This window comes from Sphingomonas lycopersici (assembly GCF_026130605.1).
Taxonomy (GTDB): domain Bacteria; phylum Pseudomonadota; class Alphaproteobacteria; order Sphingomonadales; family Sphingomonadaceae; genus Sphingomonas; species Sphingomonas lycopersici.
In genome coordinates, this window is record NZ_JANFAU010000001.1 from 1 (window position 1) to 57671 (window position 57671).

The following is a 57671-nucleotide window of genomic DNA, read 5'->3' on the forward strand; positions in this document are numbered from 1 at the left end:
ATGGCACCCTTCAAAGCCTTCGCCGGCGAGACCGGCCCGCTCCGCTACGCGCTCGCGGCGTCATTGCTCCTGCTGGCGCAACCCCTTTCAGTGATGTTGATATTTCACATTGCGGGCTGGCCGCTGGCAAATGACGCAAGCTTCTGGTTCTTGCCGCTCCGTCGCCTCGCACTCGTGCGCACACTGTCGGCGACGCAGGCAGCAATCGCCTTCGCGCTCGGCCTGACTGTTACCGGAACGTTGGCCGTTCTCTCGTTTCGCCGGGCTCAATGGTCCCGCGTCGGATATGTCTTCGCGGCGCTGACGATCGTGCCCGGCGTGCAGATTGTCGCGGCGGCCATCCTCGCCTTGCTGCCGCGCAACGAAGTCCAGCCTGATCCCAAATCCGGCTTCGCGATCGCCCATATCATCCAGGGCCTCGTCGCGGGCGTCGCGATCATCGTGCTGGCCGTGCTGGTTTCGGCGCTGAGCTTCGGCGCCTATGGCTGGAGCCTGTTCGTGATGACCCCGCTTCTGGTCGGGGTCACGACTGGCTATCTTGCCAATCGGCGGCATGAACTGAGCGCGGGTTCAACTGCAATGATCGTGCTGGCCGCGGCTGTGCTGGGAACCGCGTCGCTCATCCTGTTCGCGCTTGAGGGGCTGGTCTGCATCCTGATGGCCTCGCCGCTCGGCGTGCTCGCCGCGCTCCTTGGCGGCGCGATAGGGCGAGCGGCCGCCAGAGCCGGCCAGTCCGGCAACAGGCCGCTGTTGGGCCTTGCTCTTCTTCCCGGACTTTTTGCGCTGGAGGGTGCGATGCCGCCCTCGGTGCCGATCGAAACCCACGCCGCGATCGACATCGCCGCGCCGCCGTCCGCGGTGTGGGCCGCCTTGATCGACGCTGCTCCCATCACGGGCGGTCCCGGCCTGGTCGGCGTTACCGGCCTTGCCTATCCCGTCCGTGGTCGCCTGCTCGGCACCGGTGTTGGCGCAATCCGGCTGGGCGACTTCTCGACGGGCACCGCGCGCGAGCAGGTGGTCGAATGGCAGCCGGATCATCGGCTTGCTTTCAGGGTCCTTCATCAACCGCCCGCGATGGAAGAGATGAGCCCCTATCGCCACGTCCATGCGCCGCATGTGAACGGCTACTTCACCACAGGAGAGACGCGCTTCTCGCTAATCGCGCTTGCCGGCCGGCGCACGCGGCTTGTTGTCGCTGCCGCCCATCGCCTGCGGATCGATCCGGCGCTCTACTGGGAGCCGCTGGCGCGGCTGGCGATAAGGCTCAACGTGTCGCGGGTGCTCGATGACATTCGCGTCAAGGCAGAGCTTTCGCCATTGCGCGGCCATCGTAAAGCCGCCGGATATTCGTGACCGGACCTGGGTGGCTGCACGATTTCAGAAAGGCGGCTCAGCGGTCAACGGCTCAAGAAAGCGGCCAGACGCCTGTCGGGTAAGCTGCCCGGCCGTTGTCGCCCCAATGACGGCCATTCGTGAAATCGATTGGCTTGCCCCGAACCAGCCGTTCGTTCAAGTTCGCGGGATGAGGCAATATGCGAAACTCACTCGTACAATTATCGGGCCATTGCTGGCAGTTGTGATCCTTGTCGCGGTTTTCGGTGGGATTGCTCTGCTCGCATTGAGCGATGTGTAGGCGTGCGCAAAATTAGACCATTTGCCCTAGGAGTCGGCGTCTTTGCGAGCGGCATTGTCCTCGGGCTTGCTGCCGCGCTTTACTGGACCACGGCGCGACCTCCGTCGTCTCTTACCAAGGACTTACCCGGCGGTTGGAACGACGCTTCTTCTCAGTTCGACGCGCGCATTCGAAGACGTTTTCCCATTGGCACTTCCGCCCAAAAGCTGATCGATGGGCTCGGGGCGGAGGGCTTTCAACCTACGTGGTTCGAGGCGGCCGGCGAATATGGAGCAAAGCGTGACGAGGGCAGCTTCGTCTGCAAGGTCGCCGCGCGAGTATTTTGGCGGCTGGATCAAAATGGTGTGGTGTCGGCTATTCGTGGAACCTACCATGAGGAAGGCTGTCTCTAGCTCTTTCGAAAGAGTCGTCTGCTTCTGGCTGGCCGCTGCCCGTAAGCCGCCAGGCCACAAACACCCAGACCAAGCCGCTCGCGGGCATAAAACTGGTCGCCAGTACCAGACGGGCGGGTTCACGAGGCGCTTGAGGATGACACTGCTGACCGCGGTCCTGACAGTTGAGCGGACGTGAATGTCGCGGCGGCAAGCGCGGTTTCTCGAACGCGTCGCGCGGCATTGGTTAGATCTCGAATAAGTTCCTGCGTGACGCCGATCCTTCATCGAGCCGACCGCAAACTGTCACCCGCCAGAATTACGAGGCACGCGCGACTCGTTATTCACTTAGGAGGCAGTCTTGATCCCGCAACGCGCGTTACGCTCGGCTTGGTTCGTCCGTCATCGATGGCAGAGGGGCGCGGCGCTTGCGCTGGTGCTCACCGCCGCCGCCGCGCCCGCCGCGGCGGCAGTAGCCGATCCCGCGCCGCCCCCTGCCCCGCCCCTCGCTCCCGATCCGGCGCTGGCGGACGGCGGCGATCAGGTCGTCGTCACTGCACGCAAGACGAGCGAGAAATTGCAGGACGTGCCGGTCGCGATCACCGCGATCAGCGGCGCCGATCTCGCGCGCAACGATCACGTCCGGCTGGAGGATTTGAACCAGCTCGTCCCCAGCGCCAATGTCGTCGTCACCAACGGGCATCAGACGAGCATTTCAATCCGCGGCGTGGGCAACAATCCGGGCAGCGACGGGCTGGAGAATAGCGCCGGTGTGTTCCTCGACGGCGTCTATCTCGGACGGCCGGGGATGGCTGCGACCGACCTGATCGATATCAAGCAGATCGAGGTATTGCGCGGGCCGCAGGGCACGCTGTTCGGCAAGAACACCACCGCGGGCCTCGTCAACATCACCACCGAATTGCCGAGCTTCACCACCGAATTCAAAGGCCAGGCGAGCTACGGCAATTTCAATTATCAGCAATATCAGGCATCGTTGAGCGGGCCGGTCAGCGATACTCTGGCGGTGCGCGTCACCGGTTATCGCACAACGCGCGACGGTATCGTCGACAATATCACGACGGGCAGGAAAACCAGCGACCTCGGCCGCGCCGGCGCGCGGGTGCAATTCCTGTGGAAGCCGACGAGCAACCTCTCTGTCCGCCTGATCGGCGAATATGGCAGCGAGCAGCAGAGCAGCGGCGCCGTCTCGATCATCCCGACCTGGGGGATCACCCCCAATCTCATCAAGGCCAAGCTCGCCGCGACCGGCGGGACGATCGCGGTCGATCCGCGCGGCCGCACCACCGCGGTCGACGGCCCGACCGATACCGGCACGCGGCAGGGTGCCGGATCGGCGCAGATCGACTGGGAATTGGGCGGCGGCTTCAAGCTGACCTCGATCACCGCGTTCCGTTACTGGCAATATGATTCCAATTCGGACACCGAAGGCAGCAGCGCCGACGTAATGTACGGCGGCTACCATATTCAGGATCGCCAGTGGACCGAGGAGCTTCGCCTTGCCCTGCCGCGGATCGGGCGGGTCGATGCAGTGGTCGGCTTTTATTATTTCAATCAATATGTCGAGACCAACCAGCACTTGAATTACGGCAAGGATGCGGCGGCGTGGCTCTCGGGCATCCCCAACGCGTTGCTGCCGGTCTATGCGCAATATTCGCCCGCGCTGGCGGGGTTACTCGCCTATAACCGGACGCGGTGGAACACCTATGCCGACCCGCTGACCCACAGCATCGCGGCGTTCGGGCAGGCGAACTGGCATGTCACCCCGATGTGGAACATCACCGCCGGCATCCGCCAGACGCACGAGACGAAGCGCGAGCAGGTCTATCGCCCGACGCCGGTAAGCAGCGTCACCGGTCTGCCGGTCGCGGCGCTCGCCGGTCAGGCGGCAGGGCCGATCCGCGCCGAAATCTCCAATTCGGCGCCGTCGTTCCTGATCAGCAGCGACTATCATCCGACCCCGGGGCTGATGCTCTATGCGCTGGTGTCGCGCGGGCAGAAGGCGGGCGGGCTCAACACCACCTTGCCGCCGAGCGGGCTCGGTGCCGATGCGCTCAAGGTCGAGCCCGAGGTCGCAACCAATTACGAAGCCGGCATCAAGAGCGACCTGTTCGCGCATCGTGTCCAGCTCAACCTCAGCCTGTTCCGCACCGATATCCGCAATTATCAGGCGAACGTGCTGCAGGAGGTGAACGGCCAGGTCGTCCAGCTCCTCACCAACGCCGGCGCGGCGCGGACGCAGGGCGTCGAGGCGGAAGCGACCTTGCAGCCGGTGACCGGGCTCTCGCTCCACGGCTATGCCGCCTATAATGACGCGACCTATCGCTCGTATCGCAACGGCCCCTGCCCGATCGGCGTCGCTGCGCCGACCTGCGACCTTTCGGGCAAGCCGATCGCCGGCGCGCCGAAATGGACGCTCGGCGCGAACGGGTCATACGAGCACGATATCGGGGGGCGGCTCATCGGCTATGCCTCGGCCGAATATTCATGGCGCTCGCATTTCTACGGCTCGCTCGACGATTCACCGATGACGCTGACCGGCGGCTATGGCCTGCTCAACCTGCGGCTCGGCATCCGTTCGAAGGATCGTCTGTGGGATCTTTCGGTGTGGGGTCGCAACGTCACCAACGCCGCTTATGCCACCAATTACTTCAATTACGGCTCGGTGCTGCCCGGCACCTATGTTGCCTTTTTCGGCGACCCCGCGACCTACGGCGCCACGTTGCGCTTCAATTTCTGACGGAGACCGATCCCATGAAACGCACTCTTGCCCTGCTCGCCGCGACCGCCTTGTTTTCCGCTCCGGCGGTGGCGAAGGAAACCAGTTTCACGATCGCCGCGATCCCCGACACGCAGAATTACATCGATTATACCCACCAGACCGCCGAGGGCTTCAAGTTCGATGCGAACGCGATGTTCCTCGAACAGATGCGGTTCATCGCCGATCACGCCAGGTCGAACGGCGGCGATATCGCCTTCGTCACTGCATTGGGCGACGTGTGGCAGCATCAGACCAAGCATATCGACCCCGAGCATGAAGCGCGCGGGTTCAAATGGGTGCCCAATCCGATCATGGACACGATGTTCGCCCCGACGCAGAAGGTGACGACGGTGGAAATCCCCACCGCGCGCAAGGGCTATGAGCTGATCGCCGGCAAGGTGCCGCTATCGGTCGTGCCGGGCAATCACGACCACGACGCGATGTGGACCGACGCCAACCACCCCGCCGCGCCGGTGTTCAAGGACATGTCGAGCCTCGGCATGCTCCACGCCGGCGGGCTCGACAATTTCCGCTCGCTGTTCGGCGCGGATCAGCCCTTGTTCAAGGGCAGGCCCTGGTATGTCGCGAGCCACGACGGCGGTGCGGACAGCGCGCAGATCTTCACCGCCGGCGGCTATACCTTCCTTCACATCGGCTTGCGTTTCGACGCGCCCAATGCCTCGCTCGAATGGGCGGCGAAGGTGATCGCCGAGCACCCCGGCCTCCCGACGATCATCTCGACCCACGATTATCTCACCAACGACGGCGAGCGCGTGCCCAATCCGATCATCGACAATCACGCGGTCGATCCCGATGACAACACCCCGCAGATGATGTGGGACAAGCTCATCAGCCAGCACGATCAGGTCTTCCTCGTGCTATGCGGGCATGAACACGGCCAGGCGCTGCGCGTCGACGACAATCGCGCGGGCAACAAGGTGTGGCAGGTGCTCGCCGACTATCAGGATCGTCGCCAGACCGCGATCGACGCCGGCGCGAAGCTCCAGCGGGGTGAAGGGATCGGCGACGGCTGGATGCGGCTGATGAAGTTCGAGATGGCCGGCGATACCCCCAGGATCCACGTCCAGACCTATTCGACGCATTACAAGCAGCAGAGCAAGGACACGCCGCAATATGCCGCGTGGTACAAGGCCGCCGAGAAGCCCAGGCTCAGCGACGAGCAATTTCACGGTCAGGACGATTATACGATCGAGCTGACCGGCTTCCGCAAGCGCTTCGGCCCCGGCCGCTGACGCTTTCGATTTGACCAGCGCGGCCCCGGGCGGGAGGATCGGCCGGGGCTGCGAATGATAAAGGGAGACGATGGAGAGAGAGGGTGCAACGCGAGGCCGGGGTCGCCCGCGCCTTGCCGCGATCGACGACGCGATCCACGCCGCGACCTGGGACGTGATCGCGCGCGCCGGCTATACCGGGCTGACATTCGAGGCGGTGGCGGAGGCGGCGGGATGCACCCGCATGTCGCTCTATCGCAGGTTCTCATCCAAGGCCGAGCTGGTCGGCGCGACGATGTTCGCGATGTCGCGCGCGGTCGAGCCGGTCATCCCCGACGATATCGCCCCGCTCGATGCGCTGATGATGCACGCGCAGGCGACCGTCGACTATCTCTCGGGCGATCGCGGCACGGCGATCCTCAGCCTGATCTCCGCCAGCGCGCGTTCACCTGAATTGCGTGCGATTAGCGAGGAATATGAGCGCGGCGAACGCGAATATTTCCTGGAGCTGTTCCGTGAGATGTTCCCAGACGCGGACGAGGAACGGCGGCACTTCGCATTCGATTCCTATATCGGGCTGATGCTGCAGCATGTCGTCATCCGCCGCACGCCGATCACGCCGGAGAAGCTGCGCATCATCATCGACAGCGTGTTGAAATTGCTCGCGCCTGCCTGAGCGGCCGTCAGCTTGATCCAAGCGCCTGCGCGACCTGCATCGGATCGAAACAGGGCCGCTCGCAGATGACCTTGTCGCCGCCCGGCGGGAATTCGAATGACGCAGTGAATCGGATTCCAACCCTGTCCCTTAACGCTCGTTGAGTTCGCGGGATTATTTGCGCCGATCGGCGTCCAATGTCGAGGCCGGTTCACAGCGATCGCCGACACGGTTGGTTCTAGAGGCTATTATGAACCGGCGACGATATCGGCGGCCTGCTTCATCACGATGGGCATCGGACGCCGGTCGAAAAGCCATTGCGCGATCAGCTCGGAGCGAACCTTGCGACATCGGGCTTCGGTTCCGATCCCAACCGCGCCGCGGCATTTATCCCTGGCAACGACGCGCCGCCCGAGCTTTTCCTTGGACTCAGTGCCGCAACGCTTACGGCCGACGGGGTGGCGACGCACCGCCAGCCGACCGTTGCCCGCCTGAAGGGTCTGATCCGGTCGAGGCGGGCGATACCAAAAAGGTTGGGATCCCAAGAGCAATGATCTTGGACCTCGCCAGCCGGAGTTTTTAATCAAGTCCAAGCAGCGGCGATTATCTTGCTCAGCTTCCGCAAGAACGCCCTGTCACGGTTCGCGCCTCTTCTTCTCCATTTCGGAAGGCGCGGACCGGCCATTTTTAGATCGAGGCTTGCGCCCGAACGTCCCTCCCCGGGGCGATGGCGGGAGCATGCGGAAAGGACTGGTGATGAACCGCCTTGTTATTCGGCGAACCGATGGCGAACAACACGGCGCGACCGTGGTGCCTCGCGAGGCCGGACGCTGCACACAATTGTCGCTCGGTCGCCTGCTCCGCCGGGCGAACCGTATCGTGCAGTCGACGGTCGAGGCCCGCTTCGGGGCGGCCGACCTCAACTTCACGCAATGGATCGTTCTGGATCTCATCGAGGGTGCCGGGTCGCTAACGGTCAGCGATCTTGCCGTGTCGATGGAGATTACTTCGGGCGCGCTCAGCCGGGTCGTGGACGGCCTTGTCGCCCGTGGCCTCGTCGAGCGGCATCGCGGCATGATCGACCGCCGGGTGGTGGTGCTTCACCTCACCGAAGCGGGATATGCCAAATTCGAGGCGATCCAGCCGCTTGCAGCGCTGCGCTGGGAGGAGGTTCTGACCACCCTTTCCGCTGAGCAAGCTCGGCGCCTCTGCGAACTCCTCGGCAAATCCGTGGAATCGGCGGAGCGCACTGCCGCTGCCACCCGCCATCGTTCATTCCCAAGGATCTAGCCTTGGGTTGGTGGGGCGCCATTTCAATGCTGATTCACAGTCCTGATCCGCGCCGATCAGGATCCCAAAAATCCCCGGGTTCTTGGGAGGTAGCGATCATTCACGGCGAAATCCTGAGGGTCCCCATTTCCGCGCCGGCCCATACATGTCGATGCGGTACTCAAATTGGGTCCCATGCTGCGAGTTTTGCTGATGGGCACGGTGACAGCGTCAAAGATGCCGCCGTTGGGTTTCAATCGTGCCTGGACGAGCGTCAGCGGATTTCCGCGAGCGCTTGTCGCAGCATCATTGGCGTCACGATCGCCGCCAACATCGCACCAAAGGCCGCTTTGAACAGCAACGTCCCAGCAAAATTCAGTCCGGCGGGAGCGTACAGCCAAAGCAGCAAAGCGCACAGCGACGCCCCCAGCAACGACGCCACGACCGCAACACAGATCGCACGTGTTGCCAGCGATCGCGGCCAAAGCGCGCGCGGCAGGACGATCGCCGCGATCGCGCCCGCGGCGACCCGCCGGCGCGTCAACAGCGTTGGCACGATCGTGCTCATCAGCGCGATCATGAAACTTTGCGGAACGGCGTCGCGCACCAGCCGGGGCAAGGCGATATGCGCCTCGCCGCCAAAGGCTAGAAAGACGAAAGCGACGCTGATCGCGGCATTGATCGCAACGCTGATCGCGGTTTCCAGAATGATATAGCGCCGCATCGCCGCCATCTCCGTCAGAAACGCTCGAGGTCGCTGGCGATGGTCGCCGGCCCGTCGAACCCGCGATGGATGGCGGCGAGATAACCCGCCTCCGCCGCGGGCGTGGAAGTCCCCACGAAATGCGTGACGACGACCCGCTTGACACCCGCACGGGCTGCAAGCTCACCGACCTGATCCGGGGTCAGGTGATGCGTGCTGAGATGCTGGACCATGCCGGCAAGCGCGCCCGCGGGCATGTCCGGCGCGTTGCGCCGGACATTGGCGACGGTGGCGTCGACGTCGATCATTTCGCTGACCAGCAGATCCGCACAGCGCGCGAGCTGTTCGACTGCGCTGCTCGGGCCGGTATCGCCGGTATAGACGATCGAGCGACCTGCGGTGTCGAAACGGAACGACAGCGATCGGTAGCGCACATCCTCGGCGCTGCCCGGCGCGAAGCTGTAATGCGTATTCTGCGCCGCCTTCACCGTCATCGCATCGACCCGGATCGTCTCGCCGCCGCCCAGCTCGATCACCTTCACCGTCGTTTCGGGGGCCACGCTGCGCTGGCCGGGGATGCCATAGCTCGCCTCGGCGGCTGGCTGCATCGAGGCGATCAGCCCGTCGACCATGCGCTTCGTGCCCGGCGGCCCGTAAATGGTGACGAGGCTGCTGCCCCCCGCCTGATAACGCAGCCCGAGAAACCCGGCTAGGCCGCCGGTATGGTCGAAATGCAGATGGCTCAGGAAGACGGTATCGACCGCCAGCAAAGATATCCCTGCCCGCGCCAGTTGATCGGCGACGCCATCACCCGCATCGACCAGATAGGGCCGGCTGTGATCAATGAGCACATTGGACGGCTGGTGGCGCGTCGGGCTGGGAATCGGCCCGCCCATCGTCCCCAAAGTAACGAAGCTTGCGCTGCGCGCGGATTGCGCCGCGCAGGGGCCGACGCCCCCGGCAAGCAGCAATGCCGCGACCGGCAGAAAACGGATTGCGCTGATCATCGTTCCGCCCGCCTTAGAATTTCACGCCCGCGCGAATGCCATAAGTCCGCGGCGGGCGGAGCTGATTGTAGAAGGTGCCGGCCTTGGCCGGGCTTTGATTGGTGTTGGAGAAAACCAGCTTGTCCTCGATATTGCTGACGAAGCCGGTCAGGCTGAACGCGCCCGAGGCGGTTTCATAGCTGATGTGCGCGTTCGACATCATATAGCCCTTCTGCCGGCCGACCTCGACGAAATCGATCGACAGATAGCGCGAGGATTCGACGCGGGTATCGGCGCCGACCCTGATCTTGCCGCTCTTACCCATGTCGAATGTATGTTCATAGGCGGCATTGAGCGCCCAGCGCGGTGCATTGACCAAGGGTCGCCCTGAGCAATTGACGTTGTAGATCTTCGCAGCGGGAGTCGCGCCGGTCAGCGCGGTGACGGTCGCAGGACAGCCGACCACTGGGGCGACCCCGGTCACCGAATAGAATTGATAGTTGAGCGTATCATATTTGCTGTGGAGATATTGAAGGTTCGCGGAGAACAGATCGTCGTGCGTCGGCTGGAACAACAGCTCGGCTTCCGCGCCGTAAATCGTCGCCGCACCGGCATTTTCGGTGACGTAGATCGGGCCATAGATCGGCCCTGCCGGTGTGGCCGCCACCTGCGCCGGCGCGAGGTGCGAGATTTGCTGATCCTTATAATCCCAATAGAAGGCCTCGATATTCAGCTGAAGTTTGTTTTCAAGGAACCGGTTCTTCGACCCGATGGTATAAGCGGTGATCAGCTCGGGCCGGGAATAATTGTCGCCGGTCGCCGCATAGAGAATACCCGATTTGAAGCCGGTCGAAACCGATGCATAGAGCAACGAATGCGGTCCGGCGTCATATTCGACTCCCGCCTTCCACGTCGCCCTGTTGAAATCGACGTTGCTGCGCGGATAGGAGACGATATCGGCGATGATCGGCACGAGCGGGAACACATTAGGCACGAAGCCGACGAACGGCAGCGTGTGCGCCTCGGTCACCTGCTGCTTGTTGTCGCTGGTGTAGCGCAGGCCGCCGGTCAATCGGAAAGTGTCGGTCAGCGAATAGGTGAGCTGGCCGAACGCCGCGACGCTGCGGGTGTGCAGTCTTGAATTGATGACCGTGCCGTTGCTGCCCTGATCGTAGCGCTGCCGCGCCAGCACATCCTCGACGAAATAATAAGCGCCGACGACCCAGTTGAGCGGCCCGGACTTGTTGGCGAGCCGCGTCTCGATCGACATCTGATCCGAATTCTCGCGGTCGGCGATCTTGAAGCCCGAGGTATAGCTCAGGAAATCGAGGTCGGTCTTGCGATAGGCGGGGATGACCGTCAGCTCGGCAAAGCCGAGATTGGCGTTGATCGTCGCCGAAGCGCCGAAGAAGTGATTGTTCTGATAGCCGTCGCCCTTGGCGGTGATCTGCGGGACCGGCGCGGTCGGGATGCGCGCGTAATAAGCGGCGAGCACCGCCGGATCGCTCGACCCGAGCCGGTTCTTACCGTCGAGCAGCGGCATGATCGTGCCCCCCGGCCCCTTCCCCCCGACATCGGCATAATCGATCGAAAGCAGCGCATTGAAGCCGCCCCCGGTGTCGAATTTGAGCTGGCCGCGAACCGCCTTGGTATCCTCGTCGTCATAGCCGTCGCTGAAATAACCGTCGTGCTTGGCATATTGGCCGGAAAAGCGGAACGCGGCATTGTCGCCGATCGGTACATTGACCGCACCCGACGCCTTCACCGCATTGTAATTGCCATATTCCGCGGTGGCGTTGCCGCCCAGCACGCCGAGCTGCGGCTTGGCGGTGATCACGTTGAGCGCGCCGCCCGAGGCATTGCGCCCGTAAAGCGTGCCCTGCGGCCCCTTCAACACCTCGATCCGCTCGAGATCGTAGAACAGCCCGGCGGGTGCTGCGGGGCGTGACAGATAGACGCCGTCGAGATTGAACGCGACGCCCTGTTCGGCAAAGGCGTTCGAACCAAAAGTGCCGACCCCGCGCAGATAGATTTGCGTGAAGGCCGCCGCCGGCGCGACCTGGAGCGAGGGCACGACGCGCGTCAGATCGGTCGCCTGGGTGATGCTTTGCTTGACCAGCGCATCGCCCGCGACCGCGCTGACCGCCAGCGCAGCCTTTTGCAGGTTCTCCTCGCGGCGCTGCGCGGTGACAATGATATCCTGAAGCCCCTGCCCGTCGCCTGCAGCGGGCGCCGACGCGCTATCCTGCGCGAACGCCGGCATCGCCGGGGCAAGCGCGATCAACGCCACCGAGGCGGACAAAATGCGAGACGATTTCATGTACTTCCTCCCCTGCCGGCCTGCTCGTAGGATGCGGCCGTCGCTTGTCGTGAGTTATCCTGCGGCGGAAGTTATTATAAGAAAAATCATTTGTTCTGATTGAATATCAATCACCGCATGAATAGCATGCGCCATGCGTTTCAAGGGACTCGATCTCAATCTGCTGATGGCGCTCGACGTGCTCATCGAGGAGCGTAACGTCTCGCGCGCCGCCGAGCGGCTTCATCTTAGCCAGCCGGCGATGAGCGCGGCGTTGCGGCGGCTGCGCGAATATTTCAACGATCCGATTCTCGCCGCGCACGGCAAAAAGATGATCCCGACCGCGCACGCGCTGCGGCTGCGCGCGATGGTCGCCGATCTTTTGACCGGCGTCGAAGAGATGGTTGCCGTCTCGACACGCTTCGATCCCGCGATCTCGCATCGCAGGTTCCGGATCGGCACGTCGGACTATCTGACGACGGTGCTGTTTACCCGTGTTATTCCGCAGATGCAGCGTGTCGCGCCGCGCGTCACCATAGAGCTGATCCAACCGTCCGAGATATTGCTTCCGGCGCTCGATCGGGGCGACCTCGATCTGATCATCACGCCAGCCGAGCATCTTTCTCCCGATCATCCAGCCGAATTATTGTTCGAAGAACGCCATGTGGTCGCCGGCTGGAGCGAAAATCCGCTGGTCCGGGCGCCGCTTGCCGAAGAGGATTTTCTGTCCGCCGGGCATGTTGCGGTCGAGATAGGACGGCTGCGCCCCACGTCATTTGCCGAGACTTTCCTTCGTGCGCTGGGCAAGGAACGGCGGATCGAGGTACTGGTCTCCTCCTTCTCGGTCGCGCCCGAGATGCTGATCGGCACCAACCGGCTGGCGGTGATGCATGAGCGGCTCGCGCGTACCTATGCGGCGCGTATTCCGCTCACTTATGTCGAGATGCCGTTCGACTTCCCGGTCATGCGCGAAATGCTGCAATATAACCGCACGCGCGCCGACGATGCCGGGCTGCGTTGGCTGGTCGAACAGATCAAACAGGCCGCCGACCATACATCGAATTGATGATTTTCTATAAGAACAGTCATTTTTACAGATACAAAATGACGATCTAACCTCATCGCCAACGACCCGATCGATCGGGTGACCTGGCCTTGGGGTGGATGCGTGCAGCAGCTCAATATTCTGGTGATCGGCGGCGGAATCGGCGGCCTCACAGCGGCGATCGCCTTGCGCCGCGCGGGGTTCTCGGTCGACATCATCGAGAAGGACCCTGACTGGTCGGTCTATGGCGTCGGCATCATCCAGCAATCGAATGTTATCCGCGCGATGGCCGATCTCGGACTGATCGAGGATTATATCGGTGCCGGGTTCGGCTTCGATCATGTCGAGGTATTCCTGCCGACCGGCGCGCGCGTCGCGACCGTCCCTTCGCCGCGGCTGGTCGAGGGCTATCCCGCCAATGTCGGGATCGCCCGGCCCGCGCTGCACAAGGTGCTGGGCGACCGCGCGCTGATGGCCGGCGCCGCGATCCGGCTCGGCGTTGTTGCGACGGGGCTCCGGGATGAAGGGACAAATGTCCACGTCCGCTTTTCCGACGGCAGCGAGGGGCGCTACGATATCGTGATCGGCGCGGACGGGCTTTACTCGCAGGTCCGCGAGTCCGTCATCGAACCTGCGCCCAGACCAGCGTTCGTCGGCCAGAGCGTGTGGCGCTACAATTTCGCGCGGCCCGACGATGTCGTCGCGCTCTGCGCTTATGACGGCGCGGTGGGCGTCGGGCTTGTGCCGCTCTCCGAGCGCATGATGTATATGTATGTCACGACACCCGAGCCGGGGAACCCGCGCTATCCGCGCGCCGGGCTGGCCGCGGCGATGCGCAGCAAGCTCGCCGGCCAACCGCCACGCATCGCTGCGCTGGCGGAGCAGATCATCGACGATGCCGCGGTGGTCTACAAGCCGCTCGAATGGATGCTGGTCGAGGGTGACTGGCACAAGGGACGTATCGTCCTCCTCGGCGATGCGATCCACGCGACGACCCCGCATCTCGGGCAGGGGGCCGGCATGGCGATCGAAGACGGCATCGTTCTGGCCGAGGAATTGGCGCGCCACGCCACCCCCGAGGCCGCTTTCGCCGCCTATCGCGCGCGCCGGTTCGATCGCTGCAAATATATCGTCGAGGCATCGAAGGCGATCAGCTTCGGTCAGACCGGCCAGGGGCCCAGGGTCGACCAGGCGCGAGCAACGCATGAGATGTTCGCCGTCAGCGCGCTGGCGATTTGATCGTGTCGCTCACGCTCAATCAGGCACTGCGCATCGCCACCGCCACGCTGGCGGAAGGGCAGCGGCAGAGGTTCGCGCCGCTCTGTGTCGCGGTGCTCGACCCCGGCGCCCGTCCGCTCGCGCTACTGCGCGACGAACGGGCGTCGATCAACCGGCCCGAGATCGCCACCGCCAAGGCCGCAGGGTGCCTTGGCATGGGGGTCGGCGGGCGCGAATTGGCGCGGCGAGCGCAAGCGATGCCGGCGTTCTTCGCAACCCTTGCCGCGATCTTGCCCGACGGTATCGCCCCCGTCCCGGGCGGCGTGCTGATCCGCGACGCTGCGGGCGCGCTGATCGGCGCGGTGGGGGTCAGCGGCGACACGTCCGACAAAGACGAGATCTGCGCGCTCGCCGGCATCGGCGCGGCGGGCCTCACCGCGGACAGCGGACAATGACCGACACGCTCTTCACCAATGTTTGGATCTTCGATGGCACCGGTGCCGCGCGTTTCCCCGGCGAGATCGCGGTCCGCGGTGAGCGGATCGCGGCGGTGGCCCGGGGCGACGATCGGCTCGATCGCGCCGGCCTTGCCGTTGTCGACGGGCATGGCGCGACATTGATGCCCGGCATGGTCGAGGCGCATGCGCATCTCACCTGGCCGAGCTCGGTCGAGCGCGTGATCGACGCGATGAAGCTGCCGCCCGAGGAGCATCTGCTCGTCACCGCGCAAAACGCCCGCATCACGCTCGATCACGGCTTTACCAGCGCATATTCGGCCGGGTCGCTCGGCGAGCGATTCGAGCCGGCGCTGCGCGACATGATCGACGCGGGGCATCTGGCCGGCCCCCGCTTGCGTGCCTCGGCGCTCGAAAAGGGCGCCGAAGGCGTGATGGGCGTGCCGGCCGGGCATGATCCGACACATGATCGCAGCATCACGGGACTGCGCGCCTATGTCGCCGAGATGAAGGCGATCGGCTGCGACACGATCAAATTCCTAATGTCGAGCGACGAAGGCTTCGCTCCCGGCGGATCGCAGGTGCTGATGTATTCCGAGGAGGAAGCGAGCGCGATCGGCGCGGCCGCGCGCGAGGCGGGCATCTGGCTTGCCTGCCACGCGCAGGCTTCGGAGGCGATCAAGCGCGCGGTCCGCGCCGGCTTTCGCGCAATCTTCCACTGCACCTATGCCGACAGTGAAGCGCTCGACGTGCTCGAGGCGCGGCGCGACACACTGTTCGTCGCCCCTGCCCCTGGGCTGCTCTACGCGCGCTGCCACGAGGCCGAAGCGTTCGGCATCGGCCCGGACGAGGCGGCACGGATGGGCGCCATATCGGGCCTCGAGCTTATGCAAAGCGTAATACCGGAGATGCGGCGCCGCGGCATCCGCGTGTTGCCGGGCGGCGATTATGGTTTTCCCTATAATCCGATCGGCCGCAATGCGCGCGATCTCGACCTGTTCGTCCGCCTGTTCGGCTTTTCTCCGCGCGAGGCGCTGGCGGCCGCGACCGGCCAGGGCGGCCAGTTGATGGATCTGCCGGTCGGCGAAATCCGCGCCGGTCTGTTCGCCGATCTGCTGCTCGTCGCCGGCGATCCGACCGAAGACGTCACGCTGCTCGAAGACAAGATCAACCTCCTCGCCATCATGAAGGGCGGCCGTTTCCACAAGCCGCCTGTCCAGCAATCGCTTTGAAGGAAAGCTCATGAGTCGTGTCACCGAAATCCGCCACGTCGGTTATGGCGTCCCCGATCTTGCCGCCGAGCGCGTCTTCTACGCCGAGAAATGGGGGCTGAAGGAGGTCGCCGCGGTCGACGGCATGATCTATTTCGCGACCGAGGGGCATGACGAATTGTTCGTCGTGCGGCTGCGGCCGTCCGATGTCCGCCGGATCGACGTCATCGCGCTGGCCGCCGACACACGCGCCGATGTCGACGCGCTGCACGAAAAGGTCGTCGCCGCCGGCTGCCGTATCATCTTCGCGCCGCGCGAGCTGACCGCGTTCGGCGGTGGCTACGGTTTCCGCTTCTTCAGCCCCGATGGCCTGCCGTTCGAGATTTCCAGCGACGTGGCGCGCGGCACCGCGCGGCCGATGCAGCGCTGGGACGGGGTGCCGCTGAAGATCAGCCATATCGTGCTCCATTCGCCGCAGCATCACGCGGCGACGCAATTCTTCATCGACGTGCTCGGGTTCCGCCTGTCGGACTGGCTGGGCGACTTCATGTCCTTCCTGCGCTGCAACAGCGCGCATCATCGCATCGCGATCCTGCCCGGCCCGGCCTGCCTCAACCATGTCGCTTACGACATGCTGGGCGTCGACGACATGATGCGCGGCATCCATAATCTGAAGGTGAAGAACGTGCCGATCGCCTGGGGCCCCGGGCGGCACACCGCGGGCAACAACACCTTCAGCTATTTCGTCACCCCCAACGGGTTCGCAGTCGAATATACGTCCGAACTCGAAGAAGTGGACGATGCGAGCTGGAAGGCGAAGGTCCACACCCCAGCGCCCTTGGTAATGGATCAATGGGGGATCGGGGTCGGCGGCCCGCAAACCATGCCGCACCCTGCCCCCGATCCCGGCCTTTTCCAGCCGGCGGAGGCCTGAGGCCATGGCATTGTTCCAATATTTCCCGAACTATATCTGGAACCTCAGCCTCGCCATCGCACTGGAGAGCGGTGCGCAGATCGGCGAGATCATCGATATGTGTAAGCCGATCAGGGATGCCGCAAACAACGGCACCGACGCCGGCACCGCCGAATTCCTCGCCGAATGGGTGAAGATGGCGGACAAATTGATCGCGCTCGCCGGCGAGGACGAGGCGCGCGGCCGCGCCTTTTCCGCCGGCGCCAAGCTGCAACGCGCCGCGCTCTATCTGTTCACCGCGGAGCGGATGCAGGGCCACGGCCATCCCGGCCGGGTCGAAACCTTCGCCAAGGCGCAGGACAGTTTCCGCCGCGCGATGGCATTGGGCCGGGAAAATTGCGAGCGGGTCGAAATCCCGATCGACGGCGGCACGATGCCAGCGCTTTATATCCGCGCGCCGGGCGACGGCCCCAAGCCGGTCGTCGTCTATTGTAACGGCCTCGATAGCTGCAAGGAGCTGCTCTATTGGTCGCGGCTGCCCGAGGCACTGGCGCGGCGCGGCATCTCCACGCTATGCGTCGACCAGCCCGGCACCGGCGAAACGCTGCGCCTGCAGCATATCCCGGCGACACCGCATAGCGAGCTTTGGGCGTCGAAAGCGGTCGACTGGCTGGAAACACGCACCGATGCCGATGCGACGCGGATCGGCATGACCGGCATTTCGCTCGGCGGGCATTATGCCCCGCGTGCCGTCGCCTTCGAGCCGCGTTTCGCGAGCGGCGCGGTATGGGGCGCCAATCACAATTGGGCCGAGGTGCAGCAGAAGCGCCTGCGGCGCGAGGGCGAAAATCCGGTGCCGCATTATTGGGCGCATGTGATGTGGGTGTTCGGCGCCGCGACGATGGACGATTTCCACGCCAGGACCGCCGACATGACGCTCAATGGGGTGATGGAGCGGATCAAGGTGCCGTTCCTCGTCACCCACGGCGCCGAGGACCGGCAGATCGCGCTCGATTACGCGCATCAGAGCTATGACCAGTTGACCGCCAGCCCGCGCCGCGAACTCAAGATCTTCACGGCTCGCGAAGGCGGCGTCGAGCATGTCGGCGCCGACAATATGAGCTTCGGCCGCGATTATATCGCCGACTGGTTCGCCGATACGCTGGGCGGCCATACCGCTTGAGGAGAGACGCCATGACCCGCCGCTTTGTCGATCTGTCGATCACGCTCGAGAACGATGTCATCACCGATCCGCCGTTCATGCGGCCCAAGATCACCTATCAGACGCACCGCGAGACGGTCGAGGAGTTGCAGCATTTCTTCCCCGGCGTGACCGCCGAGCAGACCCCCGACGGGGCCGGCTTCGCCGCGGCCGAATGGGTGACGCTGACCACCCACAACGGCACGCATCTCGATGCGCCCTATCATTATCACCCGACGATGAACGGCGGCGAGCGCGCCTGGACGATCGACGAGATCCCGCTCGACTGGTGCTTTCGGCCCGGCGTGAAACTCGATTTCCGCCACTTCCCGAACGGTTATGTCGTGACCGCCGCGGATGTCGCGGCCGAATTGGCGCGCATCGGCCATGATCTCCAACCGCTCGATATCGTGCTGGTCAACACCGCGGCGGGCGCCGCGCTCGGTGACCCGCGCTTCGTCGATATCGGCTGCGGCATGGGGCGCGAGGCGACGCTCTATCTCACCGCGCGCGGCGTCAGGGTGACGGGAACCGACGCGTGGAGCTGGGACGCCCCGTTCAGCTACACCGCCGAAAAAGTGCGCGAGACCGGCGATAGCTCGCTTATCTGGGAAGGGCATAAGGCGGGCCGCGAAACGGGCTATTGCCACCTCGAAAAGCTGCACAATCTCGAAGCGCTGCCGGCGCATGGCTTCACCGTGTCGTGCTTCCCGCACAAGATCAGGGGCGCCTCGGCCGGCTGGACGCGTGCCGTCGCGATCTTCGAGGATTGAGCCGATGGCCGCGTTCCTCCGCAACTGCTGGTATATGGCCGCGTGGAGCGACGAGGTCGGGGACGCGCTTTTCCGTCGCCGGATCATCGGCGAACCGATCCTGCTCTATCGCAAGACCGACGGCGAGGTGGCCGCGCTCACCGACCGGTGCAGCCACCGCTTCGCCCCGCTCAGCATGGGAGAATTGCAGGGAGATTGCGTCCGCTGCCCGTATCACGGCCTCGTTTTCGACAACGCGGGTACATGCATCGCCAGCCCGTTTTCCGAAAGCCCGCCGAAGGGCGCCGCAATCCGTGCGTGGCCGGTCGAGGAACGCCACGGTGCGGTCTGGCTGTGGGCCGGCGAGGCCAGCGCCGCCGATCCGTCGCAGATTCCCGATTTCTCCGCACTGGCCCGTCCGTGCGGGCCGCCGCTCGCCGGGATGATGCCGATGAACGCCGGCTATGAATTCGGCACCGACAATCTGATGGACCTGAGCCATATCGAATTCGTCCACAAGGGCAGTTTCGCCGGCGCAGGCGTGATCTTCGCCGGCCGGCACAGGGTTCGGCAGGATGGCGAAACGCTTCATTCCGACTGGTGGATGCCCGATGTCGCCGCACCGGCGCATACGCTGGGCGTCTATCCGCCGGAGATGCGCTGCGACCACTGGCTCGACATGCGCTGGAACGCTCCGGCCGCGATGCTGCTGGAGGTCGGCGCAACCCCGACCGGCGCGCCGCGCGACCAGGGCTGTATCGTGTGGCAGGCGCATATCCTGACCCCCGAGAACGAGACGACCACGCATTATTTCTGGGCAACGACGCGCGCGGCCGATCATGTCGATCCGCAGGGTGACGCCTTCCTGCGTGGGCTGATGCAACAGGCGTTCGAGGGCGAGGACAAGCCGATCATCGAGGCCGCCTTCGCCAATCTCGACGGCGGCGACTTCTGGTCGCAGCGCCCGGTGGCGCTCGGCATCGACGCCGGCGGCACGCGCGCGCGCCGGATGATCGAGGCGATGCTGCGCCGCGAGCGTCAGCCGCAACCGGCATGACCCCTGCCCTGTTCTCGCTCGCCGGCAAGACAGCGATCGTCACCGGCGCGACCGGTGGGATCGGTCTCGCGATCGCCGAAACGCTCGCCGCCGCAGGCGTCGCGGTGCTCGTGTCGAGCGAGGACGGTGGCGACACCGAGGCGACCGCAGCAAGGCTTGCCGGTGCCGGGCACCGCGCGAACGGCGTCGCCGGCGACATCACCGCGCCGGCCACGCGCGAAGCACTGGTCGCGGGCGCGCTGGCCCTCGGCGACGGGCTCGACATCCTGATCTGCAACGCCGGCATTGCCGGGACGCCGGGGCCGATCGCGTGCATGGATGTGGATGATTATGCGCGCGTGATCGACGTGAACCTCACCGCGACGGTCGAGCTTGCCCGGCTTGCGCTGCCGCACATCGCGAAGCGCACCGGCGGGTCGGTCGTGCTGATGGCGAGCATCGCCGGTCTGCGCGGCAATGGCGCGATCGGGGCTTATGCACTCGCCAAGGCTGCCGTGATTCAGCTCGCGCGCAATCTCGCGGTCGAATGGGGGCCGAAAGGCGTGCGGGTGAACGCAATTTCTCCCGGCCTGATCGACACGCCGCTCTCCGCACCGCTGCTCGCCGACCCCGCCTTCATGACGCGTCGCATGGCGATGACTCCGCTACGCCGGCCGGGAACTGCGGCTGAGGTGGCGGGCGCGGCGCTGTTCCTCGCCTCGCCTGCGGCCGGATTCGTCACCGGGCATAATCTGGTCGTCGACGGCGGCACGACGATCACCGATGGCAGCTAGGGGCCGGATATGCGGGTGATCGTCACCGGAGCCGATGGGTTCGTCGGGCAGGTATTGACCGCGCGGCTGCACGCCGCGGGTCATGACATTGTCGCGATCGACCGATCCGCATCGTCGCAGCCCGGCATCACGGCGATTGCCGGCGATATCACCGATGCGGGCATCGTGCGCCAGGCCTTCGCGCAGGGCGCCGATGCCGTCGTGCATCTGGCAACCGTACCGGGCGGTGCGGCGGAAGGCGATCCGGTCACCGCGCGCCGCACCAATATCGAGGCGAGCATGGCACTTGGCGAGGCCGCGATCGCAACCGGCAAATGCCCTCGCTTCATCTTTGCCAGCAGCATCGCGGTCTTCGGCGCACCGCTCCCCGCGGCCGGGGTCGACGACCTGACGCCGCTCGCCCCGACGATGCTCTACGGCGCGCACAAGGCAATGATCGAGCAATGGATCGCCACGCTCTCGCGACGCGGCGAGGTGGACGGCCTTTCGCTGCGCCTTCCCGGCATCGTCGCCCGTCCCCCCAGCCCATCGGGCATGGTCTCCGCATTCATGAGCAATGTGTTCCATGCGCTTCGCGATGGGCGCCCGTTCGTCAGCCCGGTATCAGAAGGCGCGACGATGTGGCTGATATCGCGCGCGGCCGTTGTCGATGCCCTTGTTCATGCCTTGAGGCTCGACGCCACGCTGCCCGCCGATCGCGCCGTGACCTTACCCGCGCTGCGCGTCACGATGACCGAATTGGTCGGCGCGATCGCCGCCGCCTGCGACAGCGATAAGGCGCTGGTCAGCTATCGGCCCGACCCCGCGATCGAGGCCGGGTTCGGCAATCAGCCCTTGTTGCGGACACCGCGCGCCGAAGCGCTTGGTTTTCGCCACGACGGCACGCTCGCGCGGCTCGTCGACGCCGCACTCTCCACGATCAGCGCTCAAGGAACCACCGCATGAAACTCGCTACCCTCGCCGCCGGTGGACCGGACGGCACGCTCGCCGTCGTCTCCGCCGATGGCGCGCGCTATCTCGCCGCACGGGAGATCGCGCCCACCTTGCAGGCCGCGCTAGAGCAATGGCCCAGCATGGCGCCCCGCCTCGCCGTGCTCGCCAATCGACTGGCACGGGGCGAGGGCCTGCCGACCGCCGGCGTGCGTTTCGCCGCGCCGCTGCCGCGGGCGTGGCAATGGCTCGACGGCTCCGCATTCGAAAGCCACGGCGCGCTGATGCAGCGAGCGTTCAATCTGCCGCCGATCGAAACCGATCAGCCGCTGATGTATCAGGGGCTGTCGCATCAGTTTCTCGGGCCTCGCGACGACGTTCCCCTTCCATCCGAGGCGGACGGGATCGATTTCGAAGGTGAATTCGGCGTCATCACCGATGCGGTGCCGATGGGCGTGGATGCGGCGAGAGCGCTCCACCACATCAGGCTGATCGTCCAGATCAACGATTGGTCGCTGCGCGCGATCGCGCCGGTCGAGATGAAGACAGGGTTCGGCTGGATCCAGGCCAAGCCGGCGTGCAGCATCGCCCCCTTCGCGGTCACCCCCGACGAATTGGGCGACGCGTGGCATGATGGCCGGGTCTGCCTCGACCTGGCGGTCGACTGGAACGGCCAAAGGTTCGGCAATGCGAACGGCGCTCCAATGGGATTCGGCTTTCACGAGCTGATCGCTCATGCCGCGCGCACCCGCGCGCTACCCGCCGGAACGATCATCGGCTCGGGCACCGTGTCCAACGCCGATTTCCGCGACGTCGGCTCCTCGTGCATCGCCGAGCGCCGCGGCATCGAGATCATCGACCGCGGCGCCCCCGAAACCTCATTCATGCGCTTCGGCGACCGGGTGCGGATGGAAGCACGCGCAGCGGACGGAGGATTGCTGTTTGGCGTTATCGAACAAGAGGTTGTCCCGGCGGAGAAGGATCATGGCTGATCTGTTGCCGGTCCGCCGCGTGGTCACCGGGCATGACGGCGCCGGCCGCGCCGTGCTCCGCGCCGATCAGCACTTTTCAACCGTGCCCATTCCGGGTGGCGACGCTGCATTTGCGCTCATCTGGACCACCGCGACAGTGCCCGCCGACAATAATGACGAGACGGACGGCCGCGCGCGCGACGCCGGCCTCACCATCGACCGCGGATCGGTGATCCGCATCGTCGACATGCTCCCTGGCGGGGTTTCCCCGATGCACCGTACCAGCAGCATCGACTACGGGATCGTGCTTGCCGGCCAGGTCGAGCTGGAGGTCGATGACGGCGCAAAGACGCTGCTCGGCCCGGGCGATATCGTGGTCCAACGCGGCACGATGCATCGCTGGCGCAACCCGAGCGCAACCGAGACGAGCCGCATCGCCTTCGTCCTGATCGAGGCACAAGCCTATCGCCATCTGGATCGCGAACTGGCCGAGCTCAGGCCCTAAGACGTCAATGGGGGCGCCTGGGCCGCATCCCGGCCCCGCGCCCGATCGCATCAATATCGGGCGGCCTCCCGCGATTAAAGTGCAGACCCACATAATTTCCGGCGATCGGGGTCTGCACCGCGGCGGATTGCGCGATGTAATCGAGCTCGGCGGCCTGCATGCGATACTCGAACCGACCTTCGGCAGGAAACGGTGCATCAGCTTGGCGAGATACCAAAAGTATGCATCATAATTATTTGAAATTACTATGCTTTTTCGTAACCGAACGGCTGAGGCCGCCTGCCGGAGGATGGGTTGAGTGGGTAAGAGACGTCCATAAGGACGTCGATATGGACGTCCTGAGCGAGAGCGAGGGCCGTCGGTGGAGATATTGGGCCGGGAACGGCGGCGTCATTGGTCGGACGCGGAGAAGCTGGAGATCCTCGCCGCGGTGGGGCTGAACGGCGAGACATTGGCGCGCGTTGCGCGGCGCTACGATGTATCGCGAAGTCAGATCTATAATTGGCGCGGTCAGTTCAAAAAGCGAGGATTGCTGCCGGTGCCGGTCGGGCCGACCTTTGTGCCGGTCGACATCGGCGCTCCCATGCTGAACGCAGAGCCCGCGCGCGGGGAGCCTCCCCGACGCGGGGGCCAAAGCGCTGACGAAATTTGCAGGACCGATCCGGCACGAGATTGTGTCCGATAACGCACCACCAGACTGAGCGATGACGCTGGTTCAAAACCGCATCCGGAACCCCGCATTGCCGCGAAGGCTGTTGCTGTTGCCAAAATTGTTGATCGCGGTGCTGGCGGAGACTTCCGAGAAGATCGTGAACCGACCGTTCGCCCAGTCATAGCTCCCGCCAAGCCCGAGCTCACCCGACAGCCGGTCATCGCGACGCGCGACCGGTGTGCCGGAAACATCGACGATGCTGCCGTCGAGCCATTCATAGCCAAGGTTTGCAATGGCATAGAGATGGCTCTGCCTTGTCCCGCCCTCGCCGTCCCAGGTCTTCTGATGATCAAGCGAGATCCCCCAGCGGCTTCTCAGACTATCGGCGCGGCGGGATGAATTCACCGCGCCATTGGGGTCGGTAAAGCGATCGAACCGGACGCCGGAATAGGCCATCTGGATCTGCGGCGTAAGGCTGAGGCCACCGCCCAGCGGCGCGCGTTTGCCGGCCTCGACGCTGAAAGCAAGGCCCGATCCGTGGTTGTTCTCGACAAGCTTGCCGAGAACGTCCGAGCGCAGATCGCTGCGATACCAGGTCAACTGCGCTTGCGTATCGAGGTAGAAACCGGTGCGGCTGTACCAGGTCAACGTCGAGCCCACGCCATAGCCCCGGATATGGATTGCGCCATTGCCGAAGCGCGAGCGCACGCTTGCATCCGCCTTGCCGTATCGGCCGTTGACGCCGGCGATCAACGTCCCCTCGGCCACGTCGAGCAAGGACTTGTCGAGCCCGACCTGGACCGACCAATCGTCGACACCGAGCGTGCTGCCGCTGGTCGAGAACTCTGCTTCCGGCCGGTAGCGCCCCGCTTCCATCCGGCCCCACATGCCGACACCGCCTTGGGTGAACCCCGACCATTGCCGGTTGCCTACCCGTTCCTGGAGCGTGCCGAGACGGTTCAGCGTCTGCAGCGTAGCGGCATAATTCTCGTAGAGCGGGACGCCGGGTTGGTAGAGCGGCGCCGGCGGCTCGCTCGGCGCGTCCAGCAGTGCCGAGCGGAGATACCAATCGCCATCGCCGGGGGTCGAGACGCCGCCCTGGAACAGCCGATAGCCGAACGCGCCGGCGATCACCGCCGGGCGGCCATCGAAATTGTAATCGCCCTTGAGCGTGAACGTGCCGTTCGAGGCGCCGCCGGTCACGTCGATGACCTTGATGCCCTCGACGGTTTGCGCGCCCAGGCCGCCGCGGTTGGCAATGACGAGTTGCGTCGTGCCGGCGGTGCCGTTGGCGACCACCAACCGGTCGGTCTGCGACCCGTCGCCGCCCAGCGCGGTCTTGATCTCGAGTTGGCCGCCCGCGCCGGTATAACTGCCATTGACGGTCAGCGTCCCGAAACCGCCGTAGCCCGGCGCGACGGTGCCGATGTTGATGAGATCGCCGACCGAGCCGGTGCCTCCCAGCCGGCCGCCGCCATCGACCGTCACCGCGCCGCCGAGCTTTCCTGCAACCACCAGCGTGCCGGTGGCGATGGTTGTCGGCCCGGTGTAGCCACTGCTGTCGCCGGTGACGAGGAACGTTCCCGACCCGGTCTTGGCCAGCGCGCCTGCGCCCGAGATCAGCCCGCCATAGGTAAAGGTGGTCGCGCCGACGGTGGAAATCGTGCCCGCGCCCGCCATGACGAGATGGCGCGCGCTCGACATATCGGTGGTGACCGCCAGCGTGCCGCCGTCGAACGTGACATTGCCCGAAGCAGCCCCGAGATTGGCGTCACGCGCGATCTGCAGCGTGCCGCCGTTGATCGCGGTGCCGCCGGTGTAGCTGTTGGTGCCTGAAAGCAAGAGCGTGCCCCCGTCGGTCTTCACCAGTTGCGTATCGCCGGAAAGCGCCGCGCCGATCGTCGCGGTGAACCCGGCACCCGCGGCGCTCCCGTCGCCGACGCGGATGATCGATTGCGGCCCGGCCAGGGCGATCGTGTCGCCATCGATCGTGTAGTCGTTCGCCGCAAACTGCATACCCGTGGCGGTCACCTGACCAAGGGCGTTGTCGACCCTCACCTTGCCGCCCGTGCCGCCGAACACAGCGAACGCGCCATCCGCATAGGCCGCATTCACGGCGCCATTGGCGTCGGTCCAGTTATCGTTGCCGGTGCTGTGCTGCCAGACGCCATTGCCGCCATCAACGGCGTGGTTGTTCTTGGGGCCGGCCACGCCGTCCCAGAAGTTGAGTTTGAGCCCGGCCGCGTTCACCAGATTGACCTGGCCCGCGATCGAGGTCTGGACCGAGACATTGCTGCCCGCCGGCAGCGCGCCAAGCGTCAGCCCGCTATCGGTCAGTGCCCCGCCATAGTTGAACACACGATAGACGCCCACATCGAACGCACCCCCGGCGGACACGCTGACGTTGATCGTGCCATCGAGCGTCAGATTGCCTGCGACATTGACGAGATCGTTGAGCGCCCCGCCGGGGGTATCGGCCGAGCCGAACTCATAGGCGAGCGTCGCGCCCGCGCCGAGCGACAGATTGCCGCCGATCGTGAGCGTCTCCGCCCCGCCCGCGCCCGGGGTGAGGACCGCGCCGTTGGCGATGGTCACGCTGCCGCCGATCGTGCCGGTGCCGCCGAGACTGGCGCCCGCCATGACGGTGGTAAGCCCGGTCGCCGCGCCGAAGTCGCCGCTGACGAGCAATGTGCCGGCACCGACGGTCGTCGGCCCCGCGTAACTGCCGGTGCCCGACAGAATGAGCGTGCCCGCGCCGTTCTTCGCCAATCCGCCTGCCCCGGAGATCGCGCCGGACAAGGCGAGCGTCGTTCCCGCGTCGGTGACGAAGGTGCCGGCACCGGCGAGGTCGATCGCGCGCGCGGAAGCAAAGCTGGCGGTCGAGTTGAGCGTGCCGCCGTTGAGGCTCAGCCCGCCGGTGGCCGCGCCGAGATTGGCATCATCCGCGATACGGATCGTCCCGCCGTTAATCGCAGTACCGCCAGCATAGCTGTTGGCGCCCGAAAGCACGAGCGTGCCCGTGCCGGTCTTGACGAGTTGCGCGTTGCCGGTGATCGCGCCGCCGATCGTCGCGGTATAACCGGCTTCCGCCGTCGTGCCGTCGCCGACCCGGATCACCGCCTGCGCGCCCGTCAGCGTGAGTTCGCCGCCGATGACATTATAGCCGTCGACCGCGAACTGCAGGCCCGAGGCGCTGACCGCGCCGAGGCTGTTGTCGATCGTGACCGTCCCCGCAGCGCCGGTGAAGATCGCGAACGCGTCGTCGGCGAACGGCGCGTTGACCGTGCCGGTCGCATCGGCCCAATTGTCGTTGCCGGTGCCGTTCTGCCAGATGCCGTCACCCCCGTTGACCGCGCCATCGAACTTGGGCCCTGCCGCGCCGTCCCAGAAATTGAGGGTAGCCGAGCCGGTGTTGATGAGATTGACCTGATGGGCGACCGATGTCTGAACGAAGACGTTCGCACCCGCCGGCATCGTGCCGATCGCAAGGCCGTTATCGGTCAGTGCCCCCGCGTAATTGATGACGCGATAGAGCCCGATGTCGAACGCGCCGCCCGAGGTGGTCGTGACATTAAGCGTGCCGCGGAGCGTGAGGTTGCCGCCGACATCGACGAGGTCGTTGAGCGCGCCCCCGACAACGTTGCGCTGCCCGAAATCGTAGTTGAGCGCCGCGCCGCCCGCAAGGGCGAGACTGCCGTTGACCGTGAGCGTCCCCGCACCGCCCATGCCCGGCGCAAGGGCACCTCCGCTCGCGATGGCGACATCGCCGCCGATGATGCCGACGCCGCCCAATGTCGCGCCCGACGCGACGCTCGTTGCGCCGGTTGCGGCGCTCTGGTCGCCGTTCACCAGCAGTGTGCCGCCGCTCACCGTGGTGGTGCCGGCATAGCTGTTAGCGCCGGTCAGGGTCGTGATGCCGCTCCCCGCCTGTTCCACCCGCCCGGTGCCCGACACCAGCCCGGCGAAGGTCACCGCATCGGCGCGATTGAAGACGAGCGCCGCATTGTCGAGCACATCGCCCGTGATGCCGCCGGCCGCGCCGCCATTGCCAAGCCGGAGCGCGCCTGCGCTGATGACGGTCCCGCCGGTATAGCTGTTGTCCGCGGTCAGGATCGTGGTGCCGGTGCCGGTCTGGCTCACCGATCCGCTGCCGGTTATCGTGCCCGCGAAGACCTGATCGTCAGCACGGTTGAACGCGAGCATCCCGTTGTCGAGCACATCGCCGGTGATCGAGCCGCTGGTCCCGCCACTGCCGAGCTGGAGCGTGCCCGCAGCGATCGTCGTGCCACCCGCGTAGATATTGTCGCCGGCCAGAACGAGCGTTCCCGCACCGTCCTTGGTCAGCGCGCCGCCGCCCGTGATGGCAGTGTCGAGCGTCAGCGCGGTGCTACCATCGCTGCGGAAGGTCCCTGCGCCAGCAAGCGTCACGGCGCGGTTCGAGTTGAAGGTCGCTGTCGTGTTGAGCGTGCCACCGTCGAGACTCAACCCGCCCGCCGCATCGCCAAGGTTGGCGTCGCCGGAAATGCGCAACATGCCGCCGTTCACCGCCGTGCCGCCGGTGTAGCTGTTGGCACCGGTGAGCACGAGCGTGCCCGCGTCTGTCTTGACGAGGCCCGCCGCGCCGGCGAGCGTCGCATCGATCGTTGCGGCATAGCTCGCGCTCGCGGCGCTGCCGTCACCGACCTGAATGATCGACTGTGGCCCGGTCAGTGTCAGCGTGTCCCCGGCGATCCGGTAGCCGTCGCTCGCGAACTGCATCCCCGAGGCGCGCACATTGCCACCGGCATTATCGACCGCCACCGTCCCCGGCGCCGACGAGAAGATCGCGAAGCTGCCCTGCGCATAATCGGCGTTGAGAGAGCCGCCGGCGTCGGTCCAGTTGTTCGAGCCGCCACCGACGCGCCACACGCCGTCGCCGCCCTGGATCGCGCCGTCGTTCTTGGGTCCGGTATTGCCGTCCCAGAAGCTCAGCGTCAGCCCGGCGGTATTGACCAGGTTTATCTGGCCGGCGATCGCGGTCTGGACCGACATGCTGCTTCCGCCGGGGATCGCGCCGAGCGCCAGGCCATTGTCGGTGAGCACTCCGGCGTAATTGAACACCCGATAGATGCCGGGGCCGAAGCTGCCGCCGTCCGGCACGGTGACGTCGATCGTACCAGCGAGCGTGAGGTTGCCGCCGACGTTGACGAGATCGTTGAGCGCCCCACCCGCGACATTCGCCGCGCCGAACTCGTAACTGAGCCGCGAGCCCGCGGACAGGCTTAGCGATCCACCGATGCCGAGCGTGCCGACCCCGCGCACGCCCGGTGCCAGCGTTGCACCGTCGGCGAGCGTGACGTCACCGCCGATGATGCCCGAGCCGCCGAGCGTCGCCCCCGATGCTATGGTGACGGCGCCGGTGGCGGCCAACTGGTCGCCGCTCACGAACAGGTTGCCCGCGATGACGTCGACGGTGCCGGCGAAGGTGTTGGTTGCGGTCAGGATCAGATCGCCCGCTCCCGCCTTGATGAAGCCGCCGCCGCCCGAGATCGTCCCGTCCAGCGTCAGCGTCGTGCCGGCGTCGGTCAGCAGCGTGCCCGATCCAAGCAGGCTAACGGCCCGGCCCGAGCTCATCGTGGCGGTGGTATTGAGCGTGCCGCCATTAAGGGTCAGCGCGCCCGCCGCATCGCCGAGATTGGCGTCGCTCGAAACACGCAGCGCGCCCGCGTTGATCTGCGTGCCGCCGGCATAGCTATTGGTGCCGCTGAGCACGAGCGTGCCGAGATCGGATTTGACCAACTGGCTGTTGCCGACGAGCGCGCTGGCGATCGTCGCGGTATAGCCTGCCCCCGCGGCCGAACCGTCGCCCACGCGGATCACCGATTGCGGGCCGATGAGCGTCAGGTCCTGACCCGCGATCACATAAGCGTCGCTCGCAAACTGCATGCCCGACGCGCGAACCGCGCCAAGGCTGTTGTCGATCGTGACCGTTCCGGGCGCGGCGCCGAAGATCGCGAACGCGCTGTCGAGGAACGGCGCGTTGATCGAGGCGTCGTCGAGCGTCCAATTGTCGTTGCCCGAGGCGTTCTGCCACACGCCGTCGCCGCCGGTGATCACGCCGTCGTTGCGCCCGCCGGTCGCGCCATCCCAGAAGCGCAGCGCCAGACCATCGGTGTTGATCAGATTGACCTGATGCGCGACCGAGGTCTGGACATAGAAATCGGTGCCCGACGGAATCGAGCCGATCACCAGCCCGTTGTCGGTCAACGACCCGGCGTAATTGATAACCCGGTAAATGCCCGGATCGAAGCTCCCGCTGCTGCTCGTCGCTACATTGAGCGTACCGGCGAGCGTCAGATTGCCGCCGACATTGACGAGATCGTTGAGCGCCCCCCCGACGACATTGGATTGCCCGAAGTCGTAGTTGAGCGTCGCGCCACCCGCCAATGCGAGATTGCCGTTGATCGCGAGGGTTCCGGGACCAGTCGAACCGCTGGGCGCAAGAACCCCACCGTTCGCGATCACGACATTGCCGCCGATGATGCCGGTGCCGCCCAGCGTCGCGCCCGAGGCGACGTCCGTCGCGCCGATCGCGGCCGTCTGGTCGCCGTTCACCAGCAATGTGCCGGCGATGACGGTGGTTGCGCCCGTGTAGCTGTTGGCGCCCGTCAGGATCGTGGTGCCGCTGCCGACCTGGGTGAGTGCGCCAGCGCCAGAGATAGCCCCTGAGAAGGTGACGGCATCGGACCGGTTGAACGTCAGCGCCGCGTTGTTGACCACGTTGCCCGTGATCCCACCGGTGGTGCCGCCGGAGCCCAGTTGGAGCACGCCCGCGCTGATCGTGGTGCCACCGGTATAGCTGCTGTCGGCAGTCAGGATCGTGGTGCCCGATCCGATCTGACTGACCGATCCGGCGCCTGCGATCGTGCCCGCGAAGATCAGGCTGTCGGAGCGGTTGAACGTCAGCGCGCCATCATTGACGATATCGCCCAGGATCGAACCGGCCGTGCCGCCATTGCCGAGCTGCAACGTGCCCGCCGCGATCGCGGTGCCGCCGGTGTAACCGTTGTCGGCAGTCAGGACGAGGGAACCGGTGCCGTCTTTTGTCAGCGCGCCCGTGCCCGACACCGCGCCATTCAGCGTCAGTGCCGTGCCGCCGTCGGTGCGGAAGGTGCCCGTGCCGGCAAGGTCGACCGCCCGGTTCGATCCGAATGTGGCCGTCGTGTTCAGCGTCCCGCCATTGAGGCTCAGCCCGCCCACCGCATCGCCGAGATTGGCATCGGCCGAGACGCTGAGCACGCCGCCGGTGATCGCGGTGCCGCCGGTGTAGCTGTTGGCGCCGGAGAGGATCAGCGTGCCCGCCAGATCCTTGACGAGGCGTGCCGTCCCGGCGAGATCGGCGCTGATCGTGGCGACAATGCCGGCGTCGCCCGCGCTGCCGTCGCCGGTGCGGATCAGCGCATCACTTCCCGTCAGTGTCAGCACGCCGCCCGCGATCGTATAGCCGCCCGCGGCAAATTGCATCCCTGCGGACAGGACATTGCCGCCGCTATCGTCGACGGTGACGATGCCCGGTGATCCCTGGAAGATCGCAAAGCTGGCCTGCGCATAGTCGGCATTCACCATGCCGTTCACTTCGGTCCAGTCGTTGACGCCGCCGCCCACACGCCAGATGCCGTTGCCGCCCTGGATCACGCCATCGTTCTTGGGCTGGCCGGTGCCGTCCCAGAAATTGAGCGTCAGGCCGGCGGTATTCGCGAGATTGACCTGTCCCGCGATCGCGGTCTGGACGAAGACATCGCTCCCGGGCGGCATCGTGCCGATCGACAGCCCGTTGTTGGTCAGCGCGCCGGCATAGTTGAACATGCGATAGACACCGGGGCCGAAGCTGCCGCCGGCCGTCTGCGCCACGTTGACGGTGCCGCCAAGCGTCAGGTCGCCGCCGACATTGACGAGGTCGTTGAGCACTCCGCCCGCGACATTGGGCTGGCCGAACTCGAAATTGAGCTGCGCGGCGTTACCGAGCGAGAGGTTGCCGTTGATCGTCAGCGCACCGACACCGTTGCTGCCCGCCGCCAGCGTGCCGCCGTCCGCGACGAGGACATTGCCGCCGATCGTCCCGTTGCCGCCAAGCGTCGCGCCCGCCGCGACGCTGGTGAGCCCCGTCGCCCCGGCCTGATTGCCATTGACCAGCAACGTGCCGGCATTGACCGCCGTCATGCCGGCATAGCTGTTCGCGCCGGTGAGGATCGTCGTGCCCGCCCCCGATTGCGTGACCGACCCGCCGCCGATGATCGTGCCGCCCATCGTGAGCGTGCCCGAACGGTTGAACACCAATGCGCTATTGTTGAGGACGTTGCCCGCGATGCTGCCGGTCGCGCCGCCGTTGCCGATCTGCAGCGTACCCCCGCTGATCGTGGTGAGCCCGGCATAGCTGTTGTTCGCCGTCAATGTCAGCGTGCCGCCGCCGGTCTTGGTCAGCGCGCCCGTCCCCGAAACCACGCCGGTCAGGGTCAAGGTCGTGCCGGCATTGGTCGAAAAGGTGCCGGTACCTGCGAGATTGGTCGCGCGTGCCGAGGTGAAGCTCGCCGTCGTGTTGAGCGTCCCGCCGGTGAAGCTGAGCCCGCCGCTTGTTGCGCCAAGATTGGCATCGCTCGACGCTTGCAGCGTGCCGGCGGCGATGGTGGTACCGCCCTGATAGCTGTTGACGCCGCTCAGGACGGTCGTGCCAGTGCCGATCTGTCGCACCGCGCCGGTGCCCGAGACCGCACCCGAGATCGCGAGCGTGCCCGAACGATTGAACTCCAACGTCGCGTTATCGGTGATGTCGCCCGCGAGCGTACCCGAGGTGCCGCCATTGCCGACACGCAATGTTCCCGCCGAGATCGTCGTCCCGTCGCTGTAGCTGTGATCGCCGGTCAGCGTCAGCACGCCGCTGTTCTGCTTGGTCAGGCTCTCAAAGCCAGTGATGCTCGCGCCGTCGAGCGCAAGCGCCAGCGCATTGTCGACCACGAGCGCGTCGGTGCCAGCGCCGGCATCGATGCCTGCTCCGGTGATTGCGGCCCCGTCGCGCAGGACCAGTATGTCGTTGCCGAGGCCCAGGCCCAGCGTCGAGCCACCGGTGGCCAGCGTGCCCGCCAGGTTCACCGTGTCGGCGCCGTCGCCCAGATTGCCATTGGCCGAGAGCGATCCGCCGGCATTGATGGTGATCGTGCTGGCGCCACCGTCGCCGGAGAGCGCCGTTGCACCGCCGGCGCTGGTACGCACGGTGCCGTTCACCGTCAGCGCCGAGGTCCCCGTCATCGCGATCGTCGGCGTCGTGAGAACCCCGTTTACCTGCAGCGTGCCGGCAGCGATTGTGGTGGCGCCGATGCTGTTGGAGACCGAGGTCAGCACACTGGTGCCGATGCCGATCTGCGCCAGCGTTCCCGGGCCGCTCAGCGTGCCGGAGAAGGTGAAGCTGTCGCTGCGGTTGAGCGACAGGGTCGAGGTCGGCGCATTGACGATCACATTGCCGGCGCCAGCATTGCCGGTCGTGCCCCCATTGCCGACCATCAGGTTGCCGTCGTTGATGACGGTGTTGCCGGTATAGCTGTTGTTGCCGGTGAGCACCCAGGTGCCGCTGTCATTCTTTGCCAGCGTGGTCCTGCCCGTACCGTTGTCGGCAATGGCGCCGCCCATCATATTGTTGCCGGCATTGGTGCCACCGAGCGCGATGGTGCGCGTCGCGTTGGTGCCGGTGAGGCCGACCGTCCCGGTATTGGTGAACTGCAGCGCACCGGTTCCCGAGGACTCGATATAGGTCACGCCGGTATCGAGCGTGAACCGGCGATCGGTCGCGTCGCCGGTCCCGACGTAGCGCAGGGTCGAACCGTTGCCGATCACGAGATTGCCGGCGGCATTGGAGGACGCGCCGATCGTGCTCGCCTGGCCGCCGTTCGCGAGCTTGTCGACGATCAGGATGCCGCCGCTGATCGTGGTCGCACCGCTATAGTTGCTGGTCTGGTTGGTCAGCCGCCAGGTCCCGGCGCCGGTCTTGGCGAGCGCCGTGACGCCGGTCGCGCTGTCGCCGAGTTGCGCGGCAAGGATGTTGACCCCAGTGTTGGTCCCGGTCAACGTCACGGTGCGCGAGCCGGCGCCCGGCGCGACCGTCGCTGCCCCGGCATAGCTGAACTGGATCGGGCCGGTTCCGGAAGAATCGAGCGTGGCGCCGCTCGCGCCGATCGTGAACTGCCGATCGGTGCTGGTCGCGCCGCCCATATATTGCAACGTGCCGTTGATGACGAGATTGGCGGGATCGGCGCTCGATGCCCCGATCGAGCTGTTGAGCCCGCCATTGACGAGACAATCGACCTGAAGCGTGCCGGCATTGATCGTGACGCCGCCGGTAAAGCTGCTGGTGCAGCCATTGAGCGTCTGAATGGGTGCGCCATTCTTGACCAATCGACCCGTGCCGCCGATGGTGCCCGCAAAGGTGTAATTGCTGATGCTGTTGATCGTCAGCGTGGCGGCACCCAGGCTGATGTTCCCACCAAGCGCGCCGCCGCCGTTGACGCCGCTTACCACCGTGTCATAGCCGGCGAGATCAAGCAGCGCGCCGGCGACGTTGCTCAGCGACATCAAACCCTGCGGGCCGAAGGCGTTGATCCTTCCCGCGCGGAGCACGCCCCCCTCGATCTGCGTATTGCCGGTGGAGGTGTTGACGCCCGACAGCACGAGCGTGCCGGCATTGCGCTTGATCAGTGCCCCAGCGCCGGTGACGGCGCCCGTGAACTCGAGGGTCGTGCCGGCGTTCATGACGTTGATGCCGCCGGTCGAGAGCAATTGGAACCCGCGGTCGATCGTGACGCTGCCGCCAGTATATGCGAGCGACCCCACGTTGAACACGAGGTTGGTGGAGGCCGCGCTGGAGGCGCCGATGCCGCTCGCCGCCCCGCCATTGGCGAGGCAATCGACGCTGATGTCCGCGCCGAGCGTGGTCGCACCGGTGTAGGTGTTGTTGCAGCCGTTGAACACCTGCGTGCCCGCGTTGCTGCGCGAGACGCCGCCGGTTCCGCTGATGATGCCCGAATAAACGCCGCCGTTGGAGATGCGCAGCGTCCCGGAGCCGAGCATGACGTTGCCGCCATTCGCGCCGCCGCCGTTGAGCGCGCCGATCGTATTGTCGAACCCGTTCAAATCCAGCGTAACCCCCGCGGCGTTGGCCAGCGTCATGGCGCTGCTCGTGTTGGGGGCGCCGAACGCCTGCGACGATCCGGCGCGCAGGATGCCGTAATTGACGGTATTGCCGCCAACATAAGTATTGATGCCGGACAGCACGAGCGTGCCCGCGCCATTCTTGGTCAGCAGCGACGCGCCGCTGCTCGCGACGATGCCGCTGACCGTCAGCGTGGCGGCGGCATCAGTGACATCGACGTTGCCGCCGCTTACGCCAAGGGTGAAGCCGCGGTCGGTGCTGGCCGTGGCCCCGGTATACTGCAGCCCGCCGCCATTCAGCATCAGATTGGCCGATGCGCTGCTGCTCCGGCCGATCGGGCTGAGCTGCCCGCCATTGGCCAATGTGCTCATCGACAGGAGGCCGCCGGTGACGGTGACCGTTCCGACGAAGTCGTTGGCCGGATTGCCAAGCGTCAGTGTCCCAGCGCCGCTTTTGGTGAAACCGGCGTCGTCGGAACTGGTGACCAGCCCCGAAAGGACGAGATTGGCGCCCGGGTTGGTGACCTCGATCCCGGACCCGAGGATCGCGCCTGACTTGCCGAAGATCAGGCCGCGGTCGCTGGTGTCCCCGTTTCCGATGTAGCGCAAGGTGCTGCCTTCCAGCACCAGGTTGGACGACGCCGCCGAGGACGCGCCAATGCTGCTCGCCGCGCCGCCGTTGGCGATGCTGGCGACCGCCAGGACGCCCTGCGCGACGCGGGTAGCGCCGGTATAGCTGTTGGCGGTGCCCGTGAGCGTAACGAGGCCCGACCCCGCTTTGGTGAACCCCATGCCGGGACCGTTGTCGACGATCTGCGAGGCGATGGTGAAATTACCGGTGCTGTTCTGCTGGATGCCGAGCACCCCGCCATTCGCCCCGGTCAGCTTGCCACCGGTGATGAGCTGGTTCCCGCCTGCGACCGTCGGCGCGACGATGATCGTGCCGTCGACCCCCAGCGTCTCGCCGGTATTGACGGTCACATTGGTCGAAACTGCCCGGGTATAGCGCAGCCCGCCAAGTTGCTTGCTGCCGGCCACCGTGCCGAAGAAGCCGCTCACATCGGTGATGAACTCATTGTCGAGCCAGTTGGCGGCATTGTCCTTGTTGGTATAATCGGCATTTGTGAACGCAAGGATGTTACCACCGACGACCTTGGCATAATCGGTGCCGTTGACGGTCGCCCAGCCGCCGAGCGCCGTATTGGTGGTGGTGATATTGCCGTTCGTCGGCAGGATGAAGTTCATTAGCCCGCCGGTACGGGTGACGGCACCAAGATTGACGGTCATGCTGCCGCCGGTGCCCGACACCGCGTTGATGACATTATTGCCGGCAGTGATCGTGAGGCCGGCGAAGGTCTGAATATTCGCTTCGTTCGCGGCGCCGGTGACCTTGAGCGTGCCGCCCGACATGACCAGGTTGGAACCACTGCCAATGATGTTGCTCGCCGGCCCGCCCGCCGGACTGAAATCCAGCGCGAGCGTGCCGCCGCCGATCATGGTATCGCCGGTATAATTGCTCGCGCCGGTCAGCGTCTGGATGCTGTTGCCCAATTTGGTGAGCCCGCCGGACCCGGTGATGCTGCCGCCGAAGCTCGCGCTGGTGCCGACGGGCGCTTCGATCGTCAGACGCGCGTTGCCCAGCGCGAGCGTGCCGCCTGTACCGGTCAAGCTCGTCAACGACTGGTCGAAACCATTGAGGTCCAGCGTGCCGCCATTGACCTGAAAGGTCTTCGAGCCGGCGAAAGCCGTGGCCGATCCGGCGCGCAACGTCCCGCTGTCGACAATGGTCTGACCGGTATAGCTATTCGCGCCTGTGATCAGCCAGGTGCCGCTTCCGGCGCCACGCAGATTACCCGTGCCGGAGATGACGCCCGAAACAAGATTGTCCGCGCCGGTATAGCTGCCGCCGAGCGTGGCCGTACCGCTCAGCGCCATGCTTCCGCTTAATGCCAGCGCGCCGCTGCCATCATTGCTGAGCGTGCCGCTGGTGGACCAGTTGCGGTTGGTGCTCGCGCCCGCGCCGACATAGCTCAGGGTGCCGCTTATGCTCGTACCACTCCCGGCCCCGAGCGAACTGGCAATGCCGGCATTCGCGAAGGTGGCAGCGGTAACCTTGCCTGCACCGGTGATGCTGATTCCCGACACGGTGTTGGCATCCCCGAGCCTCAGGACGCGCCCGGCGCTCGCACTGAAGACCGCGCCATTGCCGCTGACGACGCCGAGCAACTCCAGATCGGCGGTTGCCGCCACGAAGCTCGGCGCATAGCCGTAGGGATTAAAGTTCGAGGAGATGGCGCCGGTCAGTGTCAGGGTGCCGGTGCCGTCGTTGCTGAGGCCGACACTGCGATAACCATTGGCATAGAGCGTCCAATTGCGGTTCGAGACATTGCCGCCGCCAATATAGGAGACGACGCGGTTGCCTGCGGTTCCGCTTGGATTCTGGATGTCGATGGTGCCATTCGCGACGGTAGTGGGCGCCCCCACCGAACTCGCTTCACCCAAATTGCCGATCGAGGTGATCGTCGTGGCGCCGGCGCCGTAGAAGGTCGTCCTCCCGGTATAGTCGTTGCTGTTGTCGTTGAGATTCACGCCTGGATTGACGGAGAGGCCGCCAGTGCCGGTGAAATGGGCACCTCCGATACCGGCCCCCGAAAGGCTCACAGTTCCCGCCCCGCTAAGCGTGACGGTGCGCCCGGCAAAGCTGCCGCCGGTCGTGCCGATGTTGAGCGAGCCGCCCGAGATGTTGATGTTGTTGCCGACACTGCCGAGGGCAGCGGCGCCGCTGGCGGTCAATGCGCCGTTGACGCTGATGTCACCGGTGAAACTGTTGGTGCCAGTGAGCGAGAGCGCGGCGCCGCCGGTGACAAGCGGGGCGCTGCCGAAGCTGTTGTTGCCGGTGAGCGAGAGGCTACCGCCATTTACGATGAGACCACCGGCGAAGCTGTTGTTGCCTGACAAGGTCAAGGTCCCGGCGCCGGCCTTGATCACCCTGCCGACACCGCTGATCGTCGAGGCGACGGTTGCGGTCCCGGTCGTGACCGTCAATGTCGGATCGACGCCATCGAGCGTCAAGCTACTGCCGGTGATCACATATCCATTGGTGTCGATCGTGATGTTATGGACGCGGACCGGCTGGGCGAGCGTGACCGTGCCGGCGATGCCGCGGAAGAAAGCATCGTCAAGCGCCAGATTGTCCCAGGCCCGGAAAGGGCCGCTCACCCCGTCGGTGCTGAAGCTCCACCGCGGATCGGTCAGCGTCCAGGTGGCGGTCCCGCCTTCGCCGATCGCCGTGCCGTTAACGTCCCAATAGAGGCTATCGGCCGATGCAGGGCTAGCGCCGGTTATCGGCGCGAGCGCCAGCAGCGCCCAGCGACACACGGTAGCCCGAATCCTTGATCTGGTCGTGGCGCCATCGGCGCGGGCAAGACGCGACGCCAGCGCGCCGGCCGCGTCGCGGGCTCGCGGCTCGAAACGCGTCATTCCATGCTGCGCCGGTCGGCTGCGAACACCATTTTCGCGCTTTGCCGCTATACCCAAGACCGCCCCCTTAACCACTCATTAACTTGGATAATTTCACTTTCGCATCATATTTTATTGGCCTTGGGCGGGCTATCCGATATCGGAAGTCAGGGGGTTCACCATGTTCCCCGCGGCATGGGGGCGCAGTGATGGGGGAAGTGACTTCGCTGGAATTTCGCGATATCGATCACTTCCGCGAGCAATTATGTGGTTGGGACACACCGGCGATACAAATTGAACCGGGGCTGCTTAACATTCGGCTGGACCGGGTTGATCTTGGCGGCCTGATTTTCATCGATGTCCGGGTCAGCCGCAAAGTCATGGACCATTCACGTCCGAGACCTGGCTGGTTCAAATGCGTCGTCAACCTGTCCCCCGCGGTATTTTGCGGCGTGGAGGTTAACGCCGGTCATCTGACGGTCCTGACACCGGGACGCGAATACCGCAGTATTCTTACCAGTGGGTGGCGTTCGATCGAGATCATCGTTTCCTCATCGGCACTCGCCGATGAGGGACTGTGCCTGCCTTCCCAGCTCGCCGCCGACCCGGAAAACGCGATGATCGACCTTCCCGTCGAACTGGTCGGAATCTTCCGCGGTCTTGCCGATGCCGCGTTCCGCCGTGATGTGGCGGTGCGGATGAAGCCCGCGCCGCTGCGGCGGGCGTTGCTGCGCGCGCTCGACAAGGCATTCTCAATCGGCGTCTATGGACGGCGGGGAGATGGTCGTGCGCGCGCTGCCGACGGTTACGATCTGGCCCGGCGCATGATCCGTTGCATCGAAAGCCGGTTCGGTCAGCGCCTCACCGTGAACGAACTTGCCGGTGAACTGGACGTCACCCCGCGCGCACTGCATTATGCTGCGCGCGCCGCAATCGGGGTAAGCCCGCACGATCTGATCCAGGCGTTCCGTCTCAACCAGGTGCGCAGCGAGTTATGGACCGCGCGCATGTCAGAACCGAATATTACCACCGCGGCGCTGACGCAGGATTTCACCCATCTCGGCCGATTTTCGCAGCAATACCGGACCTTGTTCGGCGAGCTGCCCTCGCAGACGGTGCAACGGGTCCGCCAGCTGGCGTGACCCGCGGCCGGCAAACGATCAATGCTCCCTTGATCTGACGATCGCGGGCGGCTGCCAGCTACCGTCGATGATCGATTGCCTGGTGGTCCTCGGCTCGAACATGCGCAGCATCGGCAGGAACGCACCCGTCGGCGCGGGTAGCCAGTTCGCCTCCTTGTCCTTGCCCGGCGATTGATGCTGGAGATAGAGCGTCAGCGAGCCGTCAGCGTTATACTTCGGGTTGTTGCGCAGGCTGATCGTGAAGCGGTTGAGCGGATTGGCCACGAACCACCAGCCGTGGTCGATCCCGTACATGGTGAGCGACCAGAAGCCGTCGACCGGCGGCAGCTGCCCCTTGGCGAAGGTGAGCGTGTAATTGGCCGATCCGTCGAGCTTGTGACCGTCGCTGTCGACCTCGGCATAGGGATAGACCGCATCTTCCTCGAGATTGGCCGGCCAGCCGAACGCCGCCACGACGGCGCGCTTCATATAGTCGGTGCCGTAGCGCCCCAGCCCTTTCGAGATGGTCCATCCGTTCGCCGCCTGCCCCATCCGTGCCTTGTTCGTCTCGATCGCGCTCAGCGCGGCGCGCGGAATATCCTGCAACGCCGCGCGTACCGCCGGATCGAGACCATCAAGATCGAACGGTCGGCAGGGAACGATCCCGATCCGCGCCATCCGTGCCAGCATCGGCGCATCCCCGGGCGGCGGCGGCGCGTCCTTGCACAGGAGGCGCGCCATCATGTCGAAATAGCCCTTGGTTCCCATGTCCAGGATCACGGTCTGCGGTTTGTCGGTCATGCTGAAACCGGGGTTCGGATCGACCGGCGCAACCTTCGCCGCGCCGGGCTTGCCGTAAGCGGACAACGGGGTCAGGCGGTATTGCGCCTGGAGGGCGTTGACCTTGGCATAATCCGCCTCGGTGCCGTCGGCATAGGTGCGGCCCAGGATCACCAGATGCCGGGTCGGCGACTTGATCTCGGTCATCCCCGCCGGAACGTTGCCTTTCCACCGCGGCCCGGTAATCAGGAAAGTGCGCGGGGCGCCCCCGGTGGTGCGCCGGCCTGGCGAACCGACGACCGGCATCCACAGGCTGTACATCGGAAAGAGGAAATAGCGCTCGCCCATGTCGGGATGGGAAAAGACCATCGGCTCCGACCCAAGATCGAGCCAGGCGATCGAGTAGAGCGTGTCGGCATTGGGCGCGGAAACCCCGCGATAATCGGCCGGGGGATAGCGTTTGACATGCGCGAATTCGCCGGTCGGCGCGCGCAATCCCGTCGCCGTGGCGACATTGCTCATCTGCACCCGCGTCACCTCGCTGGTGATCAGCGAGTAACCGTAGACATAAGCCTCGATCGCGATGGATCGCGCTTCGGCCGGCGACGGCGCGTCCGACCCAGCCGGTGCGGCAAGGCTGGCAGTCGCGGTTGCGGCGAGCAATCCGCCGAAAAGAGCCCGCATGATCGATGACATGTTGATCCTCTCCCTATAGTCTGTTCGCACCCGCCTCAGAAGCGCACGGTCGCCGCGATGCCCAGCGTGCGAGGATCGGCGCGAAACTTGCGGATCGCGGTGCTGCCCGGGAAGATGCCGTTGTTCAGCCCCAGCTGCGCGGCGAGCACCTGATTGAAGCTGCCCGTCGAATAAACCTGATTGGCGAGGTTGTTGCCGAACAGCGCGATCGTCCAGCGATCGTTCGGGGAGTTGAGCGAGATGCGCGCGCCGAGCAGCGTATAGCCGTCCTCCATCGTCTGGGGGTTATTGTCGGTGACGCCGCTATCACGATAGTCGGAGGTGAAGGAGAGGTTGCCGTTGATCCCCCACGTCCAGCCGGTTCTGCCGACATCGCCGGTCCAGTCGACCCCGACCCGCCCCGTCCAGGCGGGCGCGAAGTTGGCCGGCGTTCCCTGAAGGTCCTGGACCGTCCCCGGCGGCAGCCCGGGCAAGCCGCTCCCGGCCGGAAAATCCGTGAACGCGCTGTCGAGATAGGCGACCGATGCGCTGACGGCGAACCGGGGCACCGGGCGCATCGTCAGATCGAGTTCGAAACCCTGATGGCGAAGCGAACCGGCGTTACGGACGATAAAGCTCGTGCCGTCGAAGCTGCGGTCCTGATAGCCGTGGATCTCCATGCGGTAGAAAGTAAGATTGGCGACAAGGGTCCGGTCGAGCCAGCTCGACTTGATCCCCGCCTCATAGTTTTTCACCGTTTCCCGGCCGAACACCCGCTTGGTCGAGACGACGCTGCCGTCGGGTGCGAATGTCGTCAGCGACGGTGCGCCGCCGCCGCTATTGTACCCGCCCGATTTATAGCCGGTCGAATAGCTCGCGAAGAGCAATATGTCCTCCGCCGGCTTGAGATTGAGGCCGATGCGATAGGTGAAGCGATCGTCGCTCAGCCGCGGCAGCTCCAGCACTTCGGGCGCCCGTAGCGCCGTGATAAACGGGGTGGCGACGCTCTGCGCATAGCGCCCCTTTTTCTCGTCCTTCGTCCAGCGACCGCCGAGCACCAGGGTCAGCGGGTCGGCGAGCCGGATATTCGCCTGTCCGTAAGCGGCGAAACTGTCGGTGGTCTGCGTCATGCGCTGATCGCTGGCACCACGGCCACCTGATGTGCCTAGATAGCCATTGCACGCCGAACGCTGCGGGCCAGCCGGAACAAGCGCGTTGCAATATTGCGCGCCCATGTCGAGCTGTTCGCCGATGCTGTAATCTTCGGTGTAATAATAGAGACCGGCGACCAGATCGAGCCGGCCGTCGAGCCAGCGGTTCACCGGCGAGATATATTGGAGTTCCTGGTTCGAACTCTTCGAGCGGAACCGGCTGATGCGCGAAGCAATCGGGATCGGCAGAGAGGTGACGTCGCCGTCGCGCTGGTCGTTGCGCCAATCGCGATAGCTGTCGATCAGGCGGATCGTGCCCCCGTCAATGTCGAGCGACGCCTGACTCGACACGCCCCATTGGCGATCGTCGAGATCGGCGGTGACATATTGGTTCATCACCCGATCCTTGAGGTTGGTATCGGGGAGCGCGCCGCCCAGTCGCACCGCCAGCGCCGCGAGCTGCGCGGGCGTTACCGACGCCGGATCGAAATCGGCATTGGCAAGGCCGTCGCCGGTCGATTTCGCGTAATCGGCGCGGACGATCCATTCGATCCGGCCGATATCTGCCTTCATGCTGGCGCGGAACGCCTGATCGTCCTGCCTGCCATATCGCTTCCCGTCGAGGCGGTTGCGCCAATAGCCGTCGAACCACTGGCGCTGCCCCGCCAGCCGCAGCGCGACATTGTCAGCGAGCGGGACATTGACATAGCCGTCGAGCTTGTAGCGATCATAGCTGCCCACCTCCGCCGTCAGCCGCGCGGAGAAATCGTTCTTCGGGGTCGCGGTGCGGAGCGAGAGCGCGCCGACGCTGGCGTTGCGGCCGAATAAAGTGCCCTGCGGGCCGCGGAGCACTTCGACCCCTTCGATATCCATGAACGAGGCGATGATCGAACCCGCACGCGGCACGTAAACGCCGTCGACAAAGGTGGCGACGCTGGGTTCGGTCGCGGTATTGCCGAATGCCCCGATCCCGCGGATACTGAGGCGCAGCGACGATGTCACCGCACCCTTGGCGGTCGAGAAATTGGTCGCGATCCGCCCGATATCCTGAACGCTCAACACATTGGCGCGGGTCATCGCCTCACCGCTGAATGCGGCTACCGAAACCGGGACGTTCTGGACGTTCTCGGCGCGCTTCTGCGCGGTGACAACGATCTCGTCACCGCCTGCCGGCACCGGTGGCGGGGTCTCCTGCGCCCATGCCCAGGTCGGCATCACGCCGAGCGAGATCGCCGTCGTCAGCCGCAGCGCGCCCTTCAGAGTCCGCTCCATCCTTCCCTCCCCTTGTTTTGATTTTTCGCGTGCGACGATCAGCCGCCAAAATGCGTCACGTCGCGCGGCTCGAGGCCGCACCGGGTGCAATAATCCAGGTAGCGCTCGACCGCGGTCCGCCAGTTCTCGATCGCGGCCATGCGGCCTTCCCCATCGAAATAGATGAGGTCGCCGGTCGTGATATTGAGCGTGACCGTCTCGTCGCCGTGTCCCTCAACGGTGACCGGGGTGTGCCGCGAGCCGGCGGTTTCATAGACCACGCTGCCCGGCGTCGCGATCCAGTCGTGCTCGGCATAGCGCCAGGCGCCGCTGATCGTATAAACGATCACCGTTCCGCCGTGATGATGCATCGGCAGCACCGTTCCCATTGGCGCGCGCAGCAGGCTCACCGTCTCGCCGCGAACCGGGTCTGCCTTGATCAGCTTGACGTGAACGGTGTCGCTATAAGGCGCGAACGGGGTCCAGGGCAGGTCCGTGTCGTGGACGATACCGGTATCGATCGTGTGGAAATGCATCCTATCCCTCATCCCATCTCGGGCCGGCGCGCACGGCTGCGGCCCCACACTTGCGGGCGAGCACGGCGTGCACCGGACCGGTCTTTCATCAGCAAGGCCGGTGCGGCGCCGACCCGGTTCAGGCGCAAGCCGACGCTATCGTCGCGTTGCCACTTTCGACTGTCGCATCACACTCCCCCTGCCCTTCCTTCGCTTTTAGCGACAGACAGCAAATGGGATTTGACTTTGCGCGCCACGGGACCGACCTTTTCCGCGGGGAGAGGCTGATGAGCAAATGGGTGCGCAGCGGCGTATTGTCGGGGGCAACCGATCTCGTCGCACAGCTAGGAGGCAATTTCAGCTTGCTGGCGGAGTGCGCCGGGCTTCGCGCTGACGCGCTCAAAGATCCCGACATGCCGATCGATACGGCGATCATTCCGCGCTTCCTCGATCTTGCCGCCGAGCAGCTCGACTGTCCGGCCTTTGGACTGAGGCTGGGGCAGATGCAGGATATGAGCCTCTTTGGCATGCTCGCGACGGTGATCCAGCGCGCGCCGACCGTCGGCGGGCTGGTCCGCAATCTCGCCGAACTGTTTCCGCTGCATACCCAGGGGGCGATCGTCGGGCTGCGCGAGGAAGCCGGCGACGTGCTGCTGACCTACGAGCCGTCGGCAGGCATTTATCCTTCCCACCGCTATGTCGTCGAGCTCGGGTTCAGCGTGCTCGTCGCCGAGTTTCGGCGGCATTGCCCGTCATGGTGCTCCGGCTACATCTCGCTTCGGCATGCACCGCCCGCGGATCCGACCTGGCATTACCGCATCCTCGGCCCTGACCTGGTCTTCAACGCCGACCGGAATGCATTGTTGCTGGATGCGGCCCTGCTGGCCCACCCGATAGCGCCGGCGCATTCGTCATTTCCGGACGGACATGATTCTGAAAGCGCCACGCCAGCGCCCGACCGCGTCGCGCTCACCCCGTTTCTTACCGAGCGGCTGATACGAGCGTTTTTGCCCTCGAGGCTTCTCGCCATTGCCGATACGGCGCGGCTGCTGCGCATATCCGTACGAACGCTGCAGCGGCGCCTCGCAGCAGCGGCGACCAGTCACGACGCGATCGTGGACTCGATTCGTGCCGATCTCGCAATGGCCTATTTGCGCGACTCCGACCTGACCATCGCTCAGATCGCCGAAACGTTGCAATTTTCAGAAACCAGCGCGCTCTCGCGCGCGGTCCGCAGGTGGTATCAATGCTCACCGACCAAGCTTCGCCAGAACGGCGAATCACATTGAGCGCAAACTGCTGTTTCGCTGCGTGTTTTCCGAGCTGAGCCGGGATAGTTAAATCGAGCTGGCCGCCTGCGTCTACCTGTTGCGGGCACCGACAGAACCCCGCCGCGCTCCTCGTCTGATCGACCTGTTCTCGCGCAGGGCGGTTGGCTGATCGATGAGCGACACCATGACTGCCGAGCTCGTTACCGATGTGCTGACCATGACCTATCGAGGACCGCTCGTCGCCTCGTCGCTCGCACCGAACGCTCGCCGATGCGACCAGACCCAAGTCCCGACATCGGTAGGCTGAAAGCCATCCAGGCCCGATTTTCTTTCGAGAAACAGCGAACCTGCCGCTTTCCGCAATGGCAAGCCGGGTTCTAATAATGCCTGGAGGAAAATCAGGACGTCACGTGAGTCCCCTTCAACTTTGCACTAGCATTCAGCCGCACGGCGGACGAGGATAGGAGAGCCCGTCCGATCCGGCGATCGGGAATGACAATCGGCAACAGGATTCATAGGCGGCACTTTCTTGCTGTACTTTGCTTTGCAATGCCGGCAGCAGCCTTCGCGCAAATGGTTCCGGCCACGCCGCCACCCGCAATCAGCGGCGAGGACGAACGCATCTATGTCATCCAGCAAAACGTTCAGGTTCGTACGCCCGACGGCGCGACCATCTGCGCACTGATCATCCGGCCGAGTACGACGGCGCCACTGCCCGCCATCCTGGAGTTCACCATTTATGCGGATGCGCGCAAAATGGCTTCCGAAGCGAAGCTTGCGGCCGCGCATGGCTATGCCGGGGTTGTCGGCCTGACGCGCGGCAAGGGCTGCAGCCCCGACGACCCTGTGCCTTTCCAACACGATGGCGCTGACGCCGACACGCTGATCGACTGGGTCGCGCGTCAACCGTGGAGCAACGGCAAGGTCGGGATGTATGGCGGCAGCTACGGTGGCTTCACCACCTGGGCCGCAACGAAGCACAAGCCCGCCGCGCTGAAAGCGATCATGGTCGGCGCACCCGAAGGGCCGGCGATCGACACGCCGAGCGAAAATGGGGTGATCTGGAATTTCCTGTATCCCTGGCCGCTCTACACCACCAACAACAAGACGCTCGATGACGCGAGCTATGCCGATTCCGCACGCTGGAACCGGCTCAATCGCACCTGGTATGTCAGCGGCCGCGCTTATCGCGATCTCGACAAGATCGACGGCGTGCCCAATCCTTATTGGGACCGGTGGCTGTCGCATCCGACCTACGACGCTTATTGGCGCGATCTTGCCCCCACCGGACCGGAACTCGCAAAGCTCGACATACCAGTGCTCCAGACCGTGGGATATTTCTTCGGCGGGCCGGCTGCCGGCACCTGGTATTTCAAGCGGCATTACCAATACCGTCCCGATGCGCAGCATTATCTCGTCGCAGGGCCGTGGGACCACCCGGCGGCCCAGCGCGGTGCAAAAGCGGGCAATGACACGCTCGCGGGGTATAAGATGGACCCTTCGGCGCTGGTCGATCTGGTCGCGCTGCGCTTCCAGTGGTTCGACTATACGCTGAAAGGCGCCCCAAAGCCCGCTCTGCTCCAAGACCGGGTCAATTACGAGGTGACCAGCGCCGATCGCTGGAAACACGCGCCGTCGATTTCCGCGATGAGCGACGGCCACCTACGCTTCTATCTCACCAACCAGCAGGCCAAAGGAAACTGGCGCCTGAGCCCGGCAGCCGGCACGGCGGGCAGTTTCACGATGCTCAGGGTCGATATGGCCGATCGAGACGATGTCGATCGGTCCGCCATCGGCGGCGTGGTTGACAGGGAAATCGATGCCGCCAACGGCCTGGCGTTCGTCAGCGCGCCTTTGTCCAAGGCAACCGAGATCAGCGGGTTGCCGTCAGGCGCGCTGGATTTCTCGACCAACAAGCGCGATCTCGATTTCGAGATCGACCTTTACGAACTGATGCCATCGGGAGAATATTTCATGCTCGCGCCTTACTGGGCACGCGCGAGCCAGGCAGTCGATCCGTCGAAGCGAACGCTGCTCCACCCGGGAGATCGTGTCCGCATTGCGTTCGAAGGGCTCCGCCTCATGAGTCGCAAGCTTGCAGAAGGCAGCCGCATCGTGGCGGTTGTCAAAATCATCAAGACACCGGATCGAGAGATCAACTATGGAAGCGGCAAGCCGGTGATCGACGAAACCGTCGCCGATGCGGGCAATCCGCTGGAGGTCAAATGGTTCGGCGACAGCTTTATTGATCTGCCCGTCAACCGCCCGTCAAATTTGGCTGGACCATCGGCGCGCGCTCTTCGATGAGCTCGGCTAACTCAAATTGGTATGGGAGCCTATCGTTGGCGAAGGCCCCGAGCCAATTACCGGTGTACCGCACCATTGATCCCGGACACCTTGAGCGCATTCGACCGCCATGTGACGCGAGGACATGACGGCTTTCAGGCGTTCCGTTTCGTAGGCGGTATGGCACCTGTTGGGGCGCTTTCTGCCCGATAGTTATGAGATTGGCGGACATAAACCGGGAGATACCAACTATTCATTCAGCCCGCGACGGACACGTCCTCATTTCCCGTTTCGAGAACGTGTCCGATCGCGCTATCGGTCCTCGAATTCGTCAATAGTCCCAGATCGCGGCCACCCAGCGGAAACGATCGCCGTTCATTGCTACATGACCCACCGACGGAAATGGCATATGCGTGGCCACGACCAGTTCGCCGCTCGCCGCCGCCTCCTTCAGAAAACGAACGCGAACGCGAACCGATTCCTCGGGATCGTGTTCGAACCCGTTGTGCCATTCGGGATGGTCGAACGCGACTGGGAACAGGATGTCACCGGCAAAGGTCAGGCGTTCGCGGCCCGACGTCACGGTTACCAGACTGTGCCCGGGGGTATGGCCCCCGGTACGCCGCGCGACCACACCCGGCGCCACCTCATGTTCCTCTTCGAAAGTCTGCAGCTTGTTGTGATACTGGTCGAGAAACTGCTTGGCGGTCGAGCGAAGCACCTCCGGCACCGGATCCGGCATATCGGTATGCGAGAAATCCGGCGCCCCCCAGAACTCAACCTCGGCAGCCGCGACGTGGATCCGTAGTTCCGGACGCAGCCGGCTTTTCACATCATCGCCGAGCAGTCCGCCGACATGGTCCATGTGCATGTGCGTGAGCACAATGTCGGTCACCGACCCGAGATCAACACCAGCTGCTTCGAGCCGCCGAAGCGACTGACCCGCGCGCGGAAAGCCGGCAAACTGCCCGCCCAGGCCGGCATCGACGAGGATAGTCTGATCGCCACTCTGAACCAACAGCACGTTCAGCGCCCAGTCGAAGGCGTCCGGCCCCAGGAACATGTCCTTGAACCACGCCTCGCGCTCGGCGGGATCGACATTGGTCGACATGGTCTGGGTCGGCAACGGCAACACCCCATCGCTGATCACCAGTACCTCAATGTCACCGATGCGCACGGCATAGCGCGACGGAACCAGTTCGTCCTCACCCGGTCGAACAGGATTGATAATATTGTCGGGTTTCACGGTCCTAACCTCCTGATCTCGGCTCAGAAGCGCGGTGCGCGCTTGGTAGTGAGAAGATTAATGGGCCTAATTTTCCCGGTCGATTAGGTCGAGGCAGTGGCTAAACCATACAAGAGTATAGGTACCGCCATTCTTTTGAGCCGGGCCTCGTGGCGCGCGAGACCCAAAACGGTAAAGTAGGTTTCAATTGGCCGGGACAGCCTTGAAAATTCCGAGTTCAATCTGAACCGTGCTTCTATTAGAGCGACCGGGACACCGTTGCCGGATCAACAAAGTCAAACAGGCGGTCCGGATTCCTCATGACCGCAGGATCGACCATCTTGGCCAGCGATCGCCCTCGCATAGTCGTCCATTAGCTATTCCTCCCTGTCATAGAGAGCGTTCACTGGATTGCCGCAACGAAATGGACTTAGTCTGGCACGAGCGCGGTGACGGGGATGTCCGGACGGCCGCATTGATCCGAGCGACGAGTTCTTGCCGCAATCCGGATCTCGCAGGGGCCACCCGTTTAAACGACGTACGACGACGATCGTGTGATCAGTTAGCCGATCGAAAACCGATCCGGGCATGGGTGCCATCGCAGAAGGGTTTGCTGGCGCTTCCCCCACAGCGGCAGAGCCTGGCGCTCCGTACGCAAGCGATCCGCCGGCCGGTGCCGCTGGTTATTTCGAGATTGCCCTCCACCTGCAGCGGGCCATCCGTCTGCGGCCTCACCGACAGCGGTCCATCGCGCACCGCAAGTGCCGGTGAATCGACGCTCGCCGGCTCGCCAGTCGCGGTGAATCCGATCCGGCTATGCGAACCGTCGCAGAACGGCTTGTTGGCGGACGCACCGCATCGGCACAGCGTCGCACGGAACCCGACACCCTCCCCGTCGATCTCGAGGGACGCACGAACCGCATAAGGTCCGTTCTCGCGCAGGGACAAGAGATTGACCGGTGGTGCCGTCTCGTTGTGACCATCCTTGCGCCGGTAACTCAGCGCTCCCGATGGGCATTGCCGAATTGTGCAACTGACCAGCTCCGGCTCGGTCGCATCCGCGCTGATCCAGGAGCCCTCCACATTCGCGAGAAAGGTCGCGGGCGCCTGCGTTACGCAAAAGCGAGCGTGGATGCAGCGCCGCTCATCAAACATGATCGTGAGATCCCTGCCTTCCACCACCTCGATGCCCTGATCCGTCTTGATCGCGGGCGAGGCGACCTGAGCGGGCAATGGTGTCACTACCGAGGGTGCCGCGGCTTTAGGCGGCGGCGCGTCGCGAAGACGCCCGACCAGATCGTGCAGCACCTTCACCGCCCGCTGACAGCGAGGGTCGGACTGATCGATGGCCTGCGCGGCCACACCCAATTCTTCCATTCGCTCGACATAATAGCGCCGCGCGCTCACTCCCGGGGGGAAGGAGGCGGTGTCCCGCAAGGCGGTGAACGAGACCCCTGCATTGCAGTGCGAATTCGACGCCCCCGCCGGCAGGCGCGCGGCGCGCTCCGCCAGCACGGTGAGCGCCTGCATCAGGCCGATTGCCGTTCCGAGATAAAGGAGTTTGTCGTCGTCGCTCGACGGCACCGCGTAAACTTCGGCGAGCAGCCGCAACATCAAGGCATAGGCCGCATTCGCCAGGTCGATCGTCGCCATCGCATCTGGATCCTCGATCCAGACACGGCCTTCGGGCTGCGGCGGCCGGCGCAAAACCGGGTTCACCGCGGCGGGATGCGCCGCAACGAAGCCGGGATTCTTGCTCTTGAGCGCCTTGTATTCCTCGCGAATGGTGGTGAAGCGCTGGAAGTGCGAATTATCGCGATCTGCCGGCGCCCCTTCTCCCTCGATGATGATGGTCTCGATCGCAGACAGCGCGCTTTCGAGGTGGGTAACCGGCTTCGCGCCGACCAAGCGGCTCTCTGCCTGGCTCAATTGGAGCGCCGGGTCGCCACAAAACACCGCTTCTTCACCGATTTGCTCGACGAACTGCCGCAGGTTGCCGCTGATCTCTTCGTAGAATTCGCCGACCGTGCGATAATCGTACCCCGTCGGCGTAAGTTGCAGTCCGGGGATTGCGCGTGTCAGGCCAGCGGGGCCTTCGAAGCCTTCGCCATCGGGCTCTTGCGACCCTTCCGGTCGCTCAAGGTAAACGAAATGCTGGATCACCGCCTCGTTGAACGGCGCCAGTTTGACGACCAGCCCAGCCGGCAGATAGCCTGGGTCGAGCGGAAAATTCGCGCGCCCGAAGTGAGGCGCCCCGCCGAGCGCCGCTGTGATGTTCCACACCGCCACCAGATGGCTCATCTCGTCGACGGCGACGCCAATGATCATGCGCCGCCATCGCCCGACCGCCTCAGCTTCTTCCGCTGTGAGCCCCTCGCCTTCTCCGTCGCGCAGGCTGAATGCGGCATATAGATAAGTGCACATCAGGCAATGTTCGATCTCCGCAGCTTCGTAGAGCGCGTGCATGATCTTTTCCCGGCTCACCGCCGGGACCGGTTTATCGTTGGACATTATGCTTCCTCCTCGGAAGGGAGCGCCGCGCGATAGGCGGCGCGTAAAATGCTATTTCGCGTTGGCGGCTTCTTCGATCATTGCCGCGACCTCGGCGGGGTGTGAGACCATCAGCGCGTGTGACGCACCAGAAATGGCCACCGTGTCGCGCGCACCGGCTCGCTGGGCCATGAACTTCATCACGGCGGCAGGAATATTGCGGTCAGCGGTCCCGTAGATCGCATATGACGGCAGCGCCTTCCAGCTGGCGCTCCGCGAGGGCTCGGCCAGCGCCGAAAGCGCAATGGGTCGCTGGCTGATCGCCATCAGCGCGGCCTTGGCGGCCGGGACATCCGCCGCGAATTGCGCATGAAACTTCTCGGGCTGGATATAGAGGTCCTTGTCGCCTCCGGGCAACGGCACGGTCGTCAGGCTCGATTCCAGCGTGCTTCCGGGGAACTTGCCCGAGAGTGACGAGCTGGATTCGCCGACATCGGGTGCGAAGGCGGCAACATAGACCAGCGCGCTCACATTCTCATTGCCGGCTGCGGCCTCGGTAATCACCGGGCCGCCGTAGGAATGGCCGACCAGTACAACCGGCCCCTGTATCGACTTGACGATGCGCGAAATCGCCGCGCCGTCACTGGCGACGCCGCGAAGCGGATTGGCTGCGGCGATGACGTGGAAACCATCGCGGCGGAGGCGGGCCACAACCTCGTCCCAGCTCGACGATTCGGCGAACGCCCCGTGCACCAAGATGATCGTGGGCTTTTCTTGCCGGACCTTGTCACCAGCGGCGGCGGGCGACGAAGACGCCAGGACAGCAGCAAGTAGTAGACTGCCAAACAGGGAAATGCGCATTCATGCCTCCGGGGTGATTGTTGTTTCGGAACATCGCAGATTGTTCGAGGTCCTCGCCCATGCCGGTTGCAGGCTGTCGCGCAGCCAGTCGCTGAGGCCGCGAGTGGCAATTCGGGCGTTGGGGCCAGGAAGGAGCGAGCGCTCCTCCAATACCGCGCCGAAATATCGTGCGCGGACATCGGCAACGATGCGCCGACCATCTTCGAATGCGGTGGCGACCTCGGCGGCGACCTCACTGAGCCGCAGCCTCTCCGCTCCCGCAATTTCCAGCAGGGCATTTCTGGGCTCGTCCGCCGCCAGATCAGCCAATGCGCTGGCGACGTCCTCGGCAGCGATCGGTTGAACGAACGCGGGCGATATGGGGATCTCGCGCGCCGTACCGTCCTGGACGACGTCCCGGACAAACTCGAAGAGTTGCGTCGAACGCAAGATTGTATGGGGAAGTTCGGACGCCCGGATCAGCTGCTCCTGGAGCTGCTTTGCGCGGAAGTAGCCGCTCGCGAGGCGATAGACACCGATGATCGACAGCGCGATATGGTGCCGTACCCCGGCGGCGCGAGCCCGCGTCAGGATATTGCCCCCCGCCTTTGCGAAAAATTGCAATGCATCGCTATTTTCCGGCGAAGGCGGGTTGGAGACATCGATAACGACCGACGCGCCGTCGATCGCCGCGCCCAACCCGACACCGGTCACTGCGTCGATGCCGAATGTGGGCGACGCTTCCACGACGTCGTAACCGCGCTGTCGCAGCGCCCCGACCAGACGCGAGCCCACACGGCCGGTAGCGCCAACCACGACGATTTTCATATCAGTGCCTCGATCGACGAGACATCGATGAGGCTGCGGGCGTCGAGAAGCCCCTCCTCCCATAACGCCCGCTGCACCGTCTGCCGCGCGGCGATGCGCGCGAAATAAGCGTGCATTTCGGGGGAGACCGGTATGCGGAACGCGCCCGCCCACCGCAGCATGACGAAAAGATAAGCGTCGGCCACGGAAAAGCGCGATCCGAACAAATAGTGCTCGCGCAGCTGATCCGACATGATGTCGAGCAATTTCGCCACCAGGTTCAGCGCGTTCGTCTTTTCCGCACTCGCGGCCGATTCCCACAACGGCCTGAATGCGACATGCAACTCGGTCGAGAGCCACGACAGAAGTTCGATCAGCCGGGTGCGTCCCAGAGGTCCGTCCGGGCCAAGGGCAGGTTCGTGATCGGCAATGAACCCGAGAACCGCGACGTTTTCGGTGATGGAGTTACCGTCGTCGAGCGCCAGCATCGGGACGTAACCGCGCGGATTGATCGAGAGATAGTCGTATCCCTGCTCGGTGATCTTCGTCTTCATATCGACCCGCTCGAACTCGGCGGCGACACCGGCTTCGTGCAACGAAATGCGACCCGCGAGGCTGCAGGCGCCGGGCGCGTAATAAAGTTTCATCGACCTAACTCGCCTTGAAAATGTTCGCTCGGGTGGATCGACGCCGCGATCGGGCCGGCGGCAGCCGGCAATCGCAAAGAGACGGTGGTCCCTATGTCGGGCGCGCTTTCGACGACGATCGTTCCGCCGGCATCGTCGATGAAGCGCCGAACCATCGGCAGCCCGATGCCACCCAGCCCGTCAGTTTTGGTCGTGAAGAAGGGATCAAATGCCTTGGCGAGGGTTTCGCGCGACATACCGACGCCATCGTCGAGCACCCGAACCTCGATTCCCTCCTTCACCAACCGCGCATCGATGCCGACGATCCCCGTGCCGCCCATCGCATCGCGGGCGTTGAGCACGAGGTTGAGAACCGCACGCCGAAATCCGACCGGGTCGCAGCTGATCGCCGGAAGGTCGCTTGCGACATCGAGTTCGATCGAGAGTCCTGGCTCGTCCATCGCTTCTACGAGGGCCAGGATATCTGCAAGGCATGCCGCGACGTCGGTTTCCCGGCTGACGACTGCCCGCTCGCTTATGCTGCCGACATTTTGCCGCACGATCGCGCCGGCATGTTCCAGGCATACTCGTGCGCGATTCAGCATCGGTCCGGTGTGGGCGGGCGGCATATCCGGCGAGCGCGTGACAATATTGATCGCAGAGGATGCGATCTGAATCAGATTGCCGAGATCGTGAACAACCGCCGCGGTACCAATCGATCCCGGTCGGCTGGTCCCGGTCGAAGGATTGCTCTCAGGCGATCGAGCATAGCTCATCGTACCGGGCGCGGATATCTCAAGAGGTTTCACGACCTGGTCCCTTCTTGCAAAAAGTTGGCTGCGGGACGCATCGGGGCGGGCGCCCCGCAGCCGCGGCGGTCACCTCGTGACCACCGATCCCGTAAACGGCCGGACGGCATTCTCTCGCAAAGCCCAGATCGCGAGCATCACGCTGATCAGGGCGGGGAAGGTCACCGCCGCGAAGTCGCGGATCAGGACGGACGGCCCGCAAATGCCAACCGCGACTTCCCAGAAATGGAACAGCGCATGGCCGCACAGCCATAGCGACGCCGCCGACCAGAGCGCGACGCGCCTGTCGGGCCGTGCAGCTCCGATCAGGAAGGCGCCGCCGACCAACAGGAAGATGAGGCCGATGTCGCGCAGGAAATGCTGGTTGAACGGCCCCGTCGTGGTCACGCCGGGCACGGCGAAATACCAGCCCAGGGGAGATATGAGCATGAACGTACCGTTGGCCAGCGCCGCGGTTCCGAGCACGGCAGCAGTCCCCAGGCAAAATTGCCTCAACATTTTCGGATCTCCTCGCACTGGATGGATGGTCGCGCCGGGTAGCGCACAGTTATCGCGCCTGCGGAGCCGGGTTTCGCGCGAGCCACCAGTCGAGGCTCGTCGTTCCGCGGCGGGCATTCGCTTCAGGAACAAGTGTGCGTTCACTCACTGCGACACCGAAGTACGGAGCCGCTGGATCGGCGATCACCTTGCGCGGATCGCGGTCAAGCGCGAGCAGTCGGCGGACCGGTTCGTCGAGGCTAAACACTTCCGGGCCACCCACCTCGATCGTGTCGTTCATCGGAGCCGAAATGGCCACGTCGACAACGGCGCTCGCCACATCCTGCGCAGCCATTGGCTGGAATTGAACCGGCGGCAGGCGGACAGCCCCATCAACCTCGGAAAACTGCGCGATTGACCGCAGGAACTCGAAGAACTGGGTCGCATGGATCAGCGTATAGGGAACCGGTGACGCCTTGATCTGCTGCTCCTGGGCAAGCTTGGCGCGAAAGTAGCCGCTGGCCTGGAGGCGGTCGGTGCCCACCACCGACACGGCGACATGGTGACGAACCCCGGCCGCGATTTCCGCGGCGGTAATGTTCGCGCCGGCAGTGCGGAAGAAATCCGTCGCGGCCTGTTCCTCGAAGGATGGCGAATTGGACACGTCCACCACGACATCCGCTCCGGTCATCACGTCGGCGAGACCCTCGCCGGTAATGGTGTTGACGCCGGTGCTCGGCGCCGCAGCAATCGCTTCGTGCTTTTGACGCTTCAGCTGTTCGACGACCTTCGATCCGATCAGGCCCGTGCCTCCGATGACGACGATCTTCATATTTTTCCTCCCGATTGTAGTGGTGGCAACGGAGCCGAGCATCACCGAGAGGCACTCATCCGACCATCGTTCAGATGGATGCGTGAGGCTCGCCTTTGGTCGAGCGAAGCTCGCCTTTGGGGCAGGTCCGGCGTACGGCATCAAACATCCCTCAGCCCCGGCCCGCGCCAATGCTGCTATCCGGGGGCCGACCGCTAGCCCGTTGGACAGGGATCCTTCTCCTCAGGAAAGGGGAGCGCTGCTCGTCCGTCCGATCGCGGAGCCTGTGGGCAGACCCTAGGCAAATCCCCGCCGAAGGCGGCTCGTACCGGGCCGGCCGGCAGCCAAAGGAGGCCCCCATGCCGACAATCACCACGAAGGACGGACACGAAATTTATTACAAGGACTGGGGTGATGGCCCCATCGTGACCTTTTCGCACGGCTGGCCGCTCAATTCCGACGCCTGGAACATCCAGATGACGTTCCTCGTTGAGCACGGCTTTCGTGCTATCGCCCATGATCGGCGTGGCCACGGCCGGTCGGCGCAGACCGCGACGCGCAACGACATGGACGGCTATGCCGACGATCTCGCCTCGTTGATCGAGGCGCTCGACCTCCATGACATCACAACGGTCGGTCACTCGACCGGTGGCGGCGAGGTCGCCCGGTACATCGGCCGGCACGGCACCGGGCGCGTGGCGAGGGCGGTCCTGCTTGGCGCGGTGCCACCGCTAATGGTTCAGACCGCGGACAATCCCGAAGGGTTGCCGATCGATGTGTTCGACGGATTGCGCCGTGATATCATTGCCAATCGGTCGCAATTCTACAAGGACTTCGCGATCCCCTTCTACAGCGCCAACCGGCCGAACGCGCAGGTGCCGCAGAGCCTGCTCGACGAGTTCTGGCTGCTCAGCATGCAGGCGGGCCTGAAGAATGCGCATGATTGCATCGCGGCCTTCTCGGAGACAGACTTTACCGACGATCTCAAAAGGTTCAATGTACCGACGCTGATCGTCCATGGCGAGGACGACCAGATCGTGCCGATCCATGACTCGGCGCACAAGGCCGCCAAGTTGATCCCGAATGCGCGGACGCTCTATTATCCCGGGCTTCCGCATGGTCTGACCGCGACCCATGCCGACCGCTTCAACGCCGACCTGCTCGCCTTTCTGAGATCCTAATCGCGAGGTCGCCCGGTGCCGGCAGCCGGCGCCGGGCGTTACCTCTTGCCCGCCGCCGGCAGCGCGAAGCGGAAGATTGCACCACCCCGGGGATGGTTCGCCGCGACGATGGTCCCGCCGTGCGCGGTGATGATCGACTGACAGATCGCCAGCCCGATACCAATCCCTTCGTCCTTGGTGCTGAAAAAGCTGCCGAACACGCGTCCCAGATCTTCATTGGCGATGCCCGGACCGCCATCGTGGATCGTGCATTGGACCGATCCATCAAGTGCTGCAAAGGTGCTCACGTCGATCAGACCTTGCTGCCCGGTCTGCGCCTGCACGCCATTGAGCAGCAGATTTACGATAACCTGCTGAAGCTGCACCCGGTCGGCGAGCACCGTCGGCAGCCGGCGGCCGCGCCGGACCGAAAGTTCGATCGAGCGCGTCTCGATTTCGTGGCGAACGAATTGCAGCGCTTCCTCGACCACCTCATTGAGATCGAGTTCGACCCGTTCTGGCGGACGCCTTGCCGCCATGTTGCGGATGCGCTGGACGATGTCGCTCGCATGCCGGGCGCTTTCCGCGATCCTCGTCGTCAGCTGGTGGACCTTGGCGAGATTGGGTTCCGCGCGCGCGAGCCAGCGAAGGCTGGTCTCGGCATTAGTGGCGATCGCAGAGAGTGGCTGGTTGACCTCATGAGCAATCGAGGTGGCTAGCTCGCCAAGCATCGAAATTCGGGTTGCTCGCGTATAGTCGGCCTGCAACTGGCGCAGTTGCGCTTCGGTCCGAAGCCGGTCGGTAATGTCTTCCAGGCTAATGAGCGTGACGTCCACCCGCTCTGGCGGCGTCGGATAGGTCACCACCATCTCTACATCACGTATGCGACCGTCGAATGAGCATACTTTCGTCCGTTCGGCATGGGTCCGCTTCCCCTCGAAATGCGCGGTGATCACTCGCTTTGCCGTATCGGCTGACTCAGCGAACAGGAAATCGACCGCGCCGATCAAATCTTCGGGTCGGCTCGCCCCAAACAATCTCAACGCATCACGGTTGGCGTCCGTCACCTGCACAATCTGGCGCGAATGATCGACAAGATCCGGGTGCCCTTCCAGATAGGGTGCGATATCGG

The 57671-nt window shown here is 64.6% G+C and carries 40 protein-coding genes (1 of these 40 running past the window's edge); 23 read left to right on the forward strand and 17 right to left on the reverse strand.

The annotated features are described in order from the left end of the window. The 5 genes from NED98_RS00005 to NED98_RS00025 form a co-directional block, all read left to right on the forward strand. On the forward strand, positions 1–1353 hold a 1353-nt coding region (locus NED98_RS00005; RefSeq protein ID WP_265311332.1), incomplete at its 5' end, for an SRPBCC family protein. Positions 1354–1635: 282 nt separating this feature from the next. Then, complete coding sequence (locus tag NED98_RS00010; protein WP_265311333.1) at positions 1636–2025, forward strand: hypothetical protein; 390 nt, start codon at positions 1636–1638, stop codon at positions 2023–2025. Positions 2026–2365: 340 nt separating this feature from the next. Beyond that, complete coding sequence (locus NED98_RS00015; protein ID WP_265311334.1) at positions 2366–4762, forward strand: TonB-dependent receptor; 2397 nt, start codon at positions 2366–2368, stop codon at positions 4760–4762. A gap of 14 nt (positions 4763–4776) precedes the next feature. Continuing rightward, a complete protein-coding gene (locus NED98_RS00020; RefSeq protein ID WP_265311335.1) occupies positions 4777–6036 on the forward strand; it encodes a metallophosphoesterase in 1260 nt (419 codons plus the stop codon). A gap of 70 nt (positions 6037–6106) precedes the next feature. After that, complete coding sequence (locus tag NED98_RS00025) at positions 6107–6691, forward strand: TetR/AcrR family transcriptional regulator (RefSeq protein WP_265311336.1); 585 nt, start codon at positions 6107–6109, stop codon at positions 6689–6691. Positions 6692–6918: 227 nt separating this feature from the next. On the opposite strand, the gene NED98_RS00030 is transcribed toward NED98_RS00025, so the two are convergent. Beyond that, positions 6919–7140 carry a hypothetical protein gene (locus tag NED98_RS00030; protein WP_265311337.1) on the reverse strand — a complete coding sequence of 74 codons (222 nt, stop codon included), beginning with the start codon at positions 7138–7140 and terminating at the stop codon, positions 6919–6921. A 286-nt stretch (positions 7141–7426) separates the two neighbouring features. Between NED98_RS00030 and NED98_RS00035 the strand changes: the two genes are divergently transcribed. Continuing rightward, positions 7427–7960: a MarR family winged helix-turn-helix transcriptional regulator gene (locus NED98_RS00035; RefSeq protein WP_265311338.1), complete on the forward strand. Its 534-nt coding sequence runs from the start codon at positions 7427–7429 to the stop codon at positions 7958–7960. A gap of 253 nt (positions 7961–8213) precedes the next feature. Here NED98_RS00035 and NED98_RS00040 read toward each other — a convergent pair whose 3' ends face one another. Genes NED98_RS00040 through NED98_RS00050 form a run of 3 tightly spaced genes read right to left on the reverse strand, consistent with a single transcriptional unit; the run spans position 8214 to position 11948 of the window. Further along, positions 8214–8663 (reverse strand): hypothetical protein, encoded by a 450-nt coding sequence (locus NED98_RS00040; protein ID WP_265311339.1) that lies wholly within the window; start codon positions 8661–8663, stop codon positions 8214–8216. A 14-nt stretch (positions 8664–8677) separates the two neighbouring features. Beyond that, positions 8678–9649, reverse strand: a complete 972-nt coding sequence (locus tag NED98_RS00045) for an MBL fold metallo-hydrolase (protein WP_265311340.1) — start codon at positions 9647–9649, stop codon at positions 8678–8680. 13 nt (positions 9650–9662) lie between these two features. Beyond that, positions 9663–11948: a TonB-dependent receptor gene (locus NED98_RS00050; protein WP_265311341.1), complete on the reverse strand. Its 2286-nt coding sequence runs from the start codon at positions 11946–11948 to the stop codon at positions 9663–9665. A gap of 133 nt (positions 11949–12081) precedes the next feature. Here NED98_RS00050 and NED98_RS00055 point away from each other — a divergent pair, with 133 nt between their 5' ends. The 13 genes from NED98_RS00055 (at position 12082) to NED98_RS23340 (ending at position 23643) form a co-directional block, all read left to right on the forward strand. Next, positions 12082–12993 (forward strand): LysR family transcriptional regulator, encoded by a 912-nt coding sequence (locus NED98_RS00055; RefSeq protein ID WP_265311342.1) that lies wholly within the window; start codon positions 12082–12084, stop codon positions 12991–12993. A gap of 102 nt (positions 12994–13095) precedes the next feature. Beyond that, positions 13096–14211, forward strand: a complete 1116-nt coding sequence (locus NED98_RS00060; RefSeq protein ID WP_265311343.1) for an FAD-dependent oxidoreductase — start codon at positions 13096–13098, stop codon at positions 14209–14211. A 2-nt stretch (positions 14212–14213) separates the two neighbouring features. Beyond that, on the forward strand, positions 14214–14645 hold the full coding sequence (locus NED98_RS00065; RefSeq protein WP_265311344.1) for a GlcG/HbpS family heme-binding protein: 432 nt from the start codon (positions 14214–14216) through the stop codon (positions 14643–14645). Further along, positions 14642–15877 (forward strand): amidohydrolase family protein, encoded by a 1236-nt coding sequence (locus tag NED98_RS00070; protein ID WP_265311345.1) that lies wholly within the window; start codon positions 14642–14644, stop codon positions 15875–15877. The genes NED98_RS00065 and NED98_RS00070 overlap by 4 nt, the downstream gene beginning before the upstream one ends. Positions 15878–15887: 10 nt before the next feature. Further along, positions 15888–16790, forward strand: a complete 903-nt coding sequence (locus tag NED98_RS00075) for a VOC family protein (protein WP_265311346.1) — start codon at positions 15888–15890, stop codon at positions 16788–16790. Positions 16791–16794: 4 nt separating this feature from the next. Further along, positions 16795–17952: an alpha/beta hydrolase family protein gene (locus NED98_RS00080; RefSeq protein ID WP_265311347.1), complete on the forward strand. Its 1158-nt coding sequence runs from the start codon at positions 16795–16797 to the stop codon at positions 17950–17952. A gap of 11 nt (positions 17953–17963) precedes the next feature. Next, positions 17964–18743, forward strand: coding sequence for a cyclase family protein (locus NED98_RS00085; protein ID WP_265311348.1), 780 nt, complete (start codon positions 17964–17966; stop codon positions 18741–18743). A 4-nt stretch (positions 18744–18747) separates the two neighbouring features. Beyond that, a complete protein-coding gene (locus NED98_RS00090) occupies positions 18748–19779 on the forward strand; it encodes an aromatic ring-hydroxylating oxygenase subunit alpha (protein WP_265311349.1) in 1032 nt (343 codons plus the stop codon). Beyond that, complete coding sequence (locus NED98_RS00095; protein ID WP_265311350.1) at positions 19776–20552, forward strand: SDR family NAD(P)-dependent oxidoreductase; 777 nt, start codon at positions 19776–19778, stop codon at positions 20550–20552. Before NED98_RS00090 ends, NED98_RS00095 begins: the two co-directional genes overlap by 4 nt. Positions 20553–20561: 9 nt before the next feature. After that, entirely contained in the window at positions 20562–21497 is a 936-nt protein-coding gene (locus NED98_RS00100) for an NAD-dependent epimerase/dehydratase family protein (protein ID WP_265311351.1), read from the forward strand. Beyond that, a complete protein-coding gene (locus tag NED98_RS00105; protein ID WP_265311352.1) occupies positions 21494–22474 on the forward strand; it encodes a fumarylacetoacetate hydrolase family protein in 981 nt (326 codons plus the stop codon). Before NED98_RS00100 ends, NED98_RS00105 begins: the two co-directional genes overlap by 4 nt. Next, on the forward strand, positions 22467–22958 hold the full coding sequence (locus NED98_RS00110; protein WP_265311353.1) for a cupin domain-containing protein: 492 nt from the start codon (positions 22467–22469) through the stop codon (positions 22956–22958). Before NED98_RS00105 ends, NED98_RS00110 begins: the two co-directional genes overlap by 8 nt. Before the next feature lie 361 nt (positions 22959–23319). Further along, entirely contained in the window at positions 23320–23643 is a 324-nt protein-coding gene (locus NED98_RS23340; RefSeq protein WP_432423277.1) for a transposase, read from the forward strand. Between the two features lie 30 nt (positions 23644–23673). Here the strand turns inward: NED98_RS23340 and NED98_RS00115 are convergent, their stop codons facing one another. Continuing rightward, positions 23674–38163: an autotransporter-associated beta strand repeat-containing protein gene (locus NED98_RS00115; protein ID WP_265311354.1), complete on the reverse strand. Its 14490-nt coding sequence runs from the start codon at positions 38161–38163 to the stop codon at positions 23674–23676. Between the two features lie 290 nt (positions 38164–38453). Between NED98_RS00115 and NED98_RS00120 the strand changes: the two genes are divergently transcribed. Next, positions 38454–39386 carry an AraC family transcriptional regulator gene (locus NED98_RS00120; protein WP_265311355.1) on the forward strand — a complete coding sequence of 311 codons (933 nt, stop codon included), beginning with the start codon at positions 38454–38456 and terminating at the stop codon, positions 39384–39386. Between the two features lie 18 nt (positions 39387–39404). On the opposite strand, the gene NED98_RS00125 is transcribed toward NED98_RS00120, so the two are convergent. The 3 genes from NED98_RS00125 to NED98_RS00135 are packed head-to-tail and all read right to left on the reverse strand — an operon-like array spanning position 39405 to position 43758. Further along, entirely contained in the window at positions 39405–40841 is a 1437-nt protein-coding gene (locus NED98_RS00125; protein WP_265311356.1) for a DUF1254 domain-containing protein, read from the reverse strand. Between the two features lie 35 nt (positions 40842–40876). Next, entirely contained in the window at positions 40877–43243 is a 2367-nt protein-coding gene (locus tag NED98_RS00130) for a TonB-dependent receptor (protein ID WP_265311357.1), read from the reverse strand. 38 nt (positions 43244–43281) lie between these two features. Continuing rightward, complete coding sequence (locus tag NED98_RS00135; protein WP_265311358.1) at positions 43282–43758, reverse strand: 2,4'-dihydroxyacetophenone dioxygenase family protein; 477 nt, start codon at positions 43756–43758, stop codon at positions 43282–43284. Between the two features lie 266 nt (positions 43759–44024). Here NED98_RS00135 and NED98_RS00140 point away from each other — a divergent pair, with 266 nt between their 5' ends. Beyond that, a complete protein-coding gene (locus NED98_RS00140; protein WP_265311359.1) occupies positions 44025–45026 on the forward strand; it encodes an AraC family transcriptional regulator in 1002 nt (333 codons plus the stop codon). Positions 45027–45500: 474 nt separating this feature from the next. After that, positions 45501–47315: a CocE/NonD family hydrolase gene (locus tag NED98_RS00145; protein ID WP_265311360.1), complete on the forward strand. Its 1815-nt coding sequence runs from the start codon at positions 45501–45503 to the stop codon at positions 47313–47315. 310 nt (positions 47316–47625) lie between these two features. Here NED98_RS00145 and NED98_RS00150 read toward each other — a convergent pair whose 3' ends face one another. The 8 genes from NED98_RS00150 to NED98_RS00185 form a co-directional block, all read right to left on the reverse strand. After that, positions 47626–48540, reverse strand: a complete 915-nt coding sequence (locus NED98_RS00150; protein ID WP_265311361.1) for an MBL fold metallo-hydrolase — start codon at positions 48538–48540, stop codon at positions 47626–47628. A gap of 537 nt (positions 48541–49077) precedes the next feature. Continuing rightward, positions 49078–51030: a ferritin-like domain-containing protein gene (locus NED98_RS00155; protein WP_265311362.1), complete on the reverse strand. Its 1953-nt coding sequence runs from the start codon at positions 51028–51030 to the stop codon at positions 49078–49080. A 51-nt stretch (positions 51031–51081) separates the two neighbouring features. After that, positions 51082–51870, reverse strand: coding sequence for an alpha/beta fold hydrolase (locus NED98_RS00160; RefSeq protein ID WP_265311363.1), 789 nt, complete (start codon positions 51868–51870; stop codon positions 51082–51084). Next, on the reverse strand, positions 51871–52677 hold the full coding sequence (locus NED98_RS00165; RefSeq protein WP_265311364.1) for an SDR family oxidoreductase: 807 nt from the start codon (positions 52675–52677) through the stop codon (positions 51871–51873). After that, a complete protein-coding gene (locus tag NED98_RS00170) occupies positions 52674–53303 on the reverse strand; it encodes a glutathione binding-like protein (RefSeq protein ID WP_265311365.1) in 630 nt (209 codons plus the stop codon). The genes NED98_RS00165 and NED98_RS00170 overlap by 4 nt, the downstream gene beginning before the upstream one ends. Continuing rightward, on the reverse strand, positions 53300–54091 hold the full coding sequence (locus NED98_RS23230) for a sensor histidine kinase (protein WP_265311366.1): 792 nt from the start codon (positions 54089–54091) through the stop codon (positions 53300–53302). The genes NED98_RS00170 and NED98_RS23230 overlap by 4 nt, the downstream gene beginning before the upstream one ends. A gap of 69 nt (positions 54092–54160) precedes the next feature. After that, complete coding sequence (locus NED98_RS00180) at positions 54161–54589, reverse strand: hypothetical protein (RefSeq protein WP_265311367.1); 429 nt, start codon at positions 54587–54589, stop codon at positions 54161–54163. A gap of 49 nt (positions 54590–54638) precedes the next feature. Beyond that, positions 54639–55400 carry an SDR family oxidoreductase gene (locus NED98_RS00185; protein WP_265311368.1) on the reverse strand — a complete coding sequence of 254 codons (762 nt, stop codon included), beginning with the start codon at positions 55398–55400 and terminating at the stop codon, positions 54639–54641. 338 nt (positions 55401–55738) lie between these two features. Here NED98_RS00185 and NED98_RS00190 point away from each other — a divergent pair, with 338 nt between their 5' ends. Then, positions 55739–56560 carry an alpha/beta fold hydrolase gene (locus NED98_RS00190; protein WP_265311369.1) on the forward strand — a complete coding sequence of 274 codons (822 nt, stop codon included), beginning with the start codon at positions 55739–55741 and terminating at the stop codon, positions 56558–56560. Positions 56561–56598: 38 nt separating this feature from the next. On the opposite strand, the gene NED98_RS00195 is transcribed toward NED98_RS00190, so the two are convergent. Continuing rightward, on the reverse strand, positions 56599–57671 hold the 3' portion of the coding sequence (locus tag NED98_RS00195; RefSeq protein WP_265311370.1) for a PAS domain-containing sensor histidine kinase. It continues 535 nt past the right edge of the window; the window shows 1073 of its 1608 coding nt (coding positions 536–1608); the start codon falls outside the window, past its right edge; it ends in the stop codon at positions 56599–56601.

Bases quoted from the DNA above. Each gene is read 5' to 3' on its own strand.
- NED98_RS00085 (WP_265311348.1), top strand. From the start codon at position 17,964: ATGACCCGCCGCTTTGTCGATCTGTCGATCACGCTCGAGAACGATGTC.
- NED98_RS00050 (WP_265311341.1), bottom strand. From the start codon at position 11,948: ATGAAATCGTCTCGCATTTTGTCCGCCTCGGTGGCGTTGATCGCGCTT.
- NED98_RS00125 (WP_265311356.1), bottom strand. From the start codon at position 40,841: ATGTCATCGATCATGCGGGCTCTTTTCGGCGGATTGCTCGCCGCAACC.
- NED98_RS00040 (WP_265311339.1), bottom strand. From the start codon at position 8,663: ATGCGGCGCTATATCATTCTGGAAACCGCGATCAGCGTTGCGATCAAT.
- NED98_RS00190 (WP_265311369.1), top strand. From the start codon at position 55,739: ATGCCGACAATCACCACGAAGGACGGACACGAAATTTATTACAAGGAC.
- NED98_RS00020 (WP_265311335.1), top strand. From the start codon at position 4,777: ATGAAACGCACTCTTGCCCTGCTCGCCGCGACCGCCTTGTTTTCCGCT.
- NED98_RS00100 (WP_265311351.1), top strand. From the start codon at position 20,562: ATGCGGGTGATCGTCACCGGAGCCGATGGGTTCGTCGGGCAGGTATTG.
- NED98_RS00025 (WP_265311336.1), top strand. From the start codon at position 6,107: ATGGAGAGAGAGGGTGCAACGCGAGGCCGGGGTCGCCCGCGCCTTGCC.
- NED98_RS00145 (WP_265311360.1), top strand. From the start codon at position 45,501: ATGACAATCGGCAACAGGATTCATAGGCGGCACTTTCTTGCTGTACTT.
- NED98_RS00105 (WP_265311352.1), top strand. From the start codon at position 21,494: ATGAAACTCGCTACCCTCGCCGCCGGTGGACCGGACGGCACGCTCGCC.
- NED98_RS00055 (WP_265311342.1), top strand. From the start codon at position 12,082: ATGCGTTTCAAGGGACTCGATCTCAATCTGCTGATGGCGCTCGACGTG.
- NED98_RS00170 (WP_265311365.1), bottom strand. From the start codon at position 53,303: ATGAAACTTTATTACGCGCCCGGCGCCTGCAGCCTCGCGGGTCGCATT.
- NED98_RS00120 (WP_265311355.1), top strand. From the start codon at position 38,454: ATGGGGGAAGTGACTTCGCTGGAATTTCGCGATATCGATCACTTCCGC.
- NED98_RS00075 (WP_265311346.1), top strand. From the start codon at position 15,888: ATGAGTCGTGTCACCGAAATCCGCCACGTCGGTTATGGCGTCCCCGAT.
- NED98_RS00165 (WP_265311364.1), bottom strand. From the start codon at position 52,677: ATGAAAATCGTCGTGGTTGGCGCTACCGGCCGTGTGGGCTCGCGTCTG.
- NED98_RS00135 (WP_265311358.1), bottom strand. From the start codon at position 43,758: ATGCATTTCCACACGATCGATACCGGTATCGTCCACGACACGGACCTG.
- NED98_RS00090 (WP_265311349.1), top strand. From the start codon at position 18,748: ATGGCCGCGTTCCTCCGCAACTGCTGGTATATGGCCGCGTGGAGCGAC.
- NED98_RS00070 (WP_265311345.1), top strand. From the start codon at position 14,642: ATGACCGACACGCTCTTCACCAATGTTTGGATCTTCGATGGCACCGGT.
- NED98_RS00130 (WP_265311357.1), bottom strand. From the start codon at position 43,243: ATGGAGCGGACTCTGAAGGGCGCGCTGCGGCTGACGACGGCGATCTCG.
- NED98_RS00140 (WP_265311359.1), top strand. From the start codon at position 44,025: ATGAGCAAATGGGTGCGCAGCGGCGTATTGTCGGGGGCAACCGATCTC.
- NED98_RS00110 (WP_265311353.1), top strand. From the start codon at position 22,467: ATGGCTGATCTGTTGCCGGTCCGCCGCGTGGTCACCGGGCATGACGGC.
- NED98_RS00160 (WP_265311363.1), bottom strand. From the start codon at position 51,870: ATGCGCATTTCCCTGTTTGGCAGTCTACTACTTGCTGCTGTCCTGGCG.
- NED98_RS00180 (WP_265311367.1), bottom strand. From the start codon at position 54,589: ATGTTGAGGCAATTTTGCCTGGGGACTGCTGCCGTGCTCGGAACCGCG.
- NED98_RS00080 (WP_265311347.1), top strand. From the start codon at position 16,795: ATGGCATTGTTCCAATATTTCCCGAACTATATCTGGAACCTCAGCCTC.
- NED98_RS00045 (WP_265311340.1), bottom strand. From the start codon at position 9,649: ATGATCAGCGCAATCCGTTTTCTGCCGGTCGCGGCATTGCTGCTTGCC.
- NED98_RS00155 (WP_265311362.1), bottom strand. From the start codon at position 51,030: ATGTCCAACGATAAACCGGTCCCGGCGGTGAGCCGGGAAAAGATCATG.
- NED98_RS00095 (WP_265311350.1), top strand. From the start codon at position 19,776: ATGACCCCTGCCCTGTTCTCGCTCGCCGGCAAGACAGCGATCGTCACC.
- NED98_RS00035 (WP_265311338.1), top strand. From the start codon at position 7,427: ATGAACCGCCTTGTTATTCGGCGAACCGATGGCGAACAACACGGCGCG.
- NED98_RS00185 (WP_265311368.1), bottom strand. From the start codon at position 55,400: ATGAAGATCGTCGTCATCGGAGGCACGGGCCTGATCGGATCGAAGGTC.